Annotated in this window: 53 protein-coding genes; 38 read left to right on the top strand and 15 right to left on the bottom strand. The window is 76.4% G+C overall.

The annotated features are described in order from the left end of the window. Both ACYVOF_RS14965 and ACYVOF_RS14960 read right to left on the bottom strand, forming a co-directional pair. Window positions 1-210: hypothetical protein (locus tag ACYVOF_RS14965; protein ID WP_460867806.1), on the bottom strand; the 210-nt coding region annotated here is incomplete at its 3' end. Window positions 211-291: 81 nt separating this feature from the next. Further along, entirely contained in the window at window positions 292-969 is a 678-nt protein-coding gene (locus ACYVOF_RS14960) for a sigma-70 family RNA polymerase sigma factor (protein WP_460867804.1), read from the bottom strand. Window positions 970-1,092: 123 nt separating this feature from the next. Here ACYVOF_RS14960 and ACYVOF_RS14955 point away from each other — a divergent pair, with 123 nt between their 5' ends. The 19 genes from ACYVOF_RS14955 (at window position 1,093) to ACYVOF_RS14865 (ending at window position 19,580) form a co-directional block, all read left to right on the top strand. After that, entirely contained in the window at window positions 1,093-1,374 is a 282-nt protein-coding gene (locus ACYVOF_RS14955) for a glutaredoxin family protein (RefSeq protein ID WP_460867820.1), read from the top strand. Window positions 1,375-1,457: 83 nt separating this feature from the next. Next, a complete protein-coding gene (locus ACYVOF_RS14950) occupies window positions 1,458-3,050 on the top strand; it encodes a molybdopterin-dependent oxidoreductase (RefSeq protein ID WP_460867801.1) in 1,593 nt (530 codons plus the stop codon). A gap of 316 nt (window positions 3,051-3,366) precedes the next feature. Next, entirely contained in the window at window positions 3,367-4,050 is a 684-nt protein-coding gene (locus tag ACYVOF_RS14945; RefSeq protein ID WP_460867799.1) for a fasciclin domain-containing protein, read from the top strand. A gap of 279 nt (window positions 4,051-4,329) precedes the next feature. Next, complete coding sequence (locus ACYVOF_RS14940) at window positions 4,330-5,142, top strand: redox-sensing transcriptional repressor Rex (RefSeq protein ID WP_460867798.1); 813 nt, start codon at window positions 4,330-4,332, stop codon at window positions 5,140-5,142. After that, complete coding sequence (locus ACYVOF_RS14935; RefSeq protein WP_460867795.1) at window positions 5,139-6,485, top strand: glutamyl-tRNA reductase; 1,347 nt, start codon at window positions 5,139-5,141, stop codon at window positions 6,483-6,485. Before ACYVOF_RS14940 ends, ACYVOF_RS14935 begins: the two co-directional genes overlap by 4 nt. A gap of 41 nt (window positions 6,486-6,526) precedes the next feature. Continuing rightward, window positions 6,527-7,561 carry a hydroxymethylbilane synthase gene (gene hemC / locus ACYVOF_RS14930; RefSeq protein WP_460867819.1) on the top strand — a complete coding sequence of 345 codons (1,035 nt, stop codon included), beginning with the start codon at window positions 6,527-6,529 and terminating at the stop codon, window positions 7,559-7,561. Further along, window positions 7,558-9,162 carry a bifunctional uroporphyrinogen-III C-methyltransferase/uroporphyrinogen-III synthase gene (locus ACYVOF_RS14925; protein WP_460867792.1) on the top strand — a complete coding sequence of 535 codons (1,605 nt, stop codon included), beginning with the start codon at window positions 7,558-7,560 and terminating at the stop codon, window positions 9,160-9,162. Before hemC ends, ACYVOF_RS14925 begins: the two co-directional genes overlap by 4 nt. Continuing rightward, window positions 9,162-10,133, top strand: a complete 972-nt coding sequence (gene hemB, locus ACYVOF_RS14920) for a porphobilinogen synthase (RefSeq protein WP_460867790.1) — start codon at window positions 9,162-9,164, stop codon at window positions 10,131-10,133. Before ACYVOF_RS14925 ends, hemB begins: the two co-directional genes overlap by 1 nt. A gap of 164 nt (window positions 10,134-10,297) precedes the next feature. Continuing rightward, entirely contained in the window at window positions 10,298-10,510 is a 213-nt protein-coding gene (locus ACYVOF_RS14915; RefSeq protein ID WP_460867788.1) for a hypothetical protein, read from the top strand. A gap of 64 nt (window positions 10,511-10,574) precedes the next feature. Beyond that, window positions 10,575-11,069, top strand: coding sequence for a hypothetical protein (locus tag ACYVOF_RS14910; RefSeq protein WP_460867787.1), 495 nt, complete (start codon window positions 10,575-10,577; stop codon window positions 11,067-11,069). Next, complete coding sequence (locus tag ACYVOF_RS14905; RefSeq protein ID WP_460867786.1) at window positions 11,066-11,542, top strand: hypothetical protein; 477 nt, start codon at window positions 11,066-11,068, stop codon at window positions 11,540-11,542. The genes ACYVOF_RS14910 and ACYVOF_RS14905 overlap by 4 nt, the downstream gene beginning before the upstream one ends. Beyond that, window positions 11,539-11,832: a hypothetical protein gene (locus ACYVOF_RS14900; RefSeq protein ID WP_460867784.1), complete on the top strand. Its 294-nt coding sequence runs from the start codon at window positions 11,539-11,541 to the stop codon at window positions 11,830-11,832. Before ACYVOF_RS14905 ends, ACYVOF_RS14900 begins: the two co-directional genes overlap by 4 nt. After that, complete coding sequence (hemL, locus tag ACYVOF_RS14895; RefSeq protein ID WP_460867782.1) at window positions 11,829-13,175, top strand: glutamate-1-semialdehyde 2,1-aminomutase; 1,347 nt, start codon at window positions 11,829-11,831, stop codon at window positions 13,173-13,175. The genes ACYVOF_RS14900 and hemL overlap by 4 nt, the downstream gene beginning before the upstream one ends. Continuing rightward, on the top strand, window positions 13,175-13,807 hold the full coding sequence (locus ACYVOF_RS14890) for a histidine phosphatase family protein (RefSeq protein WP_460867780.1): 633 nt from the start codon (window positions 13,175-13,177) through the stop codon (window positions 13,805-13,807). The genes hemL and ACYVOF_RS14890 overlap by 1 nt, the downstream gene beginning before the upstream one ends. Then, window positions 13,804-14,424 carry a TlpA disulfide reductase family protein gene (locus ACYVOF_RS14885; RefSeq protein WP_460867777.1) on the top strand — a complete coding sequence of 207 codons (621 nt, stop codon included), beginning with the start codon at window positions 13,804-13,806 and terminating at the stop codon, window positions 14,422-14,424. Before ACYVOF_RS14890 ends, ACYVOF_RS14885 begins: the two co-directional genes overlap by 4 nt. Further along, a complete protein-coding gene (locus ACYVOF_RS14880) occupies window positions 14,421-15,239 on the top strand; it encodes a cytochrome c biogenesis CcdA family protein (RefSeq protein WP_460867776.1) in 819 nt (272 codons plus the stop codon). The genes ACYVOF_RS14885 and ACYVOF_RS14880 overlap by 4 nt, the downstream gene beginning before the upstream one ends. Window positions 15,240-15,342: 103 nt before the next feature. Then, window positions 15,343-16,998, top strand: a complete 1,656-nt coding sequence (gene resB / locus ACYVOF_RS14875) for a cytochrome c biogenesis protein ResB (RefSeq protein ID WP_460867817.1) — start codon at window positions 15,343-15,345, stop codon at window positions 16,996-16,998. Then, entirely contained in the window at window positions 16,982-17,992 is a 1,011-nt protein-coding gene (ccsB, locus tag ACYVOF_RS14870) for a c-type cytochrome biogenesis protein CcsB (RefSeq protein WP_460867774.1), read from the top strand. The genes resB and ccsB overlap by 17 nt, the downstream gene beginning before the upstream one ends. 253 nt (window positions 17,993-18,245) lie before the next feature. Continuing rightward, window positions 18,246-19,580 (top strand): MinD/ParA family ATP-binding protein, encoded by a 1,335-nt coding sequence (locus tag ACYVOF_RS14865; protein ID WP_460867815.1) that lies wholly within the window; start codon window positions 18,246-18,248, stop codon window positions 19,578-19,580. A 35-nt stretch (window positions 19,581-19,615) separates the two neighbouring features. On the opposite strand, the gene ACYVOF_RS14860 is transcribed toward ACYVOF_RS14865, so the two are convergent. Then, entirely contained in the window at window positions 19,616-19,861 is a 246-nt protein-coding gene (locus ACYVOF_RS14860) for a hypothetical protein (protein WP_460867772.1), read from the bottom strand. Window positions 19,862-19,958: 97 nt separating this feature from the next. Beyond that, a complete protein-coding gene (locus tag ACYVOF_RS14855; protein ID WP_460867770.1) occupies window positions 19,959-20,189 on the bottom strand; it encodes a BldC family transcriptional regulator in 231 nt (76 codons plus the stop codon). Between the two features lie 223 nt (window positions 20,190-20,412). Here ACYVOF_RS14855 and ACYVOF_RS14850 point away from each other — a divergent pair, with 223 nt between their 5' ends. Continuing rightward, window positions 20,413-20,874 (top strand): Lrp/AsnC family transcriptional regulator, encoded by a 462-nt coding sequence (locus tag ACYVOF_RS14850; RefSeq protein WP_460867768.1) that lies wholly within the window; start codon window positions 20,413-20,415, stop codon window positions 20,872-20,874. A gap of 11 nt (window positions 20,875-20,885) precedes the next feature. Beyond that, a complete protein-coding gene (locus tag ACYVOF_RS14845) occupies window positions 20,886-21,251 on the top strand; it encodes a DUF4229 domain-containing protein (RefSeq protein ID WP_460867767.1) in 366 nt (121 codons plus the stop codon). Between the two features lie 4 nt (window positions 21,252-21,255). On the opposite strand, the gene ACYVOF_RS14840 is transcribed toward ACYVOF_RS14845, so the two are convergent. Then, window positions 21,256-22,125 carry a 1,4-dihydroxy-2-naphthoate polyprenyltransferase gene (locus ACYVOF_RS14840; RefSeq protein WP_460867765.1) on the bottom strand — a complete coding sequence of 290 codons (870 nt, stop codon included), beginning with the start codon at window positions 22,123-22,125 and terminating at the stop codon, window positions 21,256-21,258. A gap of 62 nt (window positions 22,126-22,187) precedes the next feature. Further along, window positions 22,188-22,850 (bottom strand): TetR/AcrR family transcriptional regulator, encoded by a 663-nt coding sequence (locus tag ACYVOF_RS14835; protein ID WP_460867763.1) that lies wholly within the window; start codon window positions 22,848-22,850, stop codon window positions 22,188-22,190. Between the two features lie 89 nt (window positions 22,851-22,939). Between ACYVOF_RS14835 and ACYVOF_RS14830 the strand changes: the two genes are divergently transcribed. Then, window positions 22,940-23,689, top strand: a complete 750-nt coding sequence (locus ACYVOF_RS14830) for an SDR family NAD(P)-dependent oxidoreductase (RefSeq protein ID WP_460867761.1) — start codon at window positions 22,940-22,942, stop codon at window positions 23,687-23,689. A 23-nt stretch (window positions 23,690-23,712) separates the two neighbouring features. Here ACYVOF_RS14830 and menE read toward each other — a convergent pair whose 3' ends face one another. Continuing rightward, window positions 23,713-24,873 (bottom strand): o-succinylbenzoate--CoA ligase, encoded by a 1,161-nt coding sequence (gene menE / locus ACYVOF_RS14825; RefSeq protein ID WP_460867759.1) that lies wholly within the window; start codon window positions 24,871-24,873, stop codon window positions 23,713-23,715. Further along, on the bottom strand, window positions 24,870-25,244 hold the full coding sequence (locus tag ACYVOF_RS14820; protein ID WP_460867757.1) for a VOC family protein: 375 nt from the start codon (window positions 25,242-25,244) through the stop codon (window positions 24,870-24,872). The genes menE and ACYVOF_RS14820 overlap by 4 nt, the downstream gene beginning before the upstream one ends. Before the next feature lie 44 nt (window positions 25,245-25,288). On the opposite strand from ACYVOF_RS14820, the gene ACYVOF_RS14815 reads away from it, so the two are divergent. Then, window positions 25,289-26,293, top strand: coding sequence for a Gfo/Idh/MocA family protein (locus ACYVOF_RS14815; protein WP_460867755.1), 1,005 nt, complete (start codon window positions 25,289-25,291; stop codon window positions 26,291-26,293). A 110-nt stretch (window positions 26,294-26,403) separates the two neighbouring features. Then, window positions 26,404-27,720, top strand: a complete 1,317-nt coding sequence (locus tag ACYVOF_RS14810) for an HNH endonuclease (protein WP_460867814.1) — start codon at window positions 26,404-26,406, stop codon at window positions 27,718-27,720. A 4-nt stretch (window positions 27,721-27,724) separates the two neighbouring features. On the opposite strand, the gene ACYVOF_RS14805 is transcribed toward ACYVOF_RS14810, so the two are convergent. Further along, window positions 27,725-28,618: a 1,4-dihydroxy-2-naphthoyl-CoA synthase gene (locus ACYVOF_RS14805; protein ID WP_460867753.1), complete on the bottom strand. Its 894-nt coding sequence runs from the start codon at window positions 28,616-28,618 to the stop codon at window positions 27,725-27,727. 7 nt (window positions 28,619-28,625) lie between these two features. Between ACYVOF_RS14805 and ACYVOF_RS14800 the strand changes: the two genes are divergently transcribed. Further along, window positions 28,626-29,621 carry an o-succinylbenzoate synthase gene (locus ACYVOF_RS14800; RefSeq protein ID WP_460867812.1) on the top strand — a complete coding sequence of 332 codons (996 nt, stop codon included), beginning with the start codon at window positions 28,626-28,628 and terminating at the stop codon, window positions 29,619-29,621. Window positions 29,622-29,624: 3 nt separating this feature from the next. Here ACYVOF_RS14800 and ACYVOF_RS14795 read toward each other — a convergent pair whose 3' ends face one another. After that, window positions 29,625-30,704: an AbrB family transcriptional regulator gene (locus tag ACYVOF_RS14795; protein WP_460867751.1), complete on the bottom strand. Its 1,080-nt coding sequence runs from the start codon at window positions 30,702-30,704 to the stop codon at window positions 29,625-29,627. 40 nt (window positions 30,705-30,744) lie between these two features. After that, window positions 30,745-31,383, bottom strand: a complete 639-nt coding sequence (locus tag ACYVOF_RS14790) for a flavin reductase family protein (protein WP_460867749.1) — start codon at window positions 31,381-31,383, stop codon at window positions 30,745-30,747. 88 nt (window positions 31,384-31,471) lie between these two features. Here ACYVOF_RS14790 and menD point away from each other — a divergent pair, with 88 nt between their 5' ends. Next, entirely contained in the window at window positions 31,472-33,124 is a 1,653-nt protein-coding gene (gene menD / locus ACYVOF_RS14785; RefSeq protein WP_460867747.1) for a 2-succinyl-5-enolpyruvyl-6-hydroxy-3-cyclohexene-1-carboxylic-acid synthase, read from the top strand. A gap of 6 nt (window positions 33,125-33,130) precedes the next feature. On the opposite strand, the gene ACYVOF_RS14780 is transcribed toward menD, so the two are convergent. Next, complete coding sequence (locus ACYVOF_RS14780; RefSeq protein ID WP_460867745.1) at window positions 33,131-34,366, bottom strand: isochorismate synthase; 1,236 nt, start codon at window positions 34,364-34,366, stop codon at window positions 33,131-33,133. Window positions 34,367-34,488: 122 nt separating this feature from the next. Here ACYVOF_RS14780 and ACYVOF_RS14775 point away from each other — a divergent pair, with 122 nt between their 5' ends. From ACYVOF_RS14775 to ACYVOF_RS14760, 4 genes are all read left to right on the top strand, one after another. Further along, the gene (locus tag ACYVOF_RS14775) at window positions 34,489-34,884 is read left to right on the top strand and encodes a DUF3592 domain-containing protein (RefSeq protein ID WP_460867810.1); all 396 of its coding nucleotides are present in this window, start codon (window positions 34,489-34,491) and stop codon (window positions 34,882-34,884) included. Window positions 34,885-35,066: 182 nt separating this feature from the next. Next, window positions 35,067-35,369 (top strand): phosphopantetheine-binding protein, encoded by a 303-nt coding sequence (locus tag ACYVOF_RS14770; protein ID WP_460867743.1) that lies wholly within the window; start codon window positions 35,067-35,069, stop codon window positions 35,367-35,369. A gap of 106 nt (window positions 35,370-35,475) precedes the next feature. Further along, a complete protein-coding gene (locus ACYVOF_RS14765; RefSeq protein WP_460867741.1) occupies window positions 35,476-36,603 on the top strand; it encodes a glycosyltransferase family 4 protein in 1,128 nt (375 codons plus the stop codon). Between the two features lie 27 nt (window positions 36,604-36,630). Beyond that, on the top strand, window positions 36,631-37,317 hold the full coding sequence (locus tag ACYVOF_RS14760) for a demethylmenaquinone methyltransferase (protein WP_460867739.1): 687 nt from the start codon (window positions 36,631-36,633) through the stop codon (window positions 37,315-37,317). A gap of 62 nt (window positions 37,318-37,379) precedes the next feature. On the opposite strand, the gene ACYVOF_RS14755 is transcribed toward ACYVOF_RS14760, so the two are convergent. Beyond that, window positions 37,380-37,619 (bottom strand): CDGSH iron-sulfur domain-containing protein, encoded by a 240-nt coding sequence (locus tag ACYVOF_RS14755; protein ID WP_460867737.1) that lies wholly within the window; start codon window positions 37,617-37,619, stop codon window positions 37,380-37,382. 21 nt (window positions 37,620-37,640) lie between these two features. On the opposite strand from ACYVOF_RS14755, the gene ACYVOF_RS14750 reads away from it, so the two are divergent. Beyond that, complete coding sequence (locus ACYVOF_RS14750; RefSeq protein ID WP_460867735.1) at window positions 37,641-38,642, top strand: iron-containing redox enzyme family protein; 1,002 nt, start codon at window positions 37,641-37,643, stop codon at window positions 38,640-38,642. On the opposite strand, the gene ACYVOF_RS14745 is transcribed toward ACYVOF_RS14750, so the two are convergent. Beyond that, window positions 38,639-39,319 (bottom strand): HemK2/MTQ2 family protein methyltransferase, encoded by a 681-nt coding sequence (locus tag ACYVOF_RS14745; protein ID WP_460867733.1) that lies wholly within the window; start codon window positions 39,317-39,319, stop codon window positions 38,639-38,641. The two genes, ACYVOF_RS14750 and ACYVOF_RS14745, sit on opposite strands and share 4 nt — an antisense overlap. A gap of 287 nt (window positions 39,320-39,606) precedes the next feature. Beyond that, complete coding sequence (locus ACYVOF_RS14740; RefSeq protein WP_460867731.1) at window positions 39,607-40,872, bottom strand: geranylgeranyl reductase family protein; 1,266 nt, start codon at window positions 40,870-40,872, stop codon at window positions 39,607-39,609. Between the two features lie 222 nt (window positions 40,873-41,094). On the opposite strand from ACYVOF_RS14740, the gene ACYVOF_RS14735 reads away from it, so the two are divergent. The 7 genes from ACYVOF_RS14735 to ACYVOF_RS14705 form a co-directional block, all read left to right on the top strand. Continuing rightward, a complete protein-coding gene (locus ACYVOF_RS14735) occupies window positions 41,095-41,457 on the top strand; it encodes an NADH-quinone oxidoreductase subunit A (protein ID WP_460867808.1) in 363 nt (120 codons plus the stop codon). 46 nt (window positions 41,458-41,503) lie between these two features. Next, on the top strand, window positions 41,504-42,052 hold the full coding sequence (locus ACYVOF_RS14730) for a NuoB/complex I 20 kDa subunit family protein (RefSeq protein ID WP_460867729.1): 549 nt from the start codon (window positions 41,504-41,506) through the stop codon (window positions 42,050-42,052). 3 nt (window positions 42,053-42,055) lie between these two features. Further along, window positions 42,056-42,925: an NADH-quinone oxidoreductase subunit C gene (locus tag ACYVOF_RS14725; protein WP_460867728.1), complete on the top strand. Its 870-nt coding sequence runs from the start codon at window positions 42,056-42,058 to the stop codon at window positions 42,923-42,925. Further along, window positions 42,922-44,286 carry an NADH-quinone oxidoreductase subunit D gene (locus tag ACYVOF_RS14720; RefSeq protein WP_460867726.1) on the top strand — a complete coding sequence of 455 codons (1,365 nt, stop codon included), beginning with the start codon at window positions 42,922-42,924 and terminating at the stop codon, window positions 44,284-44,286. The genes ACYVOF_RS14725 and ACYVOF_RS14720 overlap by 4 nt, the downstream gene beginning before the upstream one ends. After that, entirely contained in the window at window positions 44,283-45,062 is a 780-nt protein-coding gene (gene nuoE, locus ACYVOF_RS14715) for an NADH-quinone oxidoreductase subunit NuoE (RefSeq protein ID WP_460867724.1), read from the top strand. Before ACYVOF_RS14720 ends, nuoE begins: the two co-directional genes overlap by 4 nt. Then, window positions 45,059-46,393 (top strand): NADH-quinone oxidoreductase subunit NuoF, encoded by a 1,335-nt coding sequence (gene nuoF, locus ACYVOF_RS14710; protein ID WP_460867722.1) that lies wholly within the window; start codon window positions 45,059-45,061, stop codon window positions 46,391-46,393. The genes nuoE and nuoF overlap by 4 nt, the downstream gene beginning before the upstream one ends. Beyond that, window positions 46,390-47,948 (top strand): NADH-quinone oxidoreductase subunit G (locus ACYVOF_RS14705; protein WP_460867720.1); only part of this gene is annotated, 1,559 nt, incomplete at its 3' end. The genes nuoF and ACYVOF_RS14705, both read left to right, overlap by 4 nt.

The raw sequence follows: 47,948 nt of genomic DNA, 5'->3' as shown, positions 1-47,948 counted from the left end.
CACGGCCCCGGCCAGGGCGCGCGAGCGCATCCGCCGGCGGGAGGGCTCGGTGGGGTCGAGCAGCGGTCCGGCCTGCGCCAGAGCGCCGGCCAGGGCGGGCGCCAGCAGCTCGGCCTCGTCCCGCGCGACCGTGGCCGCCCCGCGCAGCGCGGCGTCGACCCGGGTGGGTGCGGCGTCGGGCAGCCCTATCGCCCCGCCCGCCTGCTCCACGCCCCGGCCCTCCCCGTCGACGCACCGCGCGACCACGGTGCACCAGGGACAACGACCCGCCGCGGTCGGCGTTACGCAGGGTCAGCGCAGGTCGGGCGGGAGCAGCGCGGCGAGCCGCCGCACGGCCCGGTGCTGCAGGGCCTTGACCGCGCCCTCGCGCCGGTCCATGACCACCGCCGTCTCGGCCAGCGAGAGCCCCTGCACGAAGCGCAGCACCACGCACTCGCGCTGGTCGGGGCCGAGCTGGTCGACGCACGCCAGCACGGCGCGGGCCACCGCGGCGCGGACGACCTCCGCCTCCGGACCCTCGGCCGAGCCCGGGTCGAGCATCTCGCCGCTCGTCACCTCGAGGCGGACCCGGCTCGACTTCACGTGGTCGAGCACGAGGTTGCGCGCGATGGTGACGAACCAGGCCCCGACGTCGCGGCCCTGGTAGGAGACGGTGTGCAGCCGGCGCAGCGCGCGGACGAAGGTCTCCGAGGTGATGTCCTCGGCGAGCGGACGGTCGTGCACGCGGAACAGCACGTAGCGGTGCACGACGTCGACGTAGCGGTCGTAGAGCCGGCCGAACGCGGCGGTGTCACCCTGCTGCGCCGCCCGCACCAGGGCCCAGGACTCGGCCGAGCGCGCGGCGTCCGCCGCCGCCCGGGCGTCGGCCTCGGTGCCGACAGCGACGTCGACCGCGGTGTCGGCCTCGGTGCCGACCGCGCCGTCCACCCCGGCCGCGACGGTGGGGTCGACCAGCGACGACGACACCACGGGACCCCCTCGTCCACCCCCCGCCGGTGCGGCCCGGTTGCCGGGCACCGCGGAGGTGTCGCAGATCATAGCCACACCTACTGGCCGGTAACCAAGACGATCTTGGACCGGCCCCGTGCCACCATCGAGCCCGTGACCACCCCCGGGCGAGCGCTGACCCTGCTGACCCGCGCCGGCTGCGTGGCCTGCGACGCCGCGCTGCGCGACCTCACCGCCGTCGCGGACGAGGCGGGCCTGCCGGTCGCGGTGGTCGACGTCGACGACGCCGCCGCGCGGGGCGAGCCGGGCCTGCGCGCGGAGTTCGGCGACCGGCTGCCCGTGGTGCTGCTCGACGGGGACGAGCACGGCTACTGGGACGTGGACGTGCCCCGGCTGCGCGCCGACCTCGGGCTGCCGCCGGCCTGACCCGGGCCGTCACCGGGGTCACGGTGGCGTCACGATACGTGGTCGAGGTGAACCACGGTGCGCCCGAGCGCCGAAGCACGCGCATGAGCACTCGAGAGCACCCCACGGCGTCCAGGACCGCGGCAGCACTGGCGGGACTCCTGGCCGTCGCGGCCGCGCTCGGGGTCTCCCACCTCGTCGCCGCGTTCGTCGACCCGCCGTCCTCGCCCTTCCTCGCCGTCGGCAACAGCGCCATCGACCGCACCCCGGTGGCGGTCAAGGACTTCGCGATCAGCCAGTTCGGCAGCAACGACAAGCTGGCCCTGCTGCTGGGCATGGCGGTGGTGCTGGCGATCGTCGGCGTCATCATCGGCCTGCTGGCGCGGCTGCGGCTGGTGATCGGCGTGGTGCTCGTCGCGCTGGTCGGGGTCGTCGGCCTGCTCGCCGTGCTCAACCGCCCCGACACCGCACCGGTCGGCGCCGTGTCCGCGGTGGTCGCCCTCGTGGTGGGGGTCGCCGTGCTGGTCGGCCTGCTCCGGGTGGCCCCGGCCCGGGCGCGCACCCGGGCCGCGCAGCCGACCGACGACACGGAGGGTCCGGCGCGCCGGCCGGCCACCTCGCACGGCCTGTCGCGCCGCGGGTTCCTCGGCACGTCGGCCGCCGTGGCCGTCGGGGCGGGGGCGGCCGGGTACGCCGGCCAGCTCGTCCGCGGCGACTCCGGCGTCTCGAAGTCCCGTGCCACGGTGGGCACGATCGCGGCGGCCGACCCGCTGCCCGCGCTGCCCGCCGGGGCCGACTTCACCGAGAGCGGCGGCAAGCCGTTCCTCACCCCGAACGCCGAGTTCTACCGGGTCGACACGGCGCTGTCGGTCCCCGCGATCACCGCCTCGGACTGGTCGCTGAAGATCCACGGGATGGTCGACAAGGAGATCACCGTCAACTTCGACGAGCTGGTCTCCCGTCCGCTGCTCGAGCGCCGCGTCACCTTCACCTGCGTGTCCAACGAGGTCGGCGGGGGCCTGGTCAGCACCGCGGACTGGGTGGGGGTGTCGCTGCGCGACCTGCTCGCCGAGGCCGGGGTGCAGGACGGGGCCGACCAGGTGCTCTCGACCAGCATCGACGGCTACTCCGCAGGCACCCCGCTGGCCGACGTCATGGAGGAGGGCCGCGGCGCGATGCTCGCGGTCAACATGAACGGCGAGCCGCTGCCGGCCGAGCACGGGTTCCCCGTGCGCCAGATCGTCCCCGGCATCTACGGCTACGCCAACGCCACCAAGTGGATCGTCGACATCGAGATCACGACCTTCGCCGCCAAGCAGGCCTACTGGGTGCCCCGCGGCTACGCCGAGAAGGCCCCGGTCAAGACCGGGTCGGCCATCTTCGCGCCCACCGCCTTCCAGCGCGTGCCGGGCGGCACGGTCACCGTGACCGGGGCGGCGTGGGACCAGACGGTCGGCATCAGCAAGGTCGAGGTCCGGGTCGACAGCGGCGAGTGGCAGGAGGCCCGGCTCGGGGCCGACGTCTCCGACGACACCTGGCGGATGTGGCGCGCCGACCTCGACGTGACCGAGACCGGTGTGCACCTCGCCGAGGTGCGCGCGACCAACAAGCAGGGCCAGACCCAGACGCAGGACCGCGTGCCCCCGCTGCCCGACGGCGCCACGGGGTGGCCGTCGGTGAGCTTCAGCGTCAGCTGACCCCGCCCTCGACGACCTGCCCGGCCCGGTCCCCGGGCCGGGCACGCTGCCGTCCACAGTGACCGGTGGTCCGCCTGCGGTCCACAGTGCACGGCCGTCGCGGGGTTTGCCGCAGCGCCCGCGCTGCGGCGGGTGGTTGTGCCCCTTAGGGTTCGGGCGCAGTGGGCGGACCGTTGCGCTACGTCAGCAACTGGGCGCCCGATGCAGAACCGTGATGAAGACGGGTGAACCCCTCCGGGGGTCACGTCCGAAGACGGGAAGAACGAACAGCGCGGCCCGGAGAGACCGGTGCCGCACGATCAGGAGGTACTCCGACGTGAAGAAGACCCAGCGCCTCTCGGCGGTCGGCGCGCTCGCCGCCCTGACCTTCACCATCGCCGCCTGCAGCAGCGGCGAGACCGCCTCCACCGGCGGCACCACGACCACCGCGGCGTCGGGCGGCTCGTCGTCCTCCGCGTCGGCCCCGTCCAGCAGCTCCTCGGCCCCCAGCTCCTCGGCCACCAGCGGCGTCACCACCGTGAACGACATCTTCGGCCCCGCCTGCGCCGGCGTCCCCGCCTCCGGGCCGGGCTCGGCCGGTGCGATGGTCGAGCAGCCCGTCGGCACCGCGGCGTCCACCAACCCGCTGCTGACCACGCTGACCAAGGCCGTCACCGAGGCCGGCCTCGTCGACACCCTGAACAAGGCCGACGCCGCCTACACCGTCTTCGCCCCCAGCGACGACGCCTTCGCCGCGGTGCCCTCCGCGCAGCTCGACGCCCTGCTGGCCGACAAGGCCCAGCTGACCAAGGTCCTGACCTACCACGTCATCCCGGAGCGCTACGACGCCGCCGGTCTGGTCAAGGCCGGCTCGGTCACCTCCGTCGAGGGCCAGAACGTCACCGTCACCGGCACCGCCGACGCCCCGCTGGTCAACGGCAACGCCGTCGGCTGCGGCAACATCCCGACCGCGAACGCCACCGTGTTCGTCATCGGCTCCGTGCTCATGCCCCCGGCCTGACCCACGGCTCCTGCTCCACGGCTCGACCCGCAGCGCCCCGGCACCTCGTGCCGGGGCGCTGCGCCCGTCGTGAGGTGGCCGTGACGTCGCCGTGAGGTGGTGGTGGCCCGGCTGCGACGCAGGTCACGTGCGGTGCAGGCCACTCCGCGCGACTTTGTGCGCCTGTTCACAAGCAGTTACCGTGGAGGTCACGACGCGCCCGGCCGGACCGGGCGCAGGAGGTCGCCCCCGGCACCGAGGCCGGGACGCGAGAGCCGAGTCCGCGAGGAGAGCACACGGGTGAGCCAGCAGGACCGGGCGACGGCGCCCGCGGCGACCCCCGGGCCGTCCCGGGCCGCCGGTGCGGCGCCCCGCACCGTCCCCGAGGCCACCGTGAGCCGCTTCGCCGTCTACCTGCGGGTGCTGGGGCAGCTCTCCGCCGACGACGTGGCCACGGTGTCCAGCGAGCAGCTGGCCGCGCTCGCGGGCGTCGGCTCGGCGAAGCTGCGCAAGGACCTCTCGTTCCTCGGCTCGACCGGCACCCGCGGGGTCGGCTACGACGTCGACCGGCTGCGGACGCGCCTCGAGCACACCCTCGGCGCCACCCGCCGCCGGCAGGTCGCCGTGGTCGGGGTCGGCAACCTGGGGGCAGCGCTGGCCGGCTACGACGGCTTCGGCGAGCGGGGCTTCCCCGTCGCCGCGCTGTTCGACGCCGACCCGGCCCGGGTGGGAGCGTTGGTCGGCGGGACCACCGTGCACCACGTCGACGAGCTCGCCCCGGTGTGCCACGAGCTGGGGGTGGACATCGGGGTGGTGGCCACCCCGGCCGAGTCCGCGCAGGACGCGTGCGACCGGCTCGTCGCCGCCGGCGTGCGCTGCATCCTCACCTTCGCCCCGGTGCCGCTCGCGGTGCCCGACGCGGTCGAGGTGCGCCGGGTCGACCTGGCCGCCGAGCTGCAGGTCCTGTCGTTCCACGTCGCCCGCCGCGAGGCCGGGCCCGCCCCGGCACCGCCGCCCGCCCACCCCAGCCCGCGCGCCGCCGGCGCCCGGCCCGCGGGACCGCGCCCCGCGCGGTCCACCACCAGGAGGAACGGACCGGTGATCGTGCCGTGAGCGTGCTGCTCGTGGGGATGTCGCACCGCAGCGCCCCCGTGTCCCTGCTCGAGAAGGTCGCCGTCGGCGAGGCCGACCGGCCCAAGCTGCTCGACGCGCTGCTGCGCTCGCCCAGCGTGTCCGAGGCGATGCTCGTGGCCACCTGCAACCGGGTCGAGGTCTACGCGGTCGTCGACGCGTTCCACGCCGGCCTCGCCGAGGTGGGCGAGGTCGTCGCCCGCCACGCCGGCACCGGCGTCACCGACCTCACCCCGCACCTCTACGTGCGCTACGCCGAGGCCGCGGTGGAGCACCTGTTCAGCGTCGCCTCGGGGCTCGACTCGATGGTCGTCGGCGAGCAGCAGGTGCTCGGCCAGATCCGCACCGCCTACGCGGCCTCGGACGCGGCCTCCGCGGCGGGGCGCACCACCCACGAGCTGGCCCAGACCGCGCTCCGGGTGGGCAAGCGGGTGCACAGCGAGACCGGCATCGACCGCGCCGGGGCGTCGGTGGTCTCGGTCGGGCTCGACCGCGCCGCCGCCGCGCTGGGCGGCCTGGCCGGGCGCCGCGCCGCCGTCCTCGGCGCCGGGGCCATGGGCGGCCTCGCCGTCGCCCACCTGCAGCGCGCGGGCGTCGCCGGGATCGCGGTGCTCAACCGCACCCCGCAGCGCGCGGCCCGGCTGGCCGAGACGGCCGCGCAGGGCGGGGTCGCCGCCACTGCGCACGGCCTCGCCGACCTCGCCGACGTGCTGGCCGACGTCGACGTCCTCGTCAGCTGCACCGGCGCGGTCGGCTCCGTGCTCACCATCGCCGACGCGCACACCGCGCTGGCCCGCCGGGACCCGTCCCGCGGCCCGCTGGTGCTCTGCGACCTCGGCCTGCCGCGCGACGTCGAGCCCGCCGTGGCCGCCCTGCCGGGCGTGGTGCTCGTCGACCTCGCCTCGCTGCAGCGCGACCCCGCCACGACCGCCGCGGCCGCGGACACCGCCGCGGCCCGCGACATCGTGGCCGGCGAGCTGGCCGGGTACCTGGCCGCGCAGCGCTCCGCCGAGGTGACCCCCACGGTGACCGCCCTGCGCCAGCGCGCCGCCGAGGTCGTCGACACCGAGCTGCTGCGGCTGGACTCGCGGCTGCCCGACCTCGACGGCGAGGAGCGCGACGAGGTCGCCCGCACCGTGCGTCGCGTCGTCGACAAGCTGCTGCACGCCCCCACGGTCCGGGTCAAGCAGCTCGCCGCCGCGCCGGGCGGGGACTCCTACGCCGAGGCGCTGCGCGAGCTGTTCCAGCTCGGCCCGGGAGCGGCCCACGCCGTCGCCGCGCCCACCGAGACCGTGCCGGACCCGGGCACCGGGGGACCGTCGTGACCGGCCCCGTGACCAGCGCCGGCCCCGGCGCCGACGCACCGGTGCTGCGCATCGGCACCCGCGGCAGCGCGCTCGCGCTGACCCAGGCGGGCACGGTGCGCGACGCGCTCATCGCCGCGGGCACCCCGGCCGAGCTGGTCGTGGTGCGCACGGCCGGCGACGAGTCGTCGCGCCCGGTGGCCGAGATCGGGGTGGGCGTGTTCACCACCGCGCTGCGCGACGCCCTGGCCGCGGGCCACGTCGACGCCGCGGTGCACTCCTACAAGGACCTGCCCACCGCCCCGGACCCCCGGCTCGTCATCGCCGCGGTGCCGCAGCGCCAGGACACCCGCGACGCGCTGGTGGCCCGCGACGGCCTGGTGCTCGGCGAGCTGCCGCCCGGCTCGCGGGTGGGCACCTCGGCCCCGCGCCGGGTCGCCCAGATCCTCGCCCTCGGGCTGGGCCTGGAGCTGGTCCCGCTGCGCGGCAACATCGACACCCGGCTGGCCGCTGTGCACCCCGGCGGGCTCGACGCCGTCGTCCTCGCCCGCGCCGGACTGGCCCGCCTGGGCCGGCTCGACGTGGTGACCGAGTCGCTGGAGCCGGTGCAGGTGCTGCCCGCCCCCGCGCAGGGGGCGCTGGCCGTGGAGTGCCGGGCCGACGACGACGCCGTCCGGGCTGCGCTGAGCGGTTTGGACGACGCCCCGAGCCGTGCGACCGTGGACGCGGAGCGCGCCCTGCTCGCGACGCTGGAGGCCGGGTGCACCGCACCGGTCGGCGCGCTGGCCGAGGTGGTGGAGTCGCTCGACGACGACGGTGCGGTCGTCGAGGAGCTCTCGCTGCGGGGCTGCGCCGCGGCGCTCGACGGGTCGGACGTCGTCCGCGCCTCGGCCGTCGGGCCGCTGGCCGACGCCGCCGTCCTGGGCCGGGCCGTCGCCGCGGACCTGCTCGACCAGGGGGCGGCGCAGCTGATGGCCGCACCCGCCGCGCCCGAGACCCGCACCGAGACCAGTCCCACCGCCCCACCGGACACCGCGCACCACGACGGACCGGAGCCGCACACCCGCACTGCTGAGTCACTGGAGACCAAGCCATGAGCCGAGCCCGCAAGACGACCCCCGGCCGCGTCCTGTTCGTCGGGTCCGGGCCCGGTGACCCGAGCCTGCTGACCGTGCGCGCCCGGGCGCTGCTCGCCGCGGCCACCCACGTGGTGACCGACCCCGACGTCGCCTCCGAGGTGCTCGACCTCGTCGGCACCGCCACCGGTGAGGCGTCCGCGCCGCGGGCCACCGACCCCCGCTCGGCCCCCGAGGCCGCTGCGGCCGTCGAGGTGGTGCCCGCCGTCGGCGAGCCCGCCGAGGTGGCCAAGTCGCTCGTGGCGCAGGCCAAGCAGGGCCACGACGTGGTCCGCCTCGTCGCGGGCGACCCGCTGACCGCGGACGCCGTCGTGGCCGAGACCCTCGCCGTGGCGCGGACCTCGGTGGTCTTCGAGGTGGTGCCGGGCCTCTCCGCCGCCACCGCCGTGCCCAGCTACGCCGGCATCGCCGTCGGCTCGCGGCACACCGAGGTCGACGTGCGCGGCGAGGTCGACTGGGCCGCGCTGGCCGCCGCCCCCGGGCCGCTCGTGCTGCACGCCACGCCCGCCCACCTCGCCGCGGCCGCCGCCGCGCTCGTCGAGCACGGCCTGTCCGCCTCGACGCCCGTCGCGGTCACCGGCGCGGGCACCACCTGCTCGCAGCGCACCGTCGACGCCACCCTGGGCACCGCCGCCGACGCGGCGACCGAGCTCGCCGGCCCCCTGGTGGTCACCGTCGGCAAGGTCGTCACCCAGCGGGCGCGGCTGTCGTGGTGGGAGAACCGCGCCCTCTACGGCTGGCGCGTGCTGGTGCCGCGCACCAAGGACCAGGCCGGCGCCACCAGCGAGCAGCTGCGCGGGCACGGCGCGGTGCCCGTCGAGGTGCCCACCATCGCCGTCGAGCCGCCGCGCAGCCCCGCCCAGATGGAGCGGGCCGTGAAGGGCCTCGTCGACGGCCGCTACCAGTGGGTGGTGTTCACCTCCACCAACGCGGTGCGCGCCGTGTGGGAGAAGTTCGCCGAGTTCGGCCTCGACGCCCGCGCCTTCTCCGGGGTGAAGATCGCCTGCGTGGGCGAGGCCACCGCGGCCAAGGTCCGCAGCTTCGGCATCACCCCCGAGCTGGTGCCCTCCGGCGAGCAGTCGAGCCTGGGCCTGCTGGCCGACTTCCCGCCCCACGACGACGTGTTCGACCCCGTCGACCGCGTCCTGCTGCCCCGGGCCGACATCGCCACCGAGACCCTGGCCGAGGGCCTGCGCGAGCGCGGCTGGGAGATCGACGACGTCACCGCCTACCGCACCGTGCGCGCGGCCCCGCCGGCCGCGGAGACCCGCGAGATGATCAAGACCGGCGGGTTCGACGCGGTGCTGTTCACCTCGTCCTCCACGGTGCGCAACCTCGTCGGCATCGCCGGCAAGCCGCACGCGCGCACCATCGTGGCCTGCATCGGGCCCAAGACGGCCGAGACGGCGCTGGAGTTCGGCCTGCGCATCGACGTGCAGCCGGAGAGCGCCGACGTGCCCGCGCTGGTCGAGGCGCTCGCCGAGCACGCGTCGCGGCTCCGCGCCGAGGGTGCGCTGCCCCCGCCGCGCAAGAAGGTCCGCCGCCCCGTGGCGCGCGCCTGATGTTCCCCGCCGACCGGCCGCGCCGGCTGCGCCAGAGCCCCGCGGTCCGGCGGCTGGTGGCCGAGACCAGCCTCGAGCCGCGCCACCTGGTGCTGCCCGTGTTCGTGGCCGAGGGCCTGGCCGAGCCGCGCCCGATCAGCTCGCTGCCCGGCGTCGTCCAGCACACCGAGGACTCGCTGCGCCGGGCCGCCGCGGAGTCGGTGGCGGCGGGGGTCGGCGGCATCATGCTGTTCGGCGTGCCCGAGGTCCACGACGCCACCGGCACCGGGGCGACCGACCCGGACGGGGTGCTGAACCGGGCGCTGCGCGCGGTGCGCGCCGAGGTGGGCGACGACAGCGTCGTCATGGCCGACACGTGCCTCGACGAGTTCACCGACCACGGCCACTGCGGGGTGCTGGCCGACGACGGATCGGTGGACAACGACGCCACCCTGGTGCGCTACGTCGACATGGCCGTGGCCCAGGCCGAGGCCGGCGCCCACGTCGTCGGCCCCAGCGGGATGATGGACGGCCAGGTGGGGGCGATCCGCACCGGCCTCGACGCCGCCGGGCACGCGGAGACCATCGTGCTGGCCTACGCGGCCAAGTACGCCTCGGCGTTCTACGGCCCGTTCCGCGAGGCCGTCGGGTCCACCCTGCGCGGGGACCGCAAGACCTACCAGCAGGACCCGGCCAACCGCCGCGAGTCCCGCCGCGAGGTCGCCCTCGACGTCGCCGAGGGTGCCGACCTGGTCATGGTCAAGCCCGCGATGGCCTACCTCGACGTGCTCCGCGAGACGGCCGACAGCTCGCCCGTCCCGGTCGCGGCCTACCAGGTTTCGGGGGAGTACGCGATGATCTGCGCCGCCGCCGAGCGGGGCTGGATCGACCTCGACCGCACCGTGCTGGAGACGCTGACCGGCATCCGGCGCGCCGGGGCCGACGTGGTGCTCACCTACTGGGCCACCACCGTCGCGCAGCGGCTGAGGTAGCACCGTCGCGCAGCGGCTGAGGTAGCACCGTCGCGCAGCGGCTGAGGTAGCACCGTCGCGCAGCGGCTGCGGTAGAGCCGGCAGCACCGCGCGCAGCGGTGGCGGCCCCGCGCTAGCGTGAGACACCCGCCACAGCCGGCGCGGCCAGCACCCCGGAGGAACCGATGTCGTCGACCACCCAGAAGATGTCCCCGTCGGCCGAGATCCGGCACAACGTCAAGCCGTCGCACCACACGACGCCCCGCACCGTCGTGGGCGCGCCGGTGAACCTGGCCGCGTTCGCCGGCGTCCTGGCCGTGTGCGTGCTGCCCGTGGCCGGCGTGCTCGCCGACCCGCGCAGCCGCGAGCTCGTCCGCACGGTGTGGCCCAAGTTCTAGGACGCGGCCGGCGGGCGGTCGGGGCGAGGTGCCCCGCCGCCCCCGGGTGGGCCACCATGGAGCGGTGAGCCCCGACGCACGCCCCGCCCCCCAGGACGGTGCGCCGCGCCCCCGCGCGGTCGCCGTCGCCTTCTGGGCGTGGGTGGTGGTGGGGGTGGGGCTGGTCCTCATCGGGATGTACCTGGTCACCGGGGCGCTGTCGCTGGACCCCGCGTCCCTGGCTGGGCGCGGCCTCACCGGCGACCAGGTGACGGCGGTCCGCCGTGGCCTGGGCACGTTCGGGGTCATCGCCGCCCTGGTCGGCCTGGCCGTCGGGTTCCTCGGCTCCCGGGTCCGCGACGGCGACCCGCGGGCGCGCCGCGCCCAGGTCGCCCTCTCCCTGGTGTTCACCTTCGTCGCCGTGGCGCAGACCGTGCTCGGCCTCGTCGGCATCCTCGTGCTCCCGCTGGCCCTGGTGCTGCTCGGCTGCGTCGTCGCCGTCACCCGGCCGTCGGTGTCGTCGTGGTTCCACGGTGACGGCCCCCGCTCCCGCCCCGCCGCCGGGGGGAGCGCCGCGTGAGCGGGTCGATGGCCGGGACCGCGCTGCGGTGGTCCGAGCCGGGGGCGCGCTGGCGCTCGGTGGCCTGGGGCCCCGCCTTCGCCCTCGTCGGCCTCGTCCTCGAGCCGGCCACCGGCGCCACCCCGCACCCGTGGCTGTGGCTCGCCGTGGCCGTGCTCCTCGGCGGGCTGACCGCCCTGCAGGTCTCGGCGGCCCGCACCCACACCGGGGTGGCCCTGACCGACCGGGTGCTGCGGCAGGGCCGGGCCGAGCTGGCCGTCGCCGAGATCGCCCGGGTGCACGGCCCGTCCGCCCGCACCGCGTTCGACGACCCCTTCCAGCCCTGGGAGTGCGCCCCCGCGCTCGGCGGGCCCACCGTGCCGCGCGGGCGCACCGGGGTCGGGCTCGACCTCACCGACGGCCGGGTGGTGCAGGCGTGGGCGCGCGACGACGCCGGCCTGCGCGCGGCGCTGCGCGAGCTGGTGCCCGCGTGAGCCGCGTGCGGGCGGTCCTGGAGCTCGCGGCCGCGGTGGTCCTGGGCGTGGTCGCGGTGCTGGCCTGGCTGCGCGGGGTGCGCACCAGCGACTTCCCGACCGCGGCGGGCCCGACCCCCGTCGCGGGCACGTTCTACTCCGGGCCCTGGGTGCTGCTCGCCCTGGTGGCCGGGGGAGCGGCCGCCCTGCTGCTGCTCCGGGTCGTCGCCGGGGCCGTGGCGGGTGTCTCAGCCCGGCCGCGGCCCTCCGCCCGGCCGCACTCCGCGGAACTGGGACACTGGGAGGCGTGAGCACCTCCCCCACCGTCCGGCCCGGCGACGACGAGGCCCTGGCGCCGGCGTCCGCCGCCCTCTTCGAGCGTGCCCGCCGGGTGATACCCGGCGGCGTCAACTCACCCGTCCGCGCGTTCTCCGCGGTCGGCGGCACGCCGCGGTTCATGGTCTCCGCCACCGGCCCCTGGATGACCGACGCCGACGGGCAGCGCTACGTCGACCTCATCAGCTCCTGGGGCCCCATGATCCTGGGCCACGCCCACCCCGCCGTGGTCGACGCGGTGCGCTCCGCGGCCACCCACGGGCTCAGCTTCGGCACCCCCACCGAGGGCGAGGTCGCGCTGGCCGAGGAGATCATCGGCCGGGTCGACCCCGTGGCCGAGGTGCGGCTGGTCAACTCCGGCACCGAGGCCTGCATGAGCGCGATCCGGCTGGCCCGCGGGTTCACCGGGCGCAGCGTGGTGGTCAAGTTCGCCGGCTGCTACCACGGCCACGTCGACGCGCTGCTCGCCCAGGCCGGCTCGGGCGTGGCCACCCTCGGCCTGCCCACCAGCCCCGGGGTGACCGGGGCGCAGGCCGCCGACACCGTCGTGGTGCCCTACAACGACCTCGACGCCCTGCGGGAGGTGTTCGCCGCCCGCGGTCCCGAGATCGCCTGCGTCATCACCGAGGCGGCCGCCGGCAACATGGGCGCGGTGCCGCCGCGGCCCGGCTTCAACGAGGGCCTGCGCGAGCTGTGCACCGCGCACGGGGCGCTGCTCATCATGGACGAGGTGATGACGGGCTTCCGGGTCTCGGCCGCGGGCTGGTACGGCCTCGACGGCGTCGCCGGCGACCTCTACACCTTCGGCAAGGTCATGTCCGGCGGGCTGCCCGCCGCCGCGTTCGGCGGCCGCGCCGACGTCATGGCCCACCTGGCCCCCGCCGGGCCCGTCTACCAGGCGGGCACGCTGAGCGGGAACCCCGTCGCGGTGGCGGCCGGGCTGGCCACGCTGCGCGCCGCCGACGCGGACGTCTACGCCGCGCTGGACCGCAACGCCGCCCGGCTCGGGGGCCTGCTGCACGACGCGCTGGCCGCGGAGGGCGTCGAGCACCGGGTGCAGCACGCCGGGTCGATGGTCAGCGTCTTCTTCGCCGACGCCCCGGTGCACGACTACGCCGGGGCGCGCGCCGCCGCCACGTGGCGCTTCCCCGCCTTCTTCCACGCGCTGCTCTCCCGCGGGGTCTACGCCCCGCCGAGCGCCTTCGAGGCGTGGTTCGTCTCCGCCGCGCTCGACGAGGAGGCCTTCGGCGTCATCGCCGACGCGCTGCCCCACGCCGCCCGCGCCGCCGCGGCCGCCCAGCCCCCCGCGGGCGCCTGATGGCCGCGCGGACCGTGGTCCACGTGCTGCGCCACGGCGAGGTCCACAACCCCGACGGGATCCTCTACGGCCGCCTGCCCGGCTTCCGGCTCTCCGAGACCGGCCAGGCGCAGGCGCGCGCGGTGGCGGGCGAGCTCGCCGACCACGACGTGACCCACGTCGTCGCCTCCCCGCTGCAGCGCGCGCAGGAGACGGCCGCACCGCTGGCCGTCTCCCACGGCCTCGAGGTCGCCACCGACGACCGGCTCGTCGAGGCGGGCAACGACTTCGAGGGGCTGCGGGTGGCCGTGGGCGACGGCGCGCTGAGCCGGCCGCGGCACTGGGCCAAGCTGCGCGACCCGTTCACCCCGTCCTGGGGCGAGCCCTACTTCCAGATCGCGCACCGCATGCTGGCCGCGGTGCACGCCGCCCGGGAGGTCGCCGCCGGCCACGAGGCGGTGTGCGTCAGCCACCAGCTGCCGGTGTGGACGCTGCGCCGCTTCGTGCAGGGCGAGCGGCTGTGGCACGACCCGCGCAGCCGGCAGTGCGGCCTGGCCTCGCTGACCAGCCTGGTGTTCGACGGCACCTCCATCGTCGACGTCGTCTACTCCGAGCCGGCGGGGGCCAGCGACCCCCGCGTCACGGGCGCATGAGCAGGGTCGCGGCGCTCCTCGCCGCCCTCGCCGCGACGGTGCTGCTCGCCGCGGGCTGCGCCACCGGCTCCGACGCCGTGGCCCAGGGCGGCACCTTCGACTTCGTCTCCCCGGGCGGGCAGACCACGATCCGCTACGACCCGCCCTCGTCGCGCGGCACCATCGGCGACCTCGGCGGTCCCGAGCTGCTCACCGACCAGCCGGTCGCCATCAGCGACTTCCCCGACCAGGTGGTCGTGATCAACCTGTGGGGCCAGTGGTGCGCCCCTTGCCGGGCCGAGGCGCCGGACCTCGAGCAGGTCTACGAGGCGTCCAAAGACCGCGGCGTGGCCTTCCTCGGGGTCAACGTCCGGGACCCGCAGCGGGACAAGGCGCAGGACTTCGTCCGCAGCCGCGGCATCTCCTACCCCTCGGTCTACGACCCGACGCTGCGCAGCCTGCTCGCGCTCGGCGGCAGCTACCCGACCAGCGTCATCCCCTCGACCATCGTGCTCGACCGCCAGCACCGGGTGGCGGCGGTGTTCCTCACCTCGCTGCTCGCCTCCGACCTGCAGCCGGTCGTCGACCAGCTGGCCGCCGAGTCCCCGGCGCCCCCCACCGGCACGGCGCCGTCGTGAGCGTGCTCGCCGCGGGGGTGGGGGAGAGCTTCCAGGCCACGGCGGCCTCGGGGCCGCTGCTGCTGGCGCTGGGCGCGTGCCTCGTCGCGGGGGCGGTGTCCTTCGCCTCGCCGTGCGTGGTCCCGCTCGTCCCCGGCTACCTCTCCTACCTCGCGGGGGTGGTCGGCGCGGAGGCGCCCGAGGTCGTCCCGGCCGCGGGCGGCACCGCCACCCGCACCCGGGCGCGCGGGCGCTGGCGGGTGGCCGGTGCGGCGGGCCTGTTCGTCGCCGGGTTCACCGTGGTGTTCACGCTGGCCACGGTGTCGGTGTTCGGCCTCATCGCCGCGCTGCGGCTCAACACCGAGGTGCTGCAGCGGGTCGGCGGCGTGGTCACCATCGTGATGGGGCTGGTGTTCGTCGGCCTCGTCCCCGCGCTGCAGCGCGACACCCGCCCCGAGCCGCGCCGCGTGCCGACCCTGTGGGGTGCACCGCTGCTGGGGGCGGTGTTCGGCCTCGGCTGGACCCCGTGCCTGGGCCCGACCCTGGCCGGCGTGCTGAGCGTGGCCGCGGGCACCGAGGGCACCACCGCGCTGCGCGGGGTCGTCCTCGTCGTCGCCTACTGCCTCGGCCTGGGCCTGCCCTTCGTGCTGCTCGCCCTCGGCTCGGCCCGGGCGCTGCGCAGCGTGTCCTGGCTGCGGCGCCACTCCCGCCGCGTGCAGGTCGTCGGCGGGGTCCTGCTGGTCCTGGTCGGCGTCGCGCTGCTGACCGGGATGTGGGGCGAGCTGGTCGGCTACCTGCGCGACGGGCCCGTCTCCTCGGTGGTGCTGCCGGTGTGACGAGACCCGCAGCCCCACCACACGCCGACCGCACCGGGGGAGAGGACCCTGGAGGCGTGACACCGCCGTCCACGCCGACCCCGGGCGGGTGCGCCCCGTGACGATGACCGAGGAGCGCCCCGCCGGCGGGGCGCCGCAGACCCCGCGGCGGCCCTCGCCGCTGCGCCGGGTGCTGGCGCTGGTGCGCAACGCCTGGCGCGGCCTGGTGAGCATGCGCACCGCGCTGGTCCTGCTGTTCCTGCTCGCGCTCGCCTCGATCCCGGGGGCGCTGCTGCCCCAGCGCAGCCTCAACGCCCAGAAGGTCGACGACTACGTCTCCCGGCACACCGTGCTGGGCCCGGTCTTCGCCCGCGTGGGCCTGTTCGAGGTGTTCGCCAGCCCCTGGTTCGCCGCCATCTACGTGCTGCTGTTCATCTCCCTCATCGGCTGCCTGCTGCCCCGGCTCGTCGAGCACGCCCGCGCGCTGCGGGCCCGGCCCGTGGCCGCGCCGCGCAACCTCGGCCGGCTGCCCCACCACCACACGACGACGGTGGACGCCGACGTCGACGAGGTCGCCGCCCGCGTCGCGCACGGCCTGCGGCGGTGGCGCACCGCCACCACCCGGGGCGCCGACGGCAGCGTCGTCGTCTCCGCCGAGCGCGGCTACCTGCGCGAGCTGGGCAACCTCGTCTTCCACTTCTCCCTGGTCGGTCTGCTCGTCGGCATCGCCGTGGGCAAGCTGTTCGGCTACGAGGGCCAGGTGGTGGTGATCGCCGACGGGCAGGGCTTCTGCAACACGTCCACCTCGGCCTACGACGCCTTCCGGGCGGGTCTCGAGGTCGACGGCACCGGGCTCGAGCCGTTCTGCGTGCGGGTCGACGACTTCTCCGCCGACTACCTGCCGACGGGGCAGGCCGCGGAGTTCCTCTCCCGGATCGACTACCAGCACGGCGCCGACCTGGCCACGGACACCTGGCGGCCCTACGACCTCAAGGTCAACGACCCGCTGCGCATCGGGGGCGACCGCGTCTACCTGCTCGGGCACGGCTACGCCCCGCAGTTCACCGTCACGTTCCCCAACGGCGAGAGCCGCACCGAGGCGCTGCAGTTCCGGCCCGTGGAGGGCACCACGCTGCTCTCCGACGGCACCCTGCGGATCGACCCGCCGGCCGGGCTCTACCCGACGGAGGACGCGCGGCGGGCCAACCAGATCGCCATCACCGGCCTGTTCGCCCCCACCGCCAACCTCGACGGGACCCTGCTGACGTCGTCCTTCCCGGCGCCGAACGACCCGGCCGTGGCGGTCGACGTCTACCGGGGCGACACGGGCCTGGACACCGGCACCCCGCAGAACATCTACGCCCTCGACCCGACGCTGGCCGAGTCCGGGCGGCTGGTCAAGCAGGCGCGGGTCAACCTCAAGCCGGGGGAGTCGACCACCCTCGACGACGGCACCCAGGTCCGCTTCGACCAGGCCCAGCAGTGGGTGTCGCTGCAGACCTCCCACGACCCCGGCCAGGTCTACGTCCTGCTGTTCGCGGTGACGATGACGGCCGGTCTGCTCGGCTCGCTGCTGGTCAAGCGGCGCCGGGTGTGGGTGCGCCTGGCCCCGGACCCCGCCCGGCCGGACGGTGCGAGCGGTCGTACCGTGGTGGAGCTGGGTGGGCTCGCCCGCACCGACCAGGCCGGCTGGGGCGAGGAGTTCGACGCCCTGACCACGAGACTGCTCAGCCCCGCCGATGACGACGCAGGAGATGCCGCGCATGCCGATCGACCCTGACCTCTCGCGCTACAGCGACCTGGCCTTCGGCTCGGCGCTGGTCGTCTACGTCCTGGCCCTGGGCCTGCTGCTGGCCGAGTTCGCGGGCCTGCGCACCCGGGTGACGGCAGCGGCGGGCCGGACGAGCGAGCTGGTCGGCGCGTCCCGCGGCACCACCGCGGCGGCGGGCCCCGGCTCCACCCCGGCACGCCCGGCCGGCCCCGGCCGGGTCGTCGTCGAGCAGGGCCGTCCGCTGGCCGAGCGGCTGGGCCGCACCGGCATCGCCCTGACCGGGGTGGGCCTGGCGCTGGCGGTGGCGTCGCTGGTGCTGCGCGGGCTGTCCGCCGGCCGCGTCCCCTGGGGCAACATGTACGAGTTCACCGCGCTGGTGTGCGCGGTGACGGTGGCGGCCTGGCTGGTGGTGCTGCGACGCTGGCAGGTGCGCCCGCTGACGGTGTTCGTGCTGCTGCCCGTCGTCGTGCTCATGTTCGTGGCGGGCACGGTCCTCTACGCGCGCAGCGCCCCCGTGGTCCCCGCGCTGCGCAGCTACTGGCTGGCCATCCACGTGTCAGTGATCGCGACCGCGAGCGGCGTGCTGCTGGTCTCCGGCGTCGCGTCGGCGATGTTCCTGCTGCGGACCCGCTTCCCCGAGGGCAGCGAGCCCACGTCCCGGCTGGGGCTCGTCGCGGCCCGGCTGCCGGGGGCGACCCTGCTCGACCGCGTCGCCTACCGCACCGCCATCTTCGGCTTCCCGCTGTTCACCGCCGGGGTCATCCTCGGCGCGATCTGGGCCGAGGCCGCCTGGGGCCGCTTCTGGGGCTGGGACCCCAAGGAGGTCGCGGCCTTCGTCACCTGGGTGGTCTACGCGGCCTACCTGCACGCCCGCGCGACCGCGGGCTGGCGCAACGGCGGGGCGGCGTGGGTGAACATCGCGGGCGCCGTCGTCATCGTGTTCAACCTGTTCGTCATCAACATGGTCGTCTCCGGCCTGCACTCCTACGCCGGGCTGAACTGATCCCCTGCCCGTCCCCGCGTTCGGCGGGCGGGCGCGGGGGCGCCCACTAGGCTCGCCCCGACCGACGCACGGTCGACGAGGGGAGAGCACGGTGACCGCACGCCACTCCGGGCCCTGGGGGCTGCCCGAGGACGAGCCCGACGGCGGCGCGACGGGCGCCCGGGCCGACGAGCCGCGTGCCGGTGCCGGTCCCGCCACACCGCCCTCGTCCGGCCCCGCGTCGCCGTCCGCGCCGGGCGCGGGCGCGGGCGCGGTGCCGGTGTCGTCGCAGTACGGTCCGCCGCCCCAGTCGCAGTCCCCGGCCCCGCCGCCGTCGCGCCCCGGCCCCCCGGCCGGTGGCCCCCCGCCGCGCGGTGAGCAGTCCGGGCCGCGACCGTCCCCGTCGAGCCGGCCCGAGCAGGGCGCCCGCCCGGACCAGGGCTCCCGCCCGGACCAGGGCCCCCGCCCGGACCAGGGGTCCCGCCCCGACCAGGGGCCGTCGGGGCCGCACCCGTACGCGCCGCAGGGCCCGCCGCCGCAGAACACCGGCGCGCCCTACGGCGGGCCGCCGCAGCAGGGCTGGCCGGGCGGGCAGGGACAGCCCCAGCACGGGCCGGGCGGCCCCGCGGCCGCCTACGACCCGCAGGGCCGTCCGCTGCACGAGGGGTCGGGCTCGCGCGACCTCACCTCGGCGGTGCTGCTGCGGCAGGGCAAGAAGCCCCCGCGCAGCGGCTGGCGCAAGGCCGTCTACCTCGCCTCCGGGCGCACCATCAACCCGGGGGAGTCCGAGCAGGACGTCCGCCAGGACGCGCTCATCAACCAGGTCAACCAGCCGCTGCACGGCTGCTACCGGATCGCCATGCTCAGCCTCAAGGGCGGGGTCGGCAAGACCACGACCACGGTCGCCCTGGGGTCCACCTTCGCGTCGCTGCGCGGTGACCGGGTCGTCGCCGTCGACGCGAACCCCGACCGGGGCACGCTGAGCCAGAAGATCCCGCTGGAGACCACCGCCACCGTCCGGCACCTGCTGCGCGACGCGCACCGGATCACCCGCTACTCCGACGTGCGGGCCTACACCTCGCAGAGCCCCAGCCGGCTGGAGGTGCTGGCCTCCGAGTCGGACCCGGCGGTGTCGGAGGCGTTCAGCGAGGACGACTACCGGCGCACCGTCGACCTGCTGGAGCACTTCTACAACATCGTGCTGACCGACTGCGGCACCGGCCTGATGCACTCGGCCATGCGGGGCGTGCTCGACAAGGCCGACGCCCTGGTGCTCGTCAGCTCGGGGTCGATCGACGGGGCGCGCAGCGCGTCGGCCACCATCGACTGGCTCGAGGCGCACGGCTACCGCGAGCTCGTCGGCCGCTCCGTCGCCGTCATCAACTCGGTGCGCCCGGCCTCGGGGAAGGTCGACCTGCAGAAGGTGGCGGAGCACTTCGGGGCCCGGTGCCGGGCGGTGCGGACCGTCCCCTTCGACGCCCACCTGGAGGAGGGTGCCGAGGTGGAGCTGGAGAGCCTGGCCCCGGCGACGCGGACGGCCCTCCTCGAGCTCGCCGCCACGGTGGCGGACGACTTCCCCTACTCCAGCCGGCGGCAGCGCGGGCTCTGACCCGGGGGGCCCGGCCGCGGCGTCAGGCGGCAGGGTCAGGCGGCGGCGGTGGGGCCCTTCGGGTCGTCGTCCTCGGGCTCGTCGAGGCCGGTGGCGTCGTGGCTCCCGGGGTCCGCGCTGCGCCGCCGCGCGGTGCCGGTGTCGATGCCGCGCAGGAAGTCCGGGTCGTCGTCGGGGCCGCGCACGCCACCCCCGCGGGCGGGCGGCTCGTCGGTGCCGAGCGCCCGCCACATGACGACGGTGACCGCGACGAGTCCGATCAGGGCAAGCAGGTAGATCATGGCCGCACCTCCACCACGAGGATAGCGCCGGTCGTGGGGGTCCGGCCGGGAGAGCGCGGGACCGCCCCGCCCGCGGGGTGGGGCGGCACCCGCCGGCTCAGCTCGCCGACGCGGCGGGGGTGGTGGCCTCGGTGGTGAGTTGCGCGAGCAGTGCGTGCACCTCGGCCTCGCGGAAGCGGCGGTGCCCGCCCGGGGTGCGGATGGAGCCCAGCCGGCCGGCGGAGGCCCAGCGCGTCACGGTCTTGGGGTCGACCCGGAACAGGGCGGCGACCTCGCCGGGGGTGAGCAGGCGCTCGCCGGCGGGACGGGCCAGGCTGGTGACGGTCATGCGGACCTCCGGGGTCGGGGGAGTACGGCGGTGACGGGCGGGGAGCGCCGTCCGGTCGTGCACGACCGGGTGGGGCACGGTCCGGTCGGGCGCGTGACCCGATCGTGACACCCCACCCACCGGGTACTCGAACGCTGATCCCGGGGTAAAGCACAGGTAAGCCGCAAAACGGACAGCCCCGCGGCGGGCCGGGGGCGCGGCCCGGCCTCCTAGGGTGGGGTCCGTGGACGGCACCGACCAGCGGATCCTCGCCGAGCTGCGGCGCAACGGACGGGTGTCGATCGCCGAGCTCAGCCGCACCGTGGGGCTCTCCTCCTCGGCGCTGACCGACCGGGTCGCCAAGCTGGAGCAGGCCGGGGTCGTCACCGGGTACACGGCCACCGTGGACCCGCGGCTCGTCGGCCTCGGCGTCGCCGCGCTGGTCGGGGTGGAGCCGTCGGACACCGGCGACGACGAGGCCATCGCCCGGGACCTCTCCGAGCACGCCGAGGTCGAGTCGCTGTGGACGGTCGCCGGCCAGGAGGCGTTCGTCCTGCTGGTGCGGGTGCCCACGGTCGACGAGCTGCAGCGCCTGCTGGTGCGGCTGCGCCGGGTCGACGGCGTGGCCCGCACCCGCACGACCGTCGTGCTCTCCACGCTGTTCGAGGGACGCCCGCAGCCGGGTCCGAGCCCCGAGCCCGGGTAACCTCGGCGCCCGTGACCCACCCCGACGAGACCGGCAGCGAGACCGGGGCCGAGACCACGCACGGCACGTCCGCCGGCGCCGACGCCCGCGCCACGCTGGTCCGCGACGTCGCGCTCTACACCGTCGCCCGGCTGCTGCTCGTGGTCCTGGTCGCCGCGGTGCTGCTGGGCATCAGCGTGCTCGTGGGCGTGACCGTCCCGCTCGTGGTCACGGTGCTGCTGGCGCTCGTGCTGGCGCTGCCGCTCTCCCGGCTGCTGCTGCGGTCGCTGCGGGCGCGGGTGGACCGGGGCATCGCGGCGTTCACCGCGGCGCGGTCGGCGGAGCGGGAGCGGCTGCGCGCCCGGCTGCGCGGCGACGGGACCGAGCCCCCGGCCTGACCCGTCAGGCCAGCAGCAGGGCGATCGTGGTGAGCACCGCCCAGGCCAGCATGGCCAGCCCCGTGGCGGCGAGCGCGGGGACCAGGGCCAGGCCGTGTGCGCCGCCGCGCACGGGGGCGTGCGCCCGCAGCAGCAGCGGCGCCACCAGCAGCCCCAGCAGCGCCCACGGGGTCCGCAGCGTCAGCAGCAGGGTGACGACGACGGGCACGGCGAGCAGGGCCAGGTGCAGGGTGCGGGTGCGGGCGTCACCGAGGCGCACCGCCAGGGTGCGCTTGCCCGAGTCGGTGTCCGACGGGATGTCGCGCAGGTTGTTCGTCACCAGCACGGCCGAGGAAAACGCGCCCACGGCGCAGGCGGCCAGCACGCCCCAGCCGTCGACGGCCCCGCGCTGGACGTACTGGGTGCCCAGCACGGCCACGAGGCCGAAGAACACGAACACCGCGACCTCGCCGAAGCCGCTGTAGCCGTAGGGGTTCGACCCGCCGGTGTAGTACCAGGCCCCGGCGATGCAGGCCGCGCCGACGAGCAGCAGCCACCACGCGCTGGTCAGGGCCAGGACCACCCCGGCCACCCCGGCCACGGCGAAGCAGCCGACCGCCGCGGCGCGGACGGCGCCGGGCGTGGCCACCCGCGAGCCGACCAGGCGCAGCGGGCCGACCCGCTCGTCGTCGGTGCCGCGGATGCCGTCGGAGTAGTCGTTGGCGAAGTTGACGCCGATGATGAGCCCGACGGCGACGACGAGGGCCAGCAGCGCCTTCCAGGCCACGGCCCCGTCCTGCGCGGCGGCCAGCCCGGTGCCGACGAGCACCGGCGCGACCGCGTTGGGCAGCGTCCTCGGCCGGGCACCCTCGATCCACTGCGCTGCGCTCGCCACGCGCACAGTCTCCCAGGCCCGGGGCCGTCGGCATCCCGACGGGTCCCGGTCCCGGGGTGGGGTCAGCGGTCCGCGGTGGCGTGGCTGCGCACCTGCGCCAGGACCGTGTCGATCCCGGTCCGCAGCGGGGTGGTGTCGCGGCGCGCCTGGGTCAGGACGAGGCCGCCCTGCACGGCGACGAGCAGCGCCAGCGCCAGCGCGTCGACGTCGGTGTCGGCGCGCAGCACCCCGCGCTCGCGCATGCGCCCGAGCCCCTCGCGCAGCGGCTCCTCCCACCGGGCGAACCCGTCCTGCACCCGGGCCCTCGCCTCGGCGTCGTCGTCCGCGAGCTCGGCGGAGATCGAGCCGATGGGGCAGCCCCCGGTGCAGTGCCTGCGCTCCTGCAGGTCCACCAGCAGGTCGCGCCAGGCCTCCAGCGCCGGGAAGCTGTCCAGCGAGCCCAGCAGGGGCTGCTGGACGGCGAGCACGCCGTCGGACTGGTGGTCGATCACCGCGCGGACCAGCGCGTCCTTCCCGCTGAAGTAGTGGTAGAGCTGCGACGCGCTCACCCCGGCGCGCTGCTGCACGTCCTCCACCGACGTCCGCCCCACCCCGTGCTCGAAGACGAGCTCGGCGGCCGCCGCCACGACCCGGGCCCGCGTCGCACGCCCCTTGGCGGTGAGCCGTCGGCCGACCTCGTCGCCGGCCCGCCCGGTCCTGGTCCCGGCCCCGCTGTCCTGTGCCACGCACCGCAGCCTAGACGTTCTGGAGTTGACAATCCAGTTTTCGCCGACCCATGATTGGATCGTTCACTCCACAAACTTGGGAGCACCACATGCAGCACGACCTGACCGGCTCCACCGCCCTCGTCACCGGCGCGACCAGCGGCATCGGGCGGGCCACCGCTCTGCGCCTCGCAGCCCTCGGGGCGCACGTCGTGGTCTCCGGCCGCGACGAGGCACGGGGGACGTCGGTGGTGGCGGAGATCGAGGCGGCCGGGGGCCGCGCGGACTTCGTCGCCGCAGACCTGGCCGACCCCGACCAGCTCACCCGGCTCGCCACCCGGGCCACCGAGCTCGGCGACGGGCACGTCGACGTCCTCGTCAACAACGGGGGCCTCTTCCCGTTCGGGGCGACCGCCGACACCACGGCGGACCAGGTGGACGAGATCTACGCGGTGAACGTCCGCGCTCCGTTCCTGCTCGTGGCTGCGCTGGCGCCGGGCATGGCGGCGCGGGGACGGGGCTCGGTGGTCAACGTGACCACCATGGTGGCCGAGCTGGGCATGGCGGGTGCCGCGCTGTACGGCTCGAGCAAGGCCGCGCTGGCGTTGCTGACGAAGGCCTGGGCGTCGGAGTTCGGTCCGTCCGGGGTGCGCGTCAACGCGGTGAGCCCGGGACCGACGCGCACCGAGGGGACGGTGGGCATGGGTGAGGGGCTCGACCAGCTCGCCGCCGGTGGTCCCGCGGGCCGCCCGGCGGAGCCGGACGAGATCGCGGCCGCCATCGCGTTCCTGGCGTCCGACGAGGCCAGCTTCGTGCACGGGGCCGTCGTCCCCGTCGACGGCGGCAGGACCGCGGTGTGACCTGACGGCGGTGCGCGCCCGGCTCAGCCGAGCCGGGCGCGCAGCGCGGTGCGGTCGACCTTGCCGGGGCCGCGCAGCGGCAGCGCGTCGAGCAGGTGCAGCGCCCGGGGGGCGGCCGAGGCCGGCAGCGTGGCGCGGACGTGCTCGCGCAGCTCTGCCAGCGTCGGCGCACCACCGGCCGCGGGCACCACCACCGCGACGACGGCCTCGCCCCACTCCGGGTCGGGCACGCCGACGACGACGGCCTCGGCCACCGCGGGGTGCGCGGCCAGCGCGGCCTCGACGACCTGCGGCACCACCGTCAGCCCGCCGGTGGTGATGGCGTCGTCCGCGCGGCCCAGCACGCGCAGCCGCGTGCCGTCCCACTCGCCGAGGTCGTCGGTGCGGAACCAGCCCGGCTCCGCCCAGGCGGGGTGCCGGGGCAGCCCCCGGTAGCCCGAGGCCAGCGTGGGCCCGCCCAGCAGCACGCGGCCGCTGCGGCCGTCCGGGCCGTCGAGCCGGACCCGGACGCCGTCGAGCGGCACCTCCTCGTACACGCACCCCCCGCAGGTCTCGCTCATCCCGTAGGTGCGCACCACGGTGACCCCCGCGTCCCGGGCGGCCGCGAGGAGGGTCGGGGCGGTGGCGGCCCCGCCCAGCAGCACGGCGTCGAGGTCCGCCAGCGCCGCCGTCGCGCCGGGGTCGGCCAGCGCGCGGACCAGCTGGGTGGGCACGAGCGAGGTGTAGCGGCGGCCGGCGGGCATGGCGGCGACGGTCGCGGGCAGCGCGGCGGGGTCGAAGCCGCGGGTGACGTCGAGCACCGTGGGCGTGGTGCCTGCGGCGACGCTGCGGGCCAGCACCTGCATCCCCGCGACGTGGTGGGCGGGCAGCGCGAGCAGCCACGCGCCCGGTCCGCCGAGGCGGGCGTGGGTGGCCGCCCCGCTGGCCCGCAGCGCCGCTGCGGTGAGCAGCGCCCCCTTCGGGGTGCCGGTCGAGCCGGAGGTGGCCAGCACCAGGGCCACGTCGTCCGCCACCGCGTCGCCGGCGCCCAGCGCCTCGACGAGCCGTCCGGTCCCCGCGTCGTCGCCCGCGGGCACCGGCAGCCAGGCCGGGCCGTCCCCGTCCAGCGACGCGGCCAGTGCCGGCAGCACGTCGAGCGCGGCCGGGCCCGTCGGCACCGGCAGCGGCGCCAGCAGCCGGGTCACCGGGTGTCGGTCCGCAGCGGGTGCCCGTCGGGCACCTCGACGAGGACGAGGCGGACCCCGTCGGGGTCGCGCAGCCACGCCTCGCGCAGCCCCCACGGCTCGGTGCGCGGTCCGCGGTCGAACGCCACGCCGGCGGCCACCAGCTCGTCGTGGGTGGCGTCGAGGTCGCGGACCTGCAGCCACAGGCTGGTGCTGCCGGCGCCGTCGCCGGCCGCGTGGCTCGACACCTCGAGCAGTGTGGCGCCCGCGAAGAACACCGTGCCGCCGGGGAACTCCCGGGCCACGGCCAGGCCGAGGGTGTCGCGGTAGAACGCCGTCGACGCGGCCGGGTCCGCGGGCCGCAGCAGCACACGGCTGCTCAGCACCTCCACGTCCGACCACCCCCCGCCCTGCTCGTCACCCCTACGATCCTCCCGTGACTGACGCAGCGCAGGTCCGGTGGGGTGTGCTCGGCCCCGGCCGCATCGCGGAGAACGTGGTGCCCGACGTCCCGCTGGCCGGGGGCGGGGAGGTCGTCGCCGTCGGGTCGCGATCGCTGCAGCGGGCGCAGGCGTTCGCGGACCGCCACGGCATCGCCCGCGCCCACGGCTCCTACGGCGCGCTGCTCGCCGACGACGAGGTCGACGCGGTGTACCTCGCCACCCCGCACCCGCAGCACAAGGCCCTCGCGCTGGCCGCGATCGCGGCGGGCAAGGCGCTGGTGGTGGAGAAGTCGTTCACCGCGACCGCGGCCGGCACCCGAGAGGTGGTCGAGGCCGCGCGGGCGGCGCAGGTGTTCTGCATGGAGGCGATGTGGACGCGGTTCCAGCCCGTGCATGCCCGCCTCCGCGAGCTGCTGGCCGACGGGGCCATCGGGGAGCCGCTGTCGGTGCAGGCCGACCTCGGGGTCCACGCCCCCGACGACCCGTCCGACCGGTTCTGGGATCCCGCGCAGGGCGGCGGGGCGCTGCTGGACCTCGGGGTCTACGTGGTGTCCTTCGCCCAGGCCGTCCTGGGGGTGCCGGAGCGGGTCGTGGCGCACGGGTCGCTGGCGGGCACCGGGGTGGAGCGTGACGCGACGCTGCTGCTGGGGTTCCCCGGCGGGCGGTCGGCCACGCTGACGACGTCGCTGCGCAGCGCCATGCCGGGGCAGGCGCGCATCTTCGGCACCGCGGGCTGGGTCGACGTGCTGCCCCGCTTCCACCACCCGCGGACGTTCGTGCTGCACCGCGACGGCGCGGATGCCGAGGAGGTGACGCTGCCGCCGACCGGGACGGGGTACTCCCACCAGTTCGCCGAGGCCGCGGCCTGCCTGGGCGGGCACCTGACGGAGAGCACGATCATGCCGCTGGCGGACACGGTCGCCGTGATGGACGTGCTCACCGAGGCCTCCGAGCAGCTCGGCGTCACCCAGCACGAGGACGACACCGTGGAGGTCTGACCCACCTCGCGACGACCCGGGATCCCCTTGCTGTTCGAACACGTGTTCGATAATCTGGTGGGGTGCAGACGCTCCGGCTCAGCCAGGTCCACGGGTTCCGTGACCTGCTGCTGCGCGCCGCCCCGCCACCGGGCGGTTCGGTGTCGGACGACCGGGAGCGGGTCGACCTGATCGCCGAGCTGGAGGCGGTGAAGTCGGCCGCGTGCGCGGCCCAGGCCTCGCTGGCGGTGGCCCTGGACCGGTCCACCCGCGCGCGGGAGGCGGCCGACGCGGTCCCGGCGGAACGGCGCGGGCGCGGGGTGGCGGCGCAGGTCGCGCTGGCTCGCCGGGAGTCCCCGCACCGGGGCAGCGCGCTGCTGGGCCTGGCCCGCGACCTGCACACCGACCTGCCGCACACCCGTGCCGCGCTGGCCGAGGGCCGCCTCTCGGAGTATGCGGCGACCCTGGTCGCCCGGGAGTCGGGGTGCCTCGACCGGGAGGGCCGCGCGGTCGTGGACGCCGAGCTGTGCGCCGACCCCGCCACGCTGGAGGGGGTGGGGACCAATCGGTTGACCGGGATGCTGCGGGCCCGTGTCGCGGCCCTGGACCCGGCGGCGGTGACGCGTCGCGCACGCCGGGCCGTCTCCGAGCGGCACGTGAGCCTGCGCCCGGCCCCCGACGCGATGACCTACCTCACCGCACTCCTGCCGGTGGCCCAGGGCGTCGCCTGCCTGGCCGCGCTCGGCCGGGCCGCGGACACCACCCGCGCCACCGGGGCGCAGGGCCTCTCCCGCGGCCAGGTCATGGCCGACACCCTGGTGCAGCGGGTGACCGGCCAGGCCACCGCCGAGGGGGTCCCGGTCTCGGTGAGCCTCGTCGTCTCCGACGCCTCGCTGCTCGGTGCCGGCAGCGAGCCCGCCGTCGTCCCCGGCCACGGCCCCGTCCCCGCGCAGATCGCCCGCGAGATGGTCGCCGACAGCCTCGACGCGACGTCGGGGGGCGCACGGGCCACGACCCCGACCTGGCTGCGGCGGGTGTACGCCGACCCGGCCGGGCAGCTGGTCGCGCTGAGCAGCCGGCAGCGGTTCGTGGCCGACGGTCTCGCCGCCCTGCTGCGGGTCCGGGACCAGGGCCTGTGTCGCACCCCGTACTGCGACGCCCCCGCCCGCCACGACGACCACGTCGTCCCCGATGCCGCGGGTGGGCCGACCACGGCGGACAACACGCAGGGCCTGTGCGAGGCGTGCAACTACCGCAAGGACGCCCCCGGCTGGGCGGCGAGACCCGTGGCGGGGCAGCGCCACACCGTCGAGACCACCACCCCGACGGGGCACCGCTACCGGTCGCGCGCCCCGGCCCCGCCCAGGCCGGCGCGGGTCGGCCGCCTGCACCTCGTGCCACCGCCGTGCGAGATCCTGGTCCAGCTCGACCACGACCTCGCGGGCTGAGGGGTCAGTAGTAGTACGGGTACGGCGAGAAGTCCGGGGTCCGCTTCTGCAGGAACGCGTCCCGGCCCTCGACGGCCTCGTCGGTCATGTACGCCATGCGGGTGGCCTCGCCCGCGAAGAGCTGCTGGCCCACGATCCCGTCGTCGGGCAGGTTGAAGGCGTACTTCAGCATGCGTTGCGCCTGCGGCGACTTCGCGTTGATCATGGCGCCCCACTCGATGGCGGTGGCTTCGAGCCGGTCGTGGTCCACGGTCTCGTTCACCGCGCCCATCGCCTGCATCTGCTCCGCGGTGTAGGTGCGGCCGAGGAAGAAGATCTCGCGAGCGTTTTTCTGCCCCACCGACTTCGCCAGGTACGCGCTGCCGTAGCCGCCGTCGAAGCTCCCCACGTCGGCGTCGGTCTGCTTGAACCGGGCGTGCTCCCGGCTGGCCAGCGTCAGGTCGCACACCACGTGCAGGCTGTGCCCCCCGCCGGCCGCCCAGCCGTTGACCACCGCGATGACCACCTTGGGCATGAACCGGATCAGCCGCTGCACCTCGAGGACGTGCAGCCGCCCCGCCCTCGCCGGGTCCACCGTCTCGGCGGTCTCGCCCGCCGCGTACTGGTAGCCCGAGCGGCCCCGGATGCGCTGGTCACCGCCCGAGCAGAACGCCCACACCCCGTCCTTGGGGGCCGGCCCGTTGCCGGTGAGCAGCACGGTGCCCACGTCCGACGTCATCCGGGCGTGGTCCAGGGCCCGGTAGAGCTCGTCGACCGTGCCGGGGCGGAACGCGTTGCGCACCTCGGGCCGGTCGAACGCCACCCGCACCGTGCCGTCGGTGACGTGGCGGTGGTAGGTGATGTCCACGAGGTCGTCGAAGCCGGGGACGGGCTGCCACACGCTCGGGTCGAAGGTCACGGGCAGGATCGTAGGCGTGGACCTCCCCGCGCTGCCCGAGCTCCTCGCCGACCTGGCCGTGGTCGCCCTGCCGATGCGGGTCCGCTTCCGCGGCATCACGGTGCGGGAGACGGCGTTGCTGCGCGGCCCCGCCGGGTGGGGAGAGTTCGGCCCGTTCCCCGAGTACGACGACGCCGAGGCCGCCTGGTGGCTGGCCTCGGCCCTGGAGTCCGCCTGGCTGCCGTTCCCCGCGCCCGTGCGGGACGCCGTGACCGTCAACGCCACCGTCCCCGCCGTCCCCGCCGACGAGGTCGCGGCCGTGCTCGCCCGCTTCCCCGGCGCCGCCACCGCCAAGGTGAAGGTCGCCGAGCGCGGGCAGACCCTCGACGACGACGTGGCCCGGGTCGAGGCCGTCCGCGCGGCCGTGCCCCGGGTGCGGGTCGACGCCAACGGCGGCTGGAGCTTGGAGGAGGCCGTCACCGCCCTGGACCGGCTGGGCGAGCTCGAGTACGCCGAGCAGCCGTGCGCGAGCGTCGAGGAGCTGGCCGCGCTGCGCCGCCGCACGTCGACCCCGGTCGCGGCCGACGAGTCCATCCGCCGCGCCACCGACCCGCTGCGGGTCGCCCGGGCCGGCGCCGCGGACGTGGCGGTGTGCAAGGTCGCCCCCCTGGGCGGGGTGCGCCGGCTGCTCGCGGTGGCGGAACAGATCGGCCTGCCCGTCGTGGTCTCCAGCGCGGTCGACTCCGCCGTCGGCATCAGCGCCGGGGTGGCCGCGGCCGCCGCCCTGCCGCGCCTCGGCCACGCCTGCGGCCTCGGCACCCGGGGGCTCATGGCCGCCGACGTGGCCGACGACCTCCCTGCCGCGCCCAGCACGCTCACCCCGGGGCGGGTGGCCCCGGACCCCGACCGGCTGACGGCCCACGCCGCCGACGCCGAGCGCACCGGGTGGTGGCGCGAGCGGCTGACCCGCTGCCACGCCCTGCTCGCCGCCGGCCACCCCGCCTGGCCACCGCCGGGGACGTGAGGCTCAGGCCGCCGGGGCCCGGCGGCGTGCGAGCAGCCGGGCCAGGGCCGGTGCGGCCAGCAGCATGACGAACACCCGCAGCAGCTGCACCGTGAGCACGAACGTCACGTCACCGCCGGCCGAGGCCGAGGTCGCCAGCACCGCGTACACCCCGCCAGGCGTGGTGGCCAGGTACGCGTCGAGCTCGGAGGCCCCGGTCATGGCCGAGAGCGCGAGCCCCAGCCCGCCGCAGCCGACGAGCACGGCGAGGATCAGCCCCACCGCCGGGACCAGCACGCGGCCCAGCACGCGGACGCTCTCGCGGGTGAAGCCCAGACCGGCCTGCCACCCGATCGCCGCGTAGGCCGCGAGCACCAGCACCGCCGGGGCGCTCGCCCCGCCGGAGAGGCCCAGCGAGCCCGCCACCGCGGAGAGGATCATCGGGCCCAGCAGGCCCCCGGCGGGCAGCCGCAGCAGCCGGGCCGTGGACACCCCGAGCGCCGCGCAGCCCGCGACGAGCGCCCAGCCCGCCCACCACGGTGCCCCGGCCGCCTGCACCGCGGCGGGCGCCGCCGTCCCGGTCGGCCGGAACACCAGCGCGGTCACGGCGGGCATGAGCAGCACCACCAAGGCCACCCGGACGTACTGCACCACCGCGACGAGCCGCTCGTCGGCCCCGAGCTCGCGGCTGATCGCGGTCAGCCCCGACGCCCCACCGGCGATCAGGGCTAGCGAGCCGGTGAGCGGGTCGACCGCGCGGTGTCGGCCCAGCAGCAGCCCGGCCAGGACCGTCAGCACCAGGGTGCCCAGGCTGACCAGGACCACGGGGAACCAGTCGGCGGCGAGCGAGGCCAGCGTGCCCGGCTCCACCAGCGCACCGATGACCACCCCGAGCACGGCCTGGGCGGCGAGGAACACCGGCCGCGGCACCCCGGCGGGCCCGAGACCGGCGGGGGCGAGCACCGCAGCCACGAGCAGCGAGCCGAACAGCGCGGCCGACGGCACGCCCAGCGCGGTGAGGACCGCACCGACCCCGGCGGTGCCGAGCACCAGCAGCGCCCACCGTCCCACCGGGGTGCGCAGGCACCGCGGCAGCGCGCTCACCGACACCCGGCGCGGACCCGGCACGGACGCCCGGGCCCGGTCAGTCCGTGGGCGGGTCGTAGTGGCCCGGCCACTCCTTCGCGGGGATGCGGGTGATCTCGCGCACGGGCGGGGTGGTGCCCCACTGGTCGCGGCCCAGCCGGCTCAGCGGGGCCAGCGCGGCGAGGTCGCCCAGGCCGTCGTCGGCCAGCGCGGCCGTGCTCACCGCGGCGTGCACCACCCGGCCGAGGACGACGAAGGAGTCCCCCACCTCGACCACCTGGTGCAGCACGCACTCCAGGGCGACGGGCGAGGCCTTCACCCGGGGCGGGGCCACGCGCAGGCTCGGCTCGCGCTCCAGACCGACGGAGTCGAACTCGCTGGTGCCCGGGTCGAAGTCGGTCCCGGTCGCGTTGACCTGCTCGAACAGCGACTCCGGGGTGAGGCAGACCACGAACTCCCCGGTGGCCTCGATGTTGTTCAGGCTGTCCTTGCGGCCCACCGAGGTGAACTGCACCACCGGCGGCGTCACCCCGGCGACGGTGAAGAACGAGTGCGGGGCCAGGTTGTCCACCCCCGCGGCGGAGCGCGACGACACCCAGGCGATGGGTCGGGGCACCACCACCGAGGTCAGCAGCTTGTAGAAGCCGCGGGCCCCGGTCTCGTCGGGGTCGAAGTCCGTGCGCGCCGGGGTGTCCACGGGGGTGACGCTGCCACCCCCGACCGTCCCGGGCCAGCCGGGCGCCGGGCTGGCACCCTGGGAGGGTGAGCAGCCCCCGAGCGACCCGGTGAGCAGGTCCGCGGCGTTGTCCGCCGTCCTCGTCGACGAGCTGGTCCGCGGCGGGGTCCGCGAGGTCGTGCTCTGCCCCGGCTCCCGCAACGCCCCGCTGGCCATCGCCTGGCACCGCGCGTCCCTCGCGGGCCGGGTGCGGCTGCACGTGCGCATCGACGAGCGCAGCGCCGGCTTCCTGGCCCTGGGTCTGGCGGCCCGGTCCGGGGCCCCCGTGCCGGTGGTCACCACCTCGGGCACCGCGGTGGCCAACCTGCACCCCGCCGTGGTGGAGGCGGGCCACTCGGGGATCCCCGTCGTCGTGCTCAGCGCCGACCGCCCCCCGGAGCTGCTGGGCACGGGGGCCAACCAGACCATCGACCAGAACCGGATGTTCGGCCCCGCCGTGCGGCTCGCGGTGTCCGTCGCCGCGGAGACGGAGAACCCGCCGCAGTACGCCAGCCGGGACGAGACGTCGCTGGCCGCGAGCCGGTGGCGCTCCGCCGTCTGCCGGGCGCTGGCCGCGGCGACCGGCTCCCGCGACGGGGCCCCGGGCCCGGTGCAGCTCAACGTGTCGCTCTCCGAGCCGCTGCTGACCGACCTGCCCCCCGACCCCGACGCGGACCCCCGGCTGGCCGGCCGCGCGGACGGCGGGCCGTGGACCACCGTGGCCCCCGTCGCGGTCGAGGCGCCGTTGCACGTCGACCTCTCCCTCGACACGCTCGTCGTGGCCGGGCACGGCGCGGTGGCGACGCCCGCCCTCGACGGGGTGCCCACCGTGGCCGAGCCCGGCGCCCCGGCCCCCACCGTGGCCGTCCACCCGCTCGCCGTGGACGCGCTGCGCCCGGCCCAGGTCGTGGTGCTCGGCCGGCCGACGCTGCACCGGCCGGTGCTGCGGCTGCTGGGCTCCGGGGTCCCGGTGCACGTGGTCGACGTCGGGCGCCGCTGGACCGACGTCGCCGGGGCGGCCCGCTCGGTGGGCACCTGGGTCGAGACCACCGGCACCCCTGCCGCCGCCTGGGTCGAGCGCGCCGGGGCGGTGTCCGACCGGGCCGCCGCCGCGCTGGCCGACGTGCTCGCCCACGCTCCCAAGCCCACCGGGCTGCACGTCGCCGCGGCCGTGGCCGGTGCCCTCGCCCCGGGCGACCAGCTCGTGGTCGGGGCGTCGAACCCGGTCCGCGACGCCAGCTGGGTCGGGGTGCCGCGCGCCGGCGTGCGGGTGCTGAGCAACCGGGGCGCCTCCGGCATCGACGGGACCGTGGCCACCGCGGTGGGGGCCGCCCTGGCCCACCCCGGGCGGACGCTGGCCCTGCTCGGCGACCTGACGTTCCTGCACGACGCCAACGGCCTGCTCGTCGGGCCGCTCGAGCCGGTGCCCGCGCAGCTGACGATCGTGGTGGCCAACGACGACGGCGGCGGCATCTTCGCCCTCCTCGAGCAGGGCGGCCCGGCGTTCGACACGCACTTCGAGCGCGTCTTCGGCACGCCGCACGGGACGGACCTGGGCGCGCTCTGCGCCGCCCACGGCGTCGCCCACCGGGTCGTCGAGGTCGACGACCTCGCGGCGTCGATCACGCAGCCGCACAGCGGGATCCGGGTGCTGGAGGTGCGGACCGAGCGCGACGGGCTGCGCGAGCTGCACGCCGCGGTGCGGGCGGCGCTCGAGGGCTAGGCCCGCTCAGGCGCCGAGCGCGGCCCGCACGGCACCGAGCTTGGCCTCGGACTCCGCGACCTCCCGGTCCGGGTCCGACGCGGCGACGATGCCGCAGCCGGCCATGAGCCGGGCCCGGGGCCCGTCCACCTCGGCGCAGCGCAGCGCCACCCCCAGCTCACCGCCGCCGTCGGCCCCCACCCACCCCACCGGACCGGCGAACCGCCCGCGCCGCAACGACTCCAGCTCGGCGATGAGCGCGACGGCCCGGTCGGTGGGGGTGCCGCCCACCGCCGCGGTGGGGTGCACGGCGGCGGCCAGCGCCAGCAGCGAGGTGTCCGCCCCGGCCAGGGTGCCGGTGACCCGGGTGGCCAGGTGCGCCACGTTCGCCAGCTCGAGCACCTCGACCGGCCCGGCGTCGACGTCGACGCAGGACGGGGCGAGCGCGGTGAGCAGCGAGTCGACCGCGTACCGGTGCTCGGTGAGGTCCTTGCCCGAGCCCAGCAGCTCGCGGGCCGCGTCCCCCGCGGTGAGACCGTCACGCGGCCAGCTGGTCCCGGCCAGCACCCGGGCGTCGACGGCGGTGCCGCGCCGGCGCAGCAGCAGCTCGGGGGTCGCGCCGACGAGGCCGTCGACGGCGAAGGCCCAGCACTGCGGGAACCGGGCGGCCAGGGTGGTGAGCAGGTGGCGCTCGTCGAGGTCGGCCGTCGCGGTGGCGGTCACGTCCCGGGCGAGCACCACCTTGCGCAGCGCGTCGGTCCCGGCCCGGCCCGCCTCGGCGCGCAGCACCGCGACCGCGGCCGCGACCTCGGCTCGCCACGGGTCGGTGGCGGTGCCGTCGAGCCGCGCCCCGGCCGGCGCGCGCACGGGGGTGACGGCGGCCGGGCCCGGCCACGGCTCGTCGTCGGTGGTGACCTCGGTGCGCCACGCCACCCCGTCGCGGCGGCCGTGCAGCACCCGGGGCACGACGCACACCGAGGAGCCGGGGTCGTCGCCGAAGGCGAGGGAGACGAACGCGACCAGGCCGGTGCCCGCCGTCGCCAGCGGGTCGTCCACCTCGGCGTCGGCGACGAGCGCGCGCCACCAGTGGTCGGCGTCGGCGAACCGGCCCGGACCGTCCGGGGTGGTCACGGCCACCGCGCCGTGGCCGACGAGGCCCTCGCCGCCGCGCACCCAGCTCAGCGCGCGGGTGGGGGTGGGCAGCAGGCCGAGCAGGTCGGCGTCGTCGGGCACCGCACGGGTGCGCACGCGCAGGGTCGGCACGCGCCCAGGGTAGGAGCAGCGGCCGGGCCCGGCCCGGGGGCGGCCTAGCATCGGGTGGTGTGACCCCCGCCCCCGCCGCCGGACCCCGGTCGGCCCCCGGCGGCGCCGCACCCCGCGGGGTGGTGGCCCGGCGGGTCCTGCTCACGGCGGCGACGGTGGTGACCGTGCTGGCGTTCCTGCTCGTGGTGGCGGCGTGGCGCGACGACAACGCCATCGAGGCGCACCGCGGGGTCGCGACGGCGGACGTGCTGTCGGTCGGCCGGGTGAGCGCGGCGATCAGCTTCACCACCCCCGACGGCGTCACCCGCACCCCGGAGCTGGGGGTGCTGTACCCGACGGGCCTCGCGGCCGACCAGCGCATCGAGGTCGAGTACTCCACGCAGGACCCGGACCTGGTGCGGGTGCAGGGCCGGGACGCGCGCCTGGCCGTGGTCCCCGCGCTGTCGGTGGCCGTCGTGGCGTGGCTGCTGGCCGGGGTGGGGCTGCTGGTGGTCCGACGCCTCGGCCGGGCCCGCTAGACCGGTCACGCTGAGTCGTGTTGCGCACACCCGAAAGCAGCACCGCCGCGGAAACCTGCTGGGCTACACCTGATCGGGTGGTCCTCGTTGTCGGTCGGCGTCGCTCTGTGTGACAGTGGTGCAGTCGGGCCCGGTGCCCGGCCCGCCCCGTCCGGAGCGGTCGGACGGACGGGAGGTGCGCGGTGCGACGGTGTGAGCACGACGCCCGGTGCTCCCGGGTCCGCGTGGCGCGCGAGCCCGTCACCGCCTTCGAGGCCATCCTGTGCGTCTGCTTCGCCGACGCCCTCGGGGTGTGCCGCGTGGGTGCGGACGACGACTTCTTCGCCCTCGGCGGCGACCGGGCCGCCGCGGCGGGGGTGGTGGCGCGGGTGCAGCGCCAGGTCGGGGTGCCGCTCGAGCTCAGCTGGGTCCACGAGCTGCGCACGCCGGAGCGGCTGGCCAAGCGGGCCCGTCGCGCGCTCGACCTGCGCCTCGCCGCCGGCTGAGACCCCGCCCCGGGTCGGCGGCCGCCGGCCGGTGTTCCCGCGGTGTTCCCCGTCGCGTCACCCGCGCGGCGCGTCCCGGTGCGCCGCGCCGCCCAGGGTGGGGGCCGTGCGCATCGCCGTCGTCGCCGAGTCCTTCCTGCCGCAGGTCAACGGGGTCTCCGGATCGGTGGTCCGGGTGCTGGAGCACCTGCGCCACCGCGGCCACGACACCCTCGTCGTCGCCCCCGGGGTGGGGGAGGCCGCCGAGCACCACGGCACCCCCGTCGTCCGGGTGCCCGCCGTCGACGTCCCCCGGGTCTCGTCGCTGCCGGTCGGCCTGCCCACCCCGGCCGTCACCACCGCCCTGGCCGACTTCGACCCCGACGTGGTCCACCTCGCGTCGCCGTTCGTGCTCGGCGCCGGGGGGCAGCGCGCGGCCCGGCGGCTCGGCGTGCCGACCGTCGCCGTCTACCAGACCGACGTGGCCGGCTTCGCCGCCAGCTACGGCATGGGCGCCACCACCACGCGGGCGGCGTGGCGGTGGACGCGGCGGCTGCACGGCCAGGCCGACCGGACCCTGGCCCCGTCCACCTGGGCCGTCGAGGCGCTCACCTCCCGCGGGGTGCCTCGGGTGCACCGCTGGGGCCGCGGCGTCGACACCACCCGGTTCGCCCCCGCCCACCGAAGCGACGCGCTGCACGCCCGGCTGGCCCCGCACGGCGAGCTCCTCGTGGGCTTCGTCGGCCGCCTCGCCCCGGAGAAGCACGTCGAGCGGCTGGCCCTGCTCGCCGCGACCCCCGGGGTCCGCCTCGTCGTCACCGGCGACGGGCCGGAGCGCGCCCGGCTGGAGCGGCTGGTGCCGGGCGCGGTCTTCCTCGGCCGGCAGGGCGGGGCCGAGCTGGCGCGGACCATGGCAAGCCTCGACGTCGCCGTGCACCCGGGGGAGCACGAGACCTTCTGCCAGGTCGTGCAGGAGGCGCTGGCCAGCGGCGTGCCCGTCGTGGCGGCCGACGCGGGCGGGCCGCGCGACCTCGTGGCCCACGGCCGCACCGGGTTCCTCGTCCCGGTCGAGGACCTGGAGCGCGCCACCGTCGCGGCCGTGCTCACCCTGGCCGACCCGGAGCTGCGGCGCTCGCTGGGCCGGGCGGCGCGGCGCTCGGTGCTGCGCCGCACCTGGCCGGTGCTGGGCGACGAGCTGCTCGGGCACTACCGGGCCGTGCTGGGGTCGGCCGACGGGCTCGCCACCGCGGCGTAGCCGGGGGCCCGCGGGTAGCCTCGCGCGGTGACACGAGCCGGGCTGGACAAGGACCCCCACGCGGTCGCCGCGATGTTCGACGGTGTCGCGCAGCGCTACGACCTGACCAACTCGGTGCTGTCGTTCGCGCAGGACCGGCGCTGGCGCAGGCTGACCCGGACGGCGCTCGACCTGCGCCCCGGCGAGCGCGTCCTCGACCTGGCCGCCGGCACCGGGGTCTCCACCGTCGAGCTGGCCCGCTCGGGCGCGTGGAGCGTGGCCACCGACTTCTCCCAGGGGATGCTGCGGGCCGGGGTGCACCGCGGGGTGCCCATGGTCGCGGGGGACGCGCTGCACCTGCCCTACCGCGACGGGGCGTTCGACGCGGTCACCATCTCCTTCGGCCTGCGCAACGTCGTCGCCTTCGACGACGGCCTGGCCGAGCTGGCGCGGGTGACCCGCCCCGGCGGGCGGATCGTGGTGTGCGAGTTCTCCACCCCGGTGTGGGCGCCCTTCCGCACCGTGTACCTGGAGTACCTGATGAAGGCCCTGCCCACGGTGGCGCGCGCGGTCAGCAGCAACCCCGACGCCTACGTCTACCTCGCCGAGAGCATCCGGGCGTGGCCGGACCAGCCCGCCCTGGCCGCGCGGCTGCAGGCGGCCGGCTGGACGGACGTGGCGTGGCGCAACCTGACCGGGGGCGTCGTCGCGCTGCACCGCGCGCGCAAGCCCTGACCCAGGCTCGCTGGGCGCACGACCCCGGACGTTCCTACCGTGGGTCCATGACCCCGAGCCGATCAGCCGCGACCGCGCCGCTTCTTGTGCGTCCCGTCGCAGAAGGGCGCGATGCCGCTGCGCCCGCAGCGGCACAGCGCGAGGGTGCGCCGCTCGCCGCGCAGGTCGGCCCCCTTGCCGTCGACGAGCGCGGCCCCGCCGCGGACCAGCAGCGGGCCGTCGGGGCACACGGTGATGACCACGTCGGGCCCGAGCAGGGCGGCGACGTCGGTCTCGGTGCTGGTGGGGTCGGGGGTGCTCACCCGGTCGAGGTTGCCACGGCCATGCCCCTGCCCGCCGCGCGTGGCCCGCTCGGCGAGGTGCTGCGCGACGTGCTGCGCGGGACCGCGCCCACCACGGCGTTCCTGGCCGCGGTGCGGGGCTGGACGCCCCCGTCGGCACCGGGGGACGTGCTGCACGACGACGACGTGCAGGCCTGCCTGACCACGCTCTACGAGCTGGCCCTGCAGGGGGTGCGCGGCGTCCCCGACGACCTCGAGTGGGACCTGGACCTGCTGGCGGCCCGCGCGCTGCTCGAGGCCCCGCTGGCCGCGGCACTCGACGCGCTGGCGGACGGGCCCACCACGGCCCCCGACGGCGTGGTGGCCGCGCTGCAGGCGCTCACCGCCGACACCGGCACGCCCGGGCTGAGCCACCACGTGGCCCGCGACGCCCCGCTGTGGCAGGTGCAGGAGCTGCTGACCCACCGCGCGCCGTACCAGCTGCGCGAGGCCGACCCCCACACGATGGGCATCCCGCGCCTGGCCGGTGCCCCCAAGGGCGCCCTGGTCGAGGTGCAGTCCGACGAGTACGGCGGCGGCCGGCCCGAGCGCATGCACTCCGCCCTGTTCGCCCGCACGCTGCGCGCGGTGGGCGTCGACGACACCTACGGCGGCCACGTCGACCTGGTCCCGGCGGTCACCCTGGCCTCGCTCAACGCGCTGTCCTACCTCGCGCTGCACCGGGCCCGGCTCGGCGAGCTCGTCGGGCACCTCTGCGCGGTGGAGATGACGTCCTCGCTGCCGAGCAAGCTGCACAGCGCGGGGCTGCGCCGCCTCGGCTTCGACCGCGGGGCCACGCTGTTCTACGACGAGCACGTCGAGGCCGACGCGATGCACGAGCAGGTGGTCGCCCGCGACCTGGCCGGCGGGCTCGCCCGCGACCAGCCGCACCGGGCCGACGCCGTGGTGCGGGGGGCGCGGATGTGCCTGGCGCTCGACGACCTCGTCGCCGAGCACGTCACCGGCAGCTGGGCGCAGGGCCGCAGTTCGCTGCGCGCGGTCTAGCCCGCGGCCGGGACCTGCGCCGCGGCAGCGGGGACCGGCGCGGTGGCTCGCAGCACCACCAGACGCTCGGTGCGCTCGCCCGGGGCGATGAGGCCGCGCTGCTCGAACATCTCGGCGCGCCGGGTCAGCTCGGGCCCGAAGGGGTGCAGGCACTGCGCCGCCACCTCGGCGGCGAGCCCGCGGCGGCGCAGCCGGGCCAGGCTCTCGTCCACACCGCACAGTCCGGAGTGGACGACGAGCAGGGTTCCGCCGGGGGCGAGCACGGCGGGGGCGGCGTCGAGCACCCGGTCGAGCAGGGTGCGCCCGTCCCGGCCGCCGTCGAAGGCCCGCAGCCGGCCGTGAACCGGCAGCTCGTCGGTCGCGGCGGGGACGTAGGGCGGGTTGGACACCACGACGTCGAACTGCTCGCCGGCGACCGGCCCGGTGAGGTCGCCGCGCAGCACGCGCAGCGGGACGCGGTGCAGCGCAGCGTTCGTCCGGGCCGTCGCCACGGCGCGGCCGGAGATGTCCACCGCCGTCGCGCGGGCACCGGCCCGGGCCGCGGTCACGGCCAGGGCGCCCGTGCCGGTGCAGACGTCCAGCACCCGGGCGCCGGGGCTGAGCGGGCGCAGCAGGTCGGCGACGAGCCAGGTGTCGCGTTGGGGCGGGTAGACGCCGGGGGCGCGCAGCAGCAGCACGGTGGGTGCCTCTCGGGCAGGTGCGCCCGGGGGCGCCGTGGGGGACGTCCCACGCCGGCTGTGCCGGGTGCTCGACCTGCTGCGACGGGACGACGTCGTCGACGCGACACAACCACGGGGGCGGGGGGTCCCGCTCGGTGAACCGTTCGTGGCGCGAACGGTGCACGGATGTGCTCTGCTGGTGCCCGGACCACCGCAGCCCCCGACGACGTGGGCGCCTGCGCTACGGGGGGTGGGCGTCGGAGATCCTCAGGGCCCCGGCGTCCACCCCGAACCCCCGGTACCGCTCAGGCCGCGAACGGCGGCCGGTGGTCCAGCCGCACCGAGGCCCGGCCCGCCCACCGCCACACCCGTGCGGTGGCGTCGCGGTCCTCGTCGGTCACCAGGTTGCCCATCACCCGCAGGGCCACGGCCATCAGCGCGGTCGAGCGCATGCCCACCGGCCCCGCCGCGGGCAGCAGCCGCGGCCGGGTGAGCAGGCCCGCGAGCCGGCGGGCGACGGAGAACGCCTCGCCGTAGTGCGCCCGCAGCACCTCCGGCCACGCCCGGGTCAGCGCACCGCCGCCGGCCAGCTGCTCGGCGACGAGCCGACCGGTCTCGAGCCCGTAGTCGATGCCCTCGCCGTTGAGCGGGTTCACGCAGCCCGCGGCGTCGCCGATGACGGCCCAGTTCGGTCCGGCGACGCCGGAGACGGCCCCGCCCATGGGCAGCAGCGCCGACGCCGCGTCGCGCACCTCGCCGTCGAGCTGCCACTCCGCGCGGCGCTGCTCGGCGTAGTGGCGCAGCAGCGGCTTGAGCGCCACCCCGGCCGGGCGCGCGGACGTTGCCAGCGTGCCCACCCCGAGGTTGACCTCGCCGGAGGAGAGCGGGAACACCCAGCCGTAGCCGGAGAGCAGCTCGCCCGCCTCGCCGCGGAGCTCGAGGTGCGAGGAGATCCACGGGTCGTCGCTGCGGCCGGAGCGGACGTAGCTGCGTGCCGCCACGCCGTAGGCGGTGTCGCGGTGCCACGTGCGGCCCAGCAGGCCACCCAGCTGCGAGCGCACCCCGTCGGCGACGACGAGCCGGTCGCAGCGCACGGTGACCGGGCCCGCGTCGGTGCGGAAGACCACCGCGGTGACGTCCTGGCCGTGACGGACGACGTCGACCGCCCGCGCCCCCTCCAGCGGCGTGGCGCCGGCGTCGAGCGCGACCTGCCGGATGCGGGCGTCGAGCTCGGTGCGGGGCACCGCGCTGCCGTGGTCGGGCAGCGAGCCGCCGGGCCACGGCAGCAGCAGCTCCTGGCCGAAGCCCGCCGCGCGCAGCCCGCGGTTGGTGCCGTGCGAGCGGACCCACTCCCCGAGGCCGAGGCGGTCGAGCTCGGCGACGGCGCGTGGGGTCAGCCCGTCGCCGCACGCCTTGTCGCGGGGGAAGCGGGCGGCGTCGGCGAGCAGGACCTCGAGGCCGTGGCGGGCGCACCAGGCCGCGGCGGCGGAGCCCGCGGGCCCGGCCCCCACGACGAGGACGTCGGTGCGCAGCTCGGCGGGGGTCGTGACGGTCGGCTCGGCGGTGCTCACGGGCTCAGTGTCCCAGGCCCCGGGCGGGTCGGCCCGGTGCCTCCGGCCCGGTCCGCCGCAGGTCACCCAGGGGGTGCTCGCCGACGCCACCCGACACGGTGTGGGCTTGCTCACCCCGGGTGCGTCGACGTGGCGGGACACCTCGTACTGTGGCGCACGTCATGCTCGTCGGGCGGCCCGCACCGGGCCGGCCGGACGTCGGGGAACGGGGTGGACCGCGTGCTGGAGCCGTACCTGCCGCTCGTGGTGATGGCCGCCCTCGCCGGGGGCTTCGCCGTCTTCTCCGTCGCCATCGCGCCGTACGTCGGCCCGCGCCGCTACAACAGCGCCAAGCTCGACGCCTACGAGTGCGGGATCGAGCCGTCGCCGCAGCCCGTCGCCGGTGGTGGCCGCATCCCGATCGCCTACTACCTCACCGCGATGATGTTCATCCTCTTCGACATCGAGCTGGTGTTCCTCTACCCGTTCGCCGTCACGGCCGACGCGCTGGGGTTCTTCGGCCTCGCCGAGGTGGTGCTGTTCATCGCGACGGTGGGGTTCGCCTACGCCTACGTCTGGCGACGGGGTGGGCTCGACTGGAACTGACCGGCACGACGCACGGGTGCGGAGCGGAGCGAGAGGGGGAACCAGGATGGGCCTGGAGGACAAGCTGCCGAACGGGATCCTGCTGACCAGCGTGGAGAAGCTGGTCAACTGGTCCCGCAAGACCTCGGTGTGGCCGGCGACGTTCGGCCTCGCCTGCTGCGCCATCGAGATGATGACGGTGGGCGGGTCGCGCTACGACCTGGCGCGCTTCGGGATGGAGCGGTTCTCGGCCACCCCGCGGCAGGCCGACCTGATGATCGTGGCGGGCCGGGTCACCAACAAGATGGCCCCGGTGCTGCGCCAGATCTACGACCAGATGCCGGAGCCCCGGTGGGTCATCGCCATGGGCGTGTGCGCCTCGAGCGGCGGCATGTTCAACAACTACGCCGTGGTGCAGGGCGTCGACCACGTGGTGCCGGTGGACGTCTACCTGCCCGGCTGCCCGCCGCGGCCCGAGATGCTCATCGACGCCATCCTCAAGCTGCACGCCAAGATCATGGACGAGCCGCTGGGCCCGGTCCGGACCGCGGCGCGGCTGGAGAGCGGCGCCCGCACCGAGCTGGTCCCGTCCACCGTGAAGTACGCGAGGAGCTGAGCGGTGGCGGACGAGGCGGGGAAGGACGCCGGGCGCGAGGTCCCCGACGGCACCCGCACGCGGCAGGGCGCGGGCCTGGACTCGGCCGAGCGCTCCCGCGGGGACGAGGCGCAGCGGCAGGCCCGCGGCGGGGTCGTCACCGGCCGGGCGCGGCAGGGGATGTTCGGCACGTCGGGCTCCGGGGACACCTCCGGCTTCGGCGGGCTGCGGCTGCCCGCCCACAGCCCCGCGCCCGCGACCCGGCCCTACGGCGGCTGGTTCGACGATGTGACCGACGACCTCGAGGCCGCGCTGGCCGAGGCCGGGGTGGTGGACGCGGTGTGGGAGACCGTCGTCGACCGCGGGGAGATCACCTACTACGTGCGCACCGAGGCCATCACCGACGTGTGCCGGGTGATGCGCGACGACCCGGCGCTGCGCTTCGAGCTGTGCAGCTCGGTCTCGGGGGTCGACCACGGGTTCGAGTCCGGCTCGGCGGACGGCACCGGCGCCGGGGCCGGCTCCGGCGGTGGCGCCCCCTCGGGCACCCCGGTGCCCGGCCGGCTGCACGTCGCCTACCACCTCACCTCGATGACCTACCGCCGCCGCGTGCGCCTCGAGGTCGTCCTCGACGTGCCGGGCGACGGCGGGATGGGTGCCCACCCGCACGTGCCGAGCATCGTCGGGGTCTACCCGACGGCGGACTGGCAGGAGCGCGAGACCTGGGACATGTTCGGGATCGTCTTCGACGGCCACCCGGCGCTGACCCGGATCCTCATGCCCGACGACTGGCTGGGCCACCCCCAGCGCAAGGACTACCCGCTCGGCGGGATCCCCGTGGAGTACAAGGGTGCGGAGATCCCGCCGCCCGACCAGCGGAGGGCCTACTCGTGACCAGCACCAGCGCACCCCGGACCGGCCCGCAGCAGGCGGGGGAGCGGCAGACCACCGAGGGCCGCGTCTACACCGTCACCGGCGGGGACTGGGACTCGCTGACCGAGGCGCTCGGCGGCGCCGGGTCCGACCCGGCCTCGGACGAGCGGATCGTCATCAACATGGGCCCGCAGCACCCGTCCACCCACGGCGTGCTCCGCCTGGTGCTCGAGCTGCAGGGCGAGACGGTGACCGAGGCCCGGTCGGTGATCGGCTACCTGCACACCGGCATCGAGAAGAACACCGAGCACCGCACCTGGACCCAGGGCGTCACCTTCGTCACCCGGATGGACTACCTGGCGCCGCTGTTCAACGAGACGGGCTACTGCCTCGGGGTGGAGAAGCTCCTCGGCATCACCGCACCGCCGCGGGCGCAGACCACGCGGGTGCTGCTCATGGAGCTCAACCGCATCTCCTCGCACCTGGTCTACCTGGCCACCGGCGGCATGGAGCTGGGCAGCTCGACGGCCATGACGTTCGGGTTCCGCGAGCGCGAGGTGGTGCTGCACCTCCTCGAGGAGCTCACCGGCCTGCGGATGAACCACGCCTTCGTCCGCCCCGGCGGGGTGGCGCAGGACCTGCCCGCCGGCTGGGAGCGCCTGCTCACCGACTTCCTGGCCACGATGCGGGCCCGGCTGCCCGAGTACGACACCCTGCTCACCGGCCAGCCCATCTGGCGCAACCGGCTCGCCGGCGTGGGGCACCTCCCGCTGGACGGCTGCCTGGCCCTCGGCGTCACCGGGCCGGTGCTGCGCTCCGCCGGGCTGGCGTGGGACCTGCGCAAGGTCGAGCCCTACTGCGGCTACGAGGACTTCGAGTTCGAGGTGCCCACCCGCACGGAGGCGGACTGCTTCGCCCGCTACCTGCTGCGGGTGGCCGAGATGGGCCAGAGCCTGGACATCATCGAGCAGTGCGTCGACAAGCTGCGGGCCACCGAGGGGGACGCGGTGATGGTCGACGACCCGAAGATCGCCTGGCCCGCGCAGCTCAGCGTCGGCCCGGACGGGCTGGGCAACTCCCTGGAGCACGTGCAGAAGATCATGGGCCAGTCGATGGAGTCGCTGATCCACCACTTCAAGCTGGTCACCGAGGGGTTCCGGGTGCCCGCGGGGCAGGTCTACAGCCCGATCGAGTCCCCGCGCGGGGAGCTCGGCTTCCACCTCGTCTCCGACGGCGGCACCCGGCCGCTGCGCATGCACGTCCGCGAGCCCAGCTTCGTCAACCTGCAGTCGATGCCCGCGATGAGCGAGGGCGGCCTCGTCGCCGACGTCATCGCGGCCATCGCCTCCATCGACCCCGTGATGGGAGGGGTGGACCGGTGAGCCAGGCCCCCGAGCAGACCGCCACCGGCACCGACTCCGGCACCGACGTCGGCCGCGTCTTCGGCCCCGAGGCGGACGCCGACGCCGCGGCGGTGATCGCCCGCTACCCGCAGCCCCGCTCCGCGCTGCTGCCGCTGCTGCACCTGGCCCAGTCGCTCGAGGGCCACGTCAGCCAGGCCGGGATCGGCTGGGCCGCCGACACCCTCGGCCTCACCCGCGCCGAGGTCTCGGCCGTCGCGACGTTCTACACGATGTACAAGCGCGAGCCGTGCGGGCAGCACCTGGTGAGCGTGTGCACCAACACCTTGTGCGCGGTGCTGGGCGGGGACGCCATCTACGCCGCCGTGGCCGCGGAGCTCGGCACCGACGGCACCCCGCTGGGCCACGAGCAGACCGTGGGCGAGCCGGGGGAGCCGGGCTCGCTGACCCTCGAGCACGCCGAGTGCCTGGCCGCCTGCGACCTCGCCCCCGTGCTGCAGGTCGACTACGAGTTCTACGACAACCAGACCCCGGACTCCGCGCTGGAGCTGGTCCGCGAGCTGCGGGCCGGGCGCGCGCCCGCCCCCACCCGGGGGGCCCCGCTCAGCGACTTCCGCGACGTGTCCCGCCAGCTCGCCGGCTTCTTCGACCGCCCGGCCGACGTGGCCGGGCCGTCCGCGGCGGCGGAGACCCTCCGCGGGGTGGCCGACGCCGCCGAGCACGGCTGGACCGCGCCCGCCGCACCCGATCCCGCCGCCACGCAGACCGACCCGGCCCAGCAGGAGGGGACCTCGTGACCGACCCCATCACCCCGGTGCTGACCAAGCGCTGGCTCTCCCCGGAGTCCTGGACGCTGGACACCTACACCCGGCTCGAGGGCTACACCGCGCTGCGCACCGCCCTGGCCACCGACCCCGACGAGCTCATCGAGCTGGTCAAGGCCTCGGGCCTGCGCGGCCGCGGCGGCGCAGGCTTCCCCACGGGCATGAAGTGGGGCTTCATCCCGCAGGCCAAGGAGGGCGAGACCACCGGCCCGGGGGCGAAGCCGAAGTACCTCGTCATCAACGCCGACGAGGGCGAGCCCGGCACCTGCAAGGACACCCCGCTGATGATGGCCGACCCGCACTCGCTCATCGAGGGCGCCGTCATCACCTGCTGGGCCATCCGCGCCCACTTCTGCGCCATCTACGTCCGCGGGGAGATCCTGCACGCGATCCGGCGGCTCGACGCCGCGCTGGCCGAGGCCCGCGCTGCGGGGCTGGTCGGCAAGGACGTGCTGGGCACCGGGTTCGACTGCGAGATCGTCGTCCACGCCGGGGCCGGGGCCTACATCTGCGGCGAGGAGACCGCGCTGCTGGACTCCCTGGAGGGCCGGCGCGGGCAGCCGCGGCTCAAGCCGCCGTTCCCCGCGGTGAGCGGGCTCTACGCCAGCCCCACCGTCGTCAACAACGTCGAGACCATCGCCACCGTCCCGTTCCTGGTCAACGGCGGCGCCGAGTGGTTCCGCACCATGGGCCGCGAGAAGTCCCCCGGGCCCAAGATCTTCAGCCTGTCCGGGCACGTCGAGCGCCCCGGGCAGTACGAGGTGCCGATGGGCACCACGCTGCGCCAGCTCCTCGAGCTCGCCGGCGGGATGAAGGACGGCGTCCCGCTGAAGTTCTGGACGCCGGGCGGCTCGTCGACCCCGCTGTTCACCGCCGAGCACCTCGACGTGCCGCTGGACTTCGAGGGCGCGGTCGAGGCCGGGTCCATCCTGGGCACCACCGCCGTGCAGGTGTTCAACGAGACCGTCAGCGTGCCCTGGGCGGTGATGAAGTGGACCCAGTTCTACGAGCACGAGAGCTGCGGCAAGTGCACCCCCTGCCGGGAGGGCACGTTCTGGCTGGCCCACGTCCTGGAACGGATGGTCGCCGGCCACGGCACCGCGGGCGACGTCGACACCCTGCTCGACGTGTGCGACAACGTCCTGGGCCGCAGCTTCTGCGCCCTCGGTGACGGCGCGGTCAGCCCGATCACCAGCGGCATCAAGTACTTCCGCGACGAGTTCCTGGCCCTGTGCGACCAGCAGCCGGACGCGGCGCGCCGCGCCGCCGAGCTCGACGAGCAGGCCCTGGCGGCGGCGTCGTGACCGTCGCCCCCGAGCGGACCGGCACCGACGTGCCGGACGAGCCGCCCGTCCCCGAGGGCCACGTCCGCCTCACCATCGACGGCTCCCGCGTCGACGCGCCGAAGGGCGAGCTGCTCATCCGCGCCTGCGAGCGGCTCGGCATCGTGGTGCCCCGCTTCTGCGACCACCCGCTGCTCGACCCGGCCGGGGCCTGCCGGCAGTGCCTCGTCGAGGTCGAGATGGGCGGGCGGCCCATGCCCAAGCCCCAGGCCAGCTGCACCATGACCGTGGCCGACGGGATGGTCGTCAGGACCCAGCACAGCTCCGCGGTGGCGGAGAAGGCGCAGGCCGGGGTGATGGAGCTGCTGCTCATCAACCACCCGCTGGACTGCCCCATCTGCGACAAGGGCGGGGAGTGCCCGCTGCAGAACCAGGCGATGGCCCACGGCCGCAGCGAGTCCCGGTTCCACGAGCACAAGCGGACCTTCCCCAAGCCGATCGCCATCTCCAGCCAGGTGCTGCTGGACCGGGAGCGCTGCGTGCTCTGCCAGCGCTGCACGCGCTTCGCCGAGCAGGTCGCCGGCGACGACGTCCTCGAGCTGCTCGAGCGCGGCGCCCAGCAGCAGGTGGGGGTGGCCGACGGCGCCCCGTTCCTCAGCTACTTCTCCGGCAACACGATCCAGATCTGCCCGGTCGGGGCGCTCACCAGCGCCGCGTACCGGTTCCGCTCCCGGCCGTTCGACCTCGTCTCCACCCCCGGGGTCTGCGAGCACTGCGCCTCGGGCTGCGCGCAGCGCACCGACTGGCGGCGCGGCACGGTGCAGCGCCGCCTCGCCCGCGCCGACGCCGAGGTCAACGAGGAGTGGAGCTGCGACAAGGGCCGCTTCGCCTTCCGCTACCTCGACGACGACGCGCGCATCACCCGCCCGCTGGTCCGCGGCGAGGACGGCGAGCTGCACGAGGCGTCGTGGACCGCCGCGCTGCAGGCGGCGGCCACCGGGCTGCTCGCCGCCCGCGACGGCGCCGGCGCCGGGGTGCTGGCCGGGGGCCGGCTCACCGTCGAGGACGCCTACGCCTACGCCAAGCTGGCCCGGGTCGCGCTGCGCACCAACGACGTCGACGTCCGCGCGCGGGTGCACTCCGACGAGGAGCTCGACTTCCTCGCCGCCCACGTCGCCGGGTCGACCCCGGCCACGGGCGGGGTCACCTACGCCGACCTCGAGGCCGCGCCGGCCGTGCTCTGCGTCGGCCTGGAGCCGGAGGAGGAGTCGCCCATCGTCTTCCTGCGGCTGCGCAAGGCGCACCGGCAGCGCGGCGCCCACGTCGCGCACCTCGGGGCCGTGGTCACCCCCGCCGTCACCAAGACCGGGGGCCACCTGGTCGCGGCCGTGCCCGGGGACGAGACCCGGGTGCTGGAGGACCTGCCCGCCGACCTCGTCGCACGGCTCGGGGCCCCGGGCGCGGTGCTGTTCGTCGCCGAGCTCGCCGCCGCCGTGCCCGGCCTGCTCGCCGCCACGTCCGCCCTGGCCGCCGCCACCGGCGCGCGGCTCGCGTGGGTGCCGCGGCGGGCCGGCGA

It is taken from the genome of Rhodococcus aerolatus (assembly GCF_054783215.1).
Note: the sequence above shows the minus strand (reverse complement) of the source record. Positions and strands in the feature narration are given on the sequence as shown.

Excerpts from the sequence above, each read along its gene's own strand:
- ACYVOF_RS14885 (WP_460867777.1), top strand. The coding sequence starts at position 13,804 with ATGAGCAGGGTCGCGGCGCTCCTCGCCGCCCTCGCCGCGACGGTGCTG.
- ACYVOF_RS14855 (WP_460867770.1), bottom strand. The coding sequence starts at position 20,189 with ATGACCGTCACCAGCCTGGCCCGTCCCGCCGGCGAGCGCCTGCTCACC.
- ACYVOF_RS14890 (WP_460867780.1), top strand. The coding sequence starts at position 13,175 with ATGGCCGCGCGGACCGTGGTCCACGTGCTGCGCCACGGCGAGGTCCAC.
- ACYVOF_RS14915 (WP_460867788.1), top strand. The coding sequence starts at position 10,298 with ATGTCGTCGACCACCCAGAAGATGTCCCCGTCGGCCGAGATCCGGCAC.
- ACYVOF_RS14750 (WP_460867735.1), top strand. The coding sequence starts at position 37,641 with ATGCCCCTGCCCGCCGCGCGTGGCCCGCTCGGCGAGGTGCTGCGCGAC.
- ACYVOF_RS14830 (WP_460867761.1), top strand. The coding sequence starts at position 22,940 with ATGCAGCACGACCTGACCGGCTCCACCGCCCTCGTCACCGGCGCGACC.
- resB (WP_460867817.1), top strand. The coding sequence starts at position 15,343 with ATGACCGAGGAGCGCCCCGCCGGCGGGGCGCCGCAGACCCCGCGGCGG.
- ACYVOF_RS14950 (WP_460867801.1), top strand. The coding sequence starts at position 1,458 with ATGAGCACTCGAGAGCACCCCACGGCGTCCAGGACCGCGGCAGCACTG.
- ACYVOF_RS14860 (WP_460867772.1), bottom strand. The coding sequence starts at position 19,861 with ATGATCTACCTGCTTGCCCTGATCGGACTCGTCGCGGTCACCGTCGTC.
- ccsB (WP_460867774.1), top strand. The coding sequence starts at position 16,982 with ATGCCGATCGACCCTGACCTCTCGCGCTACAGCGACCTGGCCTTCGGC.
- ACYVOF_RS14730 (WP_460867729.1), top strand. The coding sequence starts at position 41,504 with ATGGGCCTGGAGGACAAGCTGCCGAACGGGATCCTGCTGACCAGCGTG.
- ACYVOF_RS14925 (WP_460867792.1), top strand. The coding sequence starts at position 7,558 with ATGAGCCGAGCCCGCAAGACGACCCCCGGCCGCGTCCTGTTCGTCGGG.
- hemB (WP_460867790.1), top strand. The coding sequence starts at position 9,162 with ATGTTCCCCGCCGACCGGCCGCGCCGGCTGCGCCAGAGCCCCGCGGTC.